Below are 56,577 nucleotides of genomic sequence, written 5' to 3' on the forward strand. Positions count from 1 at the left end.
CCAAGGCGGCAAGCCTGTGCTCGACTTCACGCGGGCCTGGACGCTGACGCGTTTCTTCGACAGCGGCATGCTGCAGCTAAGCACCTGCTGCCGTTGCAACGGCCACTTCGTCGCCCATGCCCATGACCTGCAGAACGGTTTCGTCTGCGTCCTGTGCCGGCCGCCGTCGCGCGCCGGCAAGACGCGCAAGCTGAGTGCCCCGGCGGCGACCGGAACCGATCTTGTCCAGGGTCGCGAATACATGCCGCTGCCTCCGGTGCGGCGGCTTGCAGGGCTTGCCAAAGGCGGCCTGGCCTGAGCCTGGCGGCGACAGCATTGGCTACGGCCGCATAAGGTTTATTTCAAGGGGAATCAAAAGTGCTAGTTTTTGTTGGCTATATCGTCGTTATAGCTTCTGTGTTTGGCGGTTATGCCATGATGGGCGGCCACCTGGGTGTGCTGTTCCAGCCGGTCGAATTGCTGATGATCGGCGGCGCCGGGGTCGGCGCCTTTGTGGTCGGCAATGACGGCAAGGCCATCATGGCCACCGTCAGGGAGTTGCCGAAACTGCTGCGCAGTTCCAAGCACGACAAAGCCTTGTACATGGAGCTGATGGCCTTGCTCTACGTACTGCTGGCGAAGGCTCGCAAGGACGGCATGCTGGCGCTGGAAGCGGATATCGACGATCCCTTGAACAGCCCCATCTTCGTCCAGTATCCGCTGGTGCAGCACGACCCGCGCGTGATCGAATTCCTTACCGACTACCTGCGCCTGATTGTCAGCGGCAACATGGATGCGTTTGAAATCGAATCGCTGATGGATCATGAAATAGAAACCTACAAGCACGAAGCTGAAGTCCCCGCGCACAGCCTGGCCAAGGTCGGCGATGCCTTGCCTGCGTTCGGCATCGTGGCGGCGGTGATGGGCGTGGTGCATGCGCTGGCGTCGGCCAACCTGCCGCCGTCGGAAATGGGCGAGCTGATTGCGCATGCGATGGTGGGCACTTTCCTGGGGATCTTGCTGGCGTATGGATTCGTATCGCCGCTGGCGACGCTGATTGAACACCAGGTAGCGGAATCGGTAAAGGTATACCAGTGCATCAAGGTCACCCTGCTGGCTAACCTGAACGGCTATGCGCCGCAGCTGGCGGTGGAATTCGGCCGCAAGGTGCTGTACTCGACCGAACGCCCTTCGTTCACGGAACTGGATGACCATGTGCGCCAAGTCAAAAGCCGATAGCGTTCGCCGGCCCGGGGCGGAGGCGGCATGAGCAAGGTCAAGCAGCGGATTGTCGTCAAGCGGATAAGCGCCGCCAAGCACCAGGCGCACGGCGGCAGCTGGAAGATCGCCTACGCCGATTTCATGACGGCGATGATGGCGTTTTTCCTGGTGATGTGGCTGCTGTCGATTTCTTCTCCCAAGCAAAGGGAGGGCATTGCCGAGTATTTCAAGATGCCGCTCAAGGTCGCCATCAGCGGCGGTGAAAAAAGCAGCACCAGCAGCAGCGTGATTCCCGGCGGCGGCACCGATTTCACCCAAGTCGACGGTGACGACAAGCGCAGCAATCCGGATACCGCCGATGCCGAACGGCTGAAATCGCTGAAGAAACGGCTGGAGCAGGTGATCGACGCGAATCCGGTGCTCAAGCAGTTCCGGCCGCAGCTGCTGATCGACATCACCAGCGAAGGATTGCGGATCCAGATCGTCGATAACCGCAACCGGCCAATGTTCGACCTGTCCAGCGCCAAGGTACAGCCTTACATGAGCACCATCCTGCGCGAGATCGGGCCGGTGCTCAATGAATTGCCGAACAAGATCACCCTGGCCGGGCACACCGATGCAACTCCTTATGTGCTTGGCTCCAAGTATTACAGCAACTGGGAGTTGTCGGCCGACCGGGCGAACGCATCGCGCCGCGAGCTGATCGGCGGCGGCATGACGGAGCAAAAGGTGCTGCGCGTGATGGGCGTGGCGTCGACCATGGATTTGAACAAGGCCGACCCGCTCGATCCAGTCAACCGGCGCATCAGCATCGTGGTGCTGAACCGGCGCGCGCAGGCGCAGATCGAGCAGGAAAACAGCAGCGGCAGCAATGCCGGCATCAAGCTCGACGGACAGAAGGACAGCGCCAGCCAGCTGCGCGACAGTGCGCCCAGGCCTCCCGCCGCGGCACAGCCATGATACAGAGGGCATATGAGGACTAGGACAATATTGGTAGTGGACGACTCAGCCGTCATGCGCAAGCTGATTGCAGCGGCCCTGGCCGAGGGCGATTACCGGGTCTTGCTGGCGGCGGACGGCGAGGCGGCCATGCAGCAGGCGCGCGTTGCAGCGGTCGACCTGGTGCTGACCGACTGGAATATGCCGGCCATGGGCGGCGGCCAGCTGATTCGAGAATTGCGGCAGATGGAAAACCATGCCGAGACGCCGATCCTGGTGCTCACCACCGAGGCCAGCGATGCCGAAAAAGCCGACGCCCGCGTGGCCGGCGCCAGCGGCTGGCTGAGGAAGCCGATAGAACCCGCAACTCTGCTGGAAGTGGTCGCCAGCTTGCTGGATACCGAGTAACGCCGAGCCGACAATCAGAGCACGCAGTAAGGAGATCACGAGCGATATGGATATTACCGAGTTTTACCAGACCTTCTTTGAAGAAGCGGACGAGTTGCTGGCTGAGATGGAGCAATTGCTGCTGGGACTGGATATGGATGCGCCCGACAGCGAACACCTGAACGCCATATTCCGCGCCGCGCATTCGATCAAGGGCGGCGCCGCTACCTTCGGTTTTGTGGCGCTGACCGATACCACGCATCTTTTGGAAAATTTACTGGACCGTGCCCGTCATCAGGAAATACGACTGCGCAAGGAAATGATCAACGCCTTTTTGGAAACCAAAGACGTGCTACAGGAACAGATAAGTGCTTACCGGGCCGGCGCAGAACCCGATCCCGACATGGTCGCGCGGATTTGCGCGGTGCTGCAACAACTGGCGCAGGAGGAAAATTCCGGTGTTGGCGGCAAGGCCGCGGTGCCGGCGCCTGTGTCAGCACCGGTCGCAGCAACATTGCCCGCTGCTGCCGGCAGCTCGCAGCTGCGGGTGCGTTTTTCCAGGATTTCCGAGAGCGACCGCAAGCTGTTGAGTGCGGAACTGGAAAACCTGGGCGAGGTGGTGGCGCAGACGCAAGGCGAGGACAGCCTGACCTTGTGGCTGGAAACCAGCTGCGAAGCGGACGACATCATCGCCGTGTGCTGTTTTATTATCGACATCGACCAGATCGATATCGTGCAGGAAGCGGCGGCGCAGCCGGCAGCCGAGCCGGTGGCGGCAGTCGCTGCAGAGCCGGCGCCGGCGAAGGTGATTGCGATCACGGCGGGCGCTGTGTTGCCGAAGGCCGCCATTCCGGCCGCACCGGCGGCAGCCAAAGAATCCAGCTCGATCCGCGTCGATGTGGAAAAGGTCGACCAGATCATCAACCTGGTGGGAGAGCTGGTGATCACCCAGTCGATGCTGGCGCAGACCGCGGCGACGCTGGATCCGGTGCTGCATGAGCGCCTGCTGAACGGCATGGGACAGCTGGAACGCAACGCGCGCGATTTGCAGGAATCGGTGATGTCGATCCGCATGATGCAGATGGATTACGTATTCAGCCGCTTCCCGCGCCTGGTCAGGGACCTGACCGACAAGCTTGGCAAGCAGGTGCAGCTGGTGACTTTCGGCAAAGCCACGGAACTCGACAAGAGCCTGATCGAACGCATCATCGATCCCTTGACCCACCTGGTGCGCAACAGCCTGGACCACGGCATCGAAAAGCCCGAGCAGCGCATCGCCGCCGGCAAGGACCCGGTCGGCGAATTGCTGTTGTCGGCCCAGCACCAGGGCGGCAATATCGTGATTGAAGTCAGCGACGACGGCGCCGGCCTGAACCGGGAAAAGATCCTGGCCAAAGCGATGCAGCAAGGCATGGCCGTCAGCGACACGATTAGCGACGACGAGGTCTGGCAGCTGATTTTTGCTCCCGGTTTTTCCACTGCCGAAAAAATCACCGATGTGTCGGGACGGGGCGTCGGCATGGATGTAGTCAAACGCAATATCCAGGAAATGGGCGGCCATGTCGAAATCGCATCGCGCCAGGGCAATGGCACGACCACCAGGATCATATTGCCGCTGACGCTGGCGATCCTGGACGGCATGTCGGTCAAGGTCGGCAATGAAGTCTATATCCTGCCGCTGAATTACGTGATCGAATCGTTGCAGCCGCGCGCCGCGGACATCCATTCGGTGAGCAATGAAGAACAGGTGCTGCACGTGCGCGGCGAATATCTGCCATTGACGGAGTTGCATCGCGTATTCAGCGTGGCCGACGCACGCACTGATCCTACCCAAGGCATCGTGGTGATTTTGCACGGCGAGGGAAAACGTTTCGCTTTGCTGGTGGACCAGCTGGTCGGGCAGCATCAGGTGGTGGTGAAGAACCTGGAAACCAATTATCGCAAGGTCCCGGGCATTTCCGCCGCCACCATTCTCGGTGACGGCAGCGTTGCCCTGATTGTCGATGTCGGTGCGTTACAACGCGCCGGCCGTGAAAAAGCGCCGCTGCTGGCAGCCGCTTAGGAAATCTTGAAAGGAGAGGAATGCAATGGACAATGACCGCAATAAGCTTCTGACAGGACAGGATGAGTCGGAAGGACAGAAATTCCTGGTGTTCACGCTGGGCAGCGAAGAGTACGGCATCGACATATTGAAAGTGCAGGAAATCCGCGACTACGAAGCGGTGACGCGGATTGCCCATGCGCCCGAGTTCATCAAGGGCGTGACCAACCTGCGCGGCATCATCGTGCCTATCGTCGACCTGCGCATCAAGTTTCGTCTCGAAAATATCCAGTACAACCACCAGACCGTCGTGATCATCCTGAATATCGCCGAGCGCGTGGTCGGCATATTGGTGGACGGCGTATCCGATGTGCTGACTTTGGGCCGTGACGAAATCAAGCCGCCTCCCGAGTTCGGCGCTGCCTTGTCGGCGGAGTATCTCAGCGGCCTGGGAACGGTAGGGCAGCGCATGCTGATTCTGATCGATATAGAAAAACTCATGTGCAGCGCTGACATGGCTTTGTTTGACTCCGCTGAACTTGTCTGAGGTGAAGACAGGTTGGACAACGACAGGAAATTAAAGATGAAACTTCGAGATAGCCAATGGCAAAAACTGGAACCTTTGTTGATAGGCAAGCAGGGCGATCCTGGCGCCAAGGGCCGGGACAACCGCTTGTTTATCGACGCCGTGCTTTGGATCATCAGCAATAAATCGATCTGGCGCAGCCTCCCTGCCGAGTTCGGCAAATGGAATACCACGTATATGCGCTTCAGGCGCTGGAACGAGTGCGACGTCTGGCGCCAGCTGGAGCAAGACATGTACGACGATCCGTTGCTGAAGCTGATGTTCCACGAGATCGTGGCGTACGGCGACAAGCAGACCGGACGCATCAAGCAAAGGCTGGCGCGGCGGGCCAACAAGCTGGTTTACAACTCATCGCTCGGCAAGGCCGGCGGCGCCAGGAAAAATGCGCCAGGCGTGGACGAATCGACCTCGCACTGGGTCGGCCTGGTGACGAGAGGCGTGGCTTTTTGAGCGTTGCCGGAAGCCGGTATTTTTAGAATCAAAATATAGGAAGACAGTCCCGACAAACTCGTGATTTGCCGTTCAAGAAAGTCAGACGACGTCCGTTAATACAGTAAACGGATGGCCTGCCTGGCCAATGATAGAAGCAAATATTCTGAGGATGTTATGAACAAGGAACTGTCTGCCGGATATTCATTGTCGGTGATCGCGATGGCCGTATCGGTCATGGTCTCGGGTTGCGGCGGAGGAGGAGGCAGCAGCAATCCGAGCCCTCCCGCACCCGCGGTGCCAAGCACGCCGCCTGTCGTAACGCCTCCCGCGCCCGACAACAACAGCGGCAATGCCATCACGCCGCCGGTAGTGACGCCGCCGGCAGCGCCACCGCCGATGCTCAACGTACTCGATCCCAGCAATATCCAGGCAGCCCGCGCCCAGGGCATGACCGGCGCCGGCGTCACGGTCGGCGTGGTCGATACCGACTTCGATGTCGGCGATACCCAACTGGCCGGACGCATCAGCAAGACGGTCTACAGCAGCGGCGGCGCCAACGGCAACATGCACGGCACGGAAGTGGCGCAAGCCCTGGCCGGCAGCACCCTGGGCATCGCGCCCGGCGTCTTCGTGCAAGCAGCAGCGGCCGGCACCACCGGCAACAGCCTGCTGCTCAATAACCAGATCTACCAGGACCTGTTCGCCAAGGGCGTGCGGATCTTCAACCAGTCCAACGGCATCAGCGCAACCGGCGCCTCGGTCGCCCAAGCGCTGGCGCTGCACAACCTGTACCAGCCGTATGTGGCCCGGCAAGGGCTGTTCGTCTGGTCCACCGGCAATGACGGCGCAGCGCAGCCGAACCTGAACGCCAGCCTGCCGTCGCTGTTCGGCGACCTGCAAAGCGGCTGGCTGGCGGTCACCGCGGTCAACGCCGCCGGCGGCAGCAATGGCTATAGCGCCAGCGATACCGTGCCGGGAGTCATTTCCAGCTACGCCAACCGCTGCGGCGTGGCCGCCAACTGGTGCCTGGCGGCGGCCGGCGATTTCATCTCCAGCAGCAGCGGCGCGCGGGTCTTCGGCACCTCGTTCGCAGCGCCGGCGGTCAGCGGCGCCGCAGTCCTGGTGCAGCAGGCCTATCCCTGGATGAACGCTGACCTGCTCCGGCAAACCATCCTGTCGACGGCGACCGACATGCACGACACCGCCACCTATGGTTGGGGCCTGCTGAACGCCAGCAAGGCGGTCAACGGCCCGGCGCTGTTCGATACACGGCTGGCGCTGGGGCCGACTGTCAACATCGCTTTCGATAACGCTGCCTCGGTGTTCAAGAACGATATCGGCGGCGACGCCGGCCTGAACAAGAGCGGCAGCGGCCAATTGACCCTGGCCGGCGCCAATACTTACCAGGGCGCCAGCAATGTCCTGGGCGGCAGGCTGAATATTACCGGCTCGGTGGCCTCCAGCGTCAATGTCAGCCCATTGGGCCGCCTGGGCGGCGACGGCGGCCGTATCCACGGCAATGTCAGCAACAGCGGGCGGGTCGACAACAGCGGCGCCGGTCTTACCATCGCCGGCAACTACGTCGCCACGCCGGGCGCGGTGCTGGCGAACCAGCTCAACACCACCCTGGTGGTGGGTGGGGCGGCAATCCTCGGCAATTCGCACCTGGTCGCCACCACCCCCGGCGGCAGCGCGGATCCGTCCGGCTATGTGACCCAACAGGCAGGAATGAGCGGCAAGGTGCTCACCGCCGCAGGCGGGGTCAGCGGCCAGTTCAGCGATATCAGCTTCGAGGCCGATGGCGTCAGTTTTACGCCAGGGGTGTTTATTGCCGCGAACTTGTCCTATCAGGCCAGGGAAGTGGACCTGCATATCAGCCGTACCAATGTCGCCATCATGGCCGCTGCCGCTTTTAAAGGCGACGCCACCCGTAATAATGCGGCCGCCAACCTGGAGACCGGGCTGCAGGCGGCGGACCAGATGGTCGCCAGCGGCAAGGTGAGGGGGGCCAACGGTGCATTCCTGGCCAGTGCAGCGGCCCTGCAGAAGAGCGCCAGCGTCGCGGTGGCAGGACAAGTGCTCGACAGCCTGTCGGGACAGATCCATGCCTCGGCCCAGGCGCTGACCTTCCAGCAGTCGCAGGCCTTGAATCGCGACCTGGGCAACCGGCTGGCGGCGCTGGGCAACCAGGCTGAAGGGCAGGACGGCACCGGCTTGTGGGTCAGCGCCATTGGCGCCTCGGGCAAGCTGAACCAGAGCGGCTATGCCACTGGCGATACCTCCTTGTGGGGTGGGCAGTTCGGCGTCGATACCCGGCTTAGTACCCACACCATCGTCGGCGCGGCGCTGGCGTATGCGGACAGCAAGGCCAGTTTCGACCGGCTCGGCGGTCAGGGCAAGGGGCACAGCACAGGGGTCTCGCTGTATGGCCGCCATGGATTCGGCGACGGCGGCGGTTATGTCTCGGGTCGGGCAGGGCTAACCAGCATCGACAGTACGGTGACGCGTACTGCGCTGATCGGCAATACCGAGCAGGAGCTGGGCGCCAACCACAGCGACAGCCTGTGGTCGGTCTATGCGGAGGGCGGTTATGGCGTGCCGCTGTCGGCGGACATCCGGTTGACCCCTTATGCCGGCCTGGCCTATGACCGCCTCAAGCGCGGCGGTTTTACGGAAAGCGGCGGGGTGTTCGGCTTGACGGCCGATAGCCAGGTCTACCAACAGACAGCTGGCTTGCTGGGGGTGCGTGGCGAAAGCCGTGTCCAATGGGCTGGCGGGGTGAGTGTGCTGCAGGCATACGCGGCGTGGCAGCACGCGTTCGGCGATGGCAGCCTCGATTTCGGGGCGGCGTATGTGGGGGCGCCGGCGGCGCGGTTCACGGTGCAGGGGATAGGCTTGGCGCGCAGTAGCGGCTGGGCGGGACTGGGCGTGAGTACGGCGGTGGACAGCCGCTGGGGCTGGTACCTGAACTACGATGCGCAGCTGGGCAATGGCGGATTGCACAACAACGTGCTGGCGCTGGGGCTGCGCTTCAGGCTCGATTGATGTACCTGGATGGCGCCCGCTGGCACGGGTGCCGGTTGTGTTTTACTCTGCTTGCACCGGCGTCAATACTTCACGGCTGCCGTTGGTCGCCACCGAAGAAACAATCCCCGCTGCCTCCATTTGCTCCACCAGCCGCGCCGCGCGATTGTAGCCGACGCGGAACTGCCGCTGCACCGATGAAATCGAAGCGCGCCGGGTCCGCACCACAAAAGCCACGGCTTCGTCGTACAGCGGATCGGCCTCGATATCCTGGCTGTCGCCCAGCAGGTCCGCGCTGGCGCCTTCGGCAGGCACGCCGGCCAGGATCGCTTCTTCGTATTCGGGTTCGCCGAACTGTTTCAGGTATTCGACCACCCGATGCACTTCCGCATCCGAGACAAAGGCGCCGTGCACGCGTTGCGGATAACCCGATCCCGGTGGCAGGAACAGCATGTCGCCGTGGCCGAGCAAGGCTTCGGCGCCCATCTGGTCGAGGATGGTCCTGGAATCGATCTTGGACGAGACCTGGAACGCGACCCGGGTCGGAATGTTGGCCTTGATCAGGCCGGTGATGACATCGACCGAAGGGCGTTGCGTCGCCAGGATCAGGTGGATGCCGGCGGCCCGGGCTTTTTGCGCCAGGCGCGCGATCAGCTCTTCGATCTTCTTGCCGGTCACCATCATCAGGTCAGCCAATTCGTCGATGATGACCACGATCAGCGGCAGGGTGGATAGCGGCTCCGGCGCATCGGGAGTGAGCGAGAATGGATTGCTGACTTTCTTGCCGCGCATTTCGCCGTCGCGGATTTTCTGGTTGAATCCGGCCAGGTTGCGCACCCCGAGCGCGGACATCAGGCGGTAGCGTTTGTCCATTTCGGCCACGCACCATGTCAGCGCATTGGACGCCAGTTTCATGTCGGTGACCACCGGCGCCAGCAGATGCGGAATCCCTTCATATACCGACAGTTCCAGCATCTTGGGATCGATCATGATCAACCGCACTTCTTCCGGCGTGGCTTTATACAACAGCGACAGGATCATCGCATTGATCGCCACCGACTTGCCGGAACCGGTGGTGCCGGCCACCAGCATGTGCGGTGCACGGGCCAGGTCGGCGACTACCGGCGTGCCGGTAATGTCCTTGCCCAAAGCCAGCGTCAAGTGCGATGCGGAATCCTGGTAGGCAGGCGATTCCAGTATTTCCGACAGCCGGATCATCTGCCGCTTCGGATTGGGCAACTCAAGCCCCATGCAGGTTTTGCCGGGAATGGTTTCCACCACCCGGATCGAAGTCAGGCCCAGTGCGCGCGACAAGTCTTTCATCAGGCCGACGATCTGGCTGCCGCGCACGCCCAGCGCCGGCTCCACTTCGAAGCGGGTAATCACCGGTCCGGCGTCGGCGCCCAGCACTGTCACCGGCACCTTGAATTCTTTCAGGCGCTGCTCGATCAACAGGCCGGTTTCCGCCAGGCGTTCAAGCGGGATATCGACCTGTTCGTTGACTGCGGGATCCAGCAAATCCAGTCCCGGCAAGTCAATGCGCAGTTCGTGCAGTGGATGAAATGAAAAATCAGCGTCGTTGTTGCCGACGGGCGCTGCCGGAGCTGCGACTTGTGCAAGCGGTGCTGGCGCAATCTGGGTAACGGCGGTGATTGTGTGGCTGGCCGCGGCAAAGGCGGACGAAATTTCGGGCGACTTGGGCGTAGCTGGCGCTGGCTGCAAACTGATAGGTGCAAGTTCAGGCCTGACCGTATCCTGGCGGACGATGTCAGTTGGAGCAATTGGATCAATGGCGGCATGTATCGGCGCGGCTGCCGCTGACGGCAATGCCGATGCGTGCAGGGACGCGGCTGGTTCGTTCACATGCGCATCGACTGCATGCGCGTGTTCTGCGACCGGTTTGGCAATCGCTGCCTGAACGGCGCCGATTGCAGGCGCCGGCGCTCCAGTAGCAGGACGGGTGCTGATGATTGTAGTCAGCGGTGCAGCCCGATGCTGGATCCGTTCGGCCTGGCGCTGGTGCATTGCATCTTTGCGCGTAGCGCTCGCGTTCCGCGCCTGCTGGGCCATGGTGGCGCGTGCGCGCATCGCTGGCGTAGGAATGATCTGCTCGACCGTGGCCCATTCCGCCATGCTTCTGGCGCTGGTTTTGGTTTCAATCGGTTTCGCCAGGGGCTTCTGTTGTTTGCCGAAGATTTCAGCCAGCTCGGAGCTTGAGGGCAACTGCCAGGATTTTCTGCTGCGCGGAGGGATTGCGATGCTTTCGCGCGCTCGTGCCGGCCTGGCTATCGAATGGACAGGCGTCGCGACAGGAGCAGCACGTGACTTGCGCGGCTCAGCCGCTGGTTCCGGCTGCGGTTTTTTTGCCGGGAAGATCCGCTGTAGACGTGGCAGCTTGGCGAGCGATTTCAGCCATGCATTTCCGAACAGCCACGATAGCGCCAGGATGCCGATTGCCACGAGCGCCAGCAAGCCACCGGCAGCGCCCAGCACATTCATGAAGCCACGCGCCAGCGCATAACCCAGCAGGTCGCCGTCGGGCGGCGACGATTCTTGCGTGCGCAGCACGGCCTCCAGCGCACTGCTGCTGCACAGTAGCAGCAGCGTGCCTAGCCACAAGCGGATGGAACCGGGACCGCGAAGCGGATTTATCCCTGTCCGGCGTGCCTTGAACACGCGTACGACCATGGGAACAAGCCAGAGCAAAGACCATCCGAACCAACTGAAAACCGCTATATGCATACTCAAATTCAACGAAAAATCGACGTCCGGAAATCTATGTGTTTGCGCAATTCATGCGACAAGAACAGGTCTCGCCGGGATGGGTTCGGCCGGAATGGGTCAGCCATTTTTCCGGAGCAAGGGAGGCCTGATCGCAACTGTAGGACGCCCTTAAATGAAAGTAGGTGATATTAACCGAAAAGCATCAGGCTTTCTTGCCCGGTTTGCCATTCGCGGGCCAACGTTCGTATAGTCAATTGTGCAACAAGGTTACAACTGCCAAAACCGGAATTTGTAACTTTCGCATCAACTCCCCGTAACGATTTTAATCGGTCCCGGATCGACCCCGTTGTGTGGTTTGCTGCAAAGCACAACAAGTGCATGTAAATAGCGGCATCGACCTATTATTTCTGCGTATTTGTTTATTCAATATTGTGCTTTTACGACAAATTTGGCGTTTTTCGACAAGACGCTGTCGCAAATTTGTAACGCAATATGACTATTTGTAACTCTTCCAAATAATTTGTAACAAAAAATATTATCTTTAGGATAGATTAACAGCGCAACGTCTTGGTGCACGGCAATAACCGGCGCCGAAGGTGCTGTGTTGCCGTTGTCTGCATCGCACAAGCGAGGCAAACGGCGGCAAACCTGGGGGCCAGATGATGAAAAAACCGTCGGGTGCGTCGGGTTGATTCTTGAGTTTGTCTGTCTGTACGGAATCGTAGCAGAGGTCAAAACGCAAATTACGTCGTCCACAAGGCGATTTAATCAGTCTGGTTTGATTACACAAATAATTAAATTCTCAACTCTACAATTATCGATAGGGAGTGTTGCTTATGATCAGGGAACGGAAATTGTCGCAGGCGCTACGCCAGGTGTTTTTTACCAGCGGCGTAGTGATGGGTATCGGATTAATGGCCCAGCCTGTGCAGGCGCAGGAGACAAACGACGACAAACCGATGGGGCGGGTTGAAATCACCGGCTCCAACATTAAACGTACCCAGCAGGAAGGAGCTGCATCGACGCAGATCCTGACGCGCAAGGACATCCAGCAGTCGGGCAAGACATCGGTAGCCGATGTGGTGCGCAGCCTGTCGGCCGACAACAACGGCTCCATCAGCGGTTCATTCACCAACGGCTTCGCCGGCAGCGCCTCGGGCGTTTCGCTGCGCGGGCTGTCAGTCAACTCCACCCTGGTCCTGATCAACGGCCGGCGCACTGCGCCTTACGGCCTGGGCGATGACGGCCAGCGCAACTTTGTCGACTTGAACACGATCCCGCTGGGCGCGGTGGACCGCATCGAAGTGCTGAAAGACGGCGCTTCTGCGATCTATGGTTCGGATGCGATTGCCGGCGTGGTCAACATCATCTTGCGTGAAACCTATGAGGGCAAGACGATCTCCGGATCGCTGGGCACTTCGGGCCATGGCGACGGTGCGTTGAGAAGCGCATCGGGCACCTTCGGTTTCGGCAATCTGGAAACCGACAAGTACAACTATTTCTTCAGCATCGACGCCAAGCAAAGCGACAAGATCCTGCAAAAAGACCGGCCCGAATACCTGGGAACAGCCGACGCCCGTCCATGGGGCGGCCGTGACCAGCGCGCAGGCGCCACTACCAGCAGCAATACCGGCGGCAGCAGTTTCGTCGGCACCGTACGGCCGGTCACCGCCGGCGGCTCTACGATTCCTGGCCGCGGTATCCAGAACCTGCCCGGCTGCGCCAATATCGACACCGGTACATCGATCAATTCCGGCGGCGGCTGCCTGTGGGATCCGATCAAGGGCGGCTACCAGACGGTGCAGCCGGAAACCCAGAATATCAATCTGTTCGGCCGCGGTACCCTGCAAATCAACAACAACATGCAAGCCTATACCGAACTCGGCTTGTTCAACTCCCAGGCCAAGACGATCAATACCCCGTCCGGCCTGACCAGCGCCGGCTTCGACCTGGTCAACAACCGCGTTATCAACTCAGGCACTGGCCCTGGCCAGCTGCTGCTGCCTATCGGCCATCCGGACAATCCGTTTCCTGCCAACCGGGCTCGCCCGCGCTGGGCCGATCCTGACCGTCCGCGTACTTCCGACCTCGATACCACTGTCACGCGCCTGTTGGTCGGCGTGAAGGGAACCAGTTTCGGCTGGGATTACGACAGCGGCATCTTGTACGCGCAAAGCAAGACCGAGCGTACTCAGAATGGCTATTACCGCGCCAGCGCACTGCAGACGGCAGTCAACAATGGCACTTTCCGTATTGGCCAGGCCGGTGCGTTCAACAGCGCAGACACGCTGGCTTTGGTATCGCCTGAACTGAAAAATTGGGCAACCACCAAGCTCGCTTTGTGGGACTTCAAGGGTACCCGTGAATTCGGCCAGCTGCCGGGCGGGCCTATCGGTATCGCGGTCGGTGGTGAACTGCGTCACGAATCTACCGTCAGCGAAGCGACGCCGTACACTGACATCAACGATATCGTCGGCCTGGGATATGCCGCAGCCAGGTCTTCGCGCAACATCAGTTCCCTGTACACGGAACTGGCGCTGCCGGTCCTCAAGCAGCTGGAATTCCAGCTTGCCTTGCGTACCGACCAGTACTCCGATTTCGGTAACTCGACGACACCGAAGGTAGGCTTCAAATTCACGCCGATCCAGCAACTGGCCATCCGCGGTACGTATGCGGAAGGGTTCCGTGCGCCAGGACCAGCTGAAAGCGGCGACAGCGCAGTTTCTGCTTTCACCACTTTCGCGCGTGATCCGGTGCGTTGTCCTGTCACCGGTCTTTCCGCGGATTGTGCGGATGGCAAGAACGTTGGTGCGGTAACGGTCGGCAACAAGAACCTGAAGCCGGAAAAATCCCAGAGCTACAGCCTGGGCTTCATCCTGGAACCGATCAAGAACACCAGCGTGTCGGTGGACTACTGGCGTATCGTTCGCAAGAATGAAATCACCGGCTCTGACGCCGCTTCCATCATTGCAGATCCATCGAAATTCCCTGATGCGACTGTGGTGCGTGGCGAGGCGACTTCAGACTTCCCTGGCCTGGCCGGTCCTATCCTGCTGGTCAAGGCGCCTTATATCAATGCCGGCCAGACTCGCACCAGCGGCATCGATATCGACCTGCGCAGCCGTTTTGACCTGAATTCCTACGGTCGCATGACTGCCGGCCTGACAGTGTCGCAAATGTTCGAGTTCAAGCGCACCACCAGTGGCGTGACGCAGAACTTCGTCGGCACCCATGGCGATACCAACTTGTCCGGCAACGGCGGCACGCCGCGTACCCGTGCTTCGGCTTCGCTGGCATGGGACCGTGGCCCGTTCAACGTGACGACTTCGGTCAACTATGTCAGCGGCATCGAGGACAAGAACGAAGCAGGCGGCGAATGCCTGGACGTCGATCCTGTCTCCGGCAAACCGTTGATGAACTGCCGGGTTGCCTCGTTCACTACAGTCGACCTGTTCGGCCGCTGGGATGTGAGCAAGCAATGGCAGGTGACCGCTGCGATCGCCAACATATTCGACCGCCTGGCGCCGCTCGACGTACAAACCTACGGCCGTATCAACTACAACCCGTCGCTGCATCAATCCGGCGCTGTAGGCCGCTACTTCACTTTGGGTGCTCGCTACACCTTCTAAGTTCTGTAGCTAACTGATCGAAGCAAAAAACGCCAAAGAGGTTCGCTTCTCTGGCGTTTTTTTTCGGCTGCCGATCGGTTGATTCTGGTTTGTAAGCATTTCTGAAGAACCGGATTTTCCACAATCTCGTTGGTCATCGTGACCCATGCCTGCAGCTGCAAATTGCTGCCGGTTGGCGCGAGCATGACTGCAGCGGTCCGCAGGCAACCCTGCGGCCTTACCTAGACAGGGAGGAAGATATGGATGAGAAGAGCTTATCGCGCATGGCTTCAGTTCAACCCGATAGACAAAGATCATGACGGCATGGATGAGTTTTGCGGCAGACCCTGAGCAGAAGGCGCGCTGCCTGGAGCGCCTGCATCAAGCACAACTTGGTCCGGATAACCAGCCGTCTGATTGCGTGGCAGGGGGCAAGCATCGATTCAGCCAGGAACTCGGCGTGCCGGAGACGCTGGCGGTGGTCATTGACGTGCTGTGCTGGCTGCGCCAGGCGGATGGGAAAACCAGCGCCAGGGAGCAGGCAATTGCATTGGTGGAAGCTATCCCGGTAGGCGCTGACCTTGGCGCCGTTCCATATAATTACGCGCATTGGCTGCTGCATGATCCGCAATGGGGTATTACGCAGTACAGCCAGACAGGGCGATTGCAGGCATTGTCAGCGCGAGTTAAAACGTTGCACGACAAGGAACTTGCCGGCCTGGCAATCGATGACAGCGAATGGCGTGCGCTTGGCGAGGAAGCCATCGGCGATGCAGGAGAAGTGGAGGAAGGGGACAGCCAGTATCTGGAGAGCCTGCTTGGCAGTGTCGCCAGTCCCTTGAAGCGGATCAATACCGAGCAAATGGGAAAGTTGTGCGGAGGCGCTGCGTATTTTGCGGGAGAGCAGGCCAAGGCCAGTTACTGGACGGACAGCGAGCAATGCCAGCTGGATGATTTGTATGACGCTTTTCGCGCCGGCGTCGAGCAGACGCTGGGACCGCGTCCGCCGGTGCAGCAAACTGTCGAGCTTAACGCCTGGCTTAGGCAGGAGCAGGCCATGGACGCTGCATGGGAGAAAAAGATGCGGCGGCAGCAACGGCTGCTGTGGCGGCGCTGGGATGCGTGGGGAGAGAAGCAGGCGTCGCTATATGCAGCCTTCAATGAGTCGGCCGTCGACCTCTTGCTGACGCAGTTCAAGCTGGCGCCGCGCCGGAATGTTTTTGCCCCTAGCCAGCAGTTGCACTGACTGGCATGTCGCCTCAGCACGAGAAGCGGGGCCTGATCTGCAATCCGGTTGGATAAAAAAACGCCGGCTATTTCTAGCCGGCGTTTTATACCGCATGTTGCTGGTGGGCCCCCCCAGAGTCGAACTGGGCACCAACGGATTATGAGTCAAGGACGCAGAATGCGCGCAGGCCGCAAAGCCGCGCCAGGCAATAACTACTGGCTGCGCATTCAGTGCGTGAAAAACACTGAATGCGCCTAGTTGGTCAAAAAATTCCCCACTTAAAAATGCCGCTCGGCTGGTGCAAAGGTGGCATTCCGATCACCGTCAGAAACTAGTTATGCACCGTCTTTTTTTACCTCACCCTTTTTTTCGAGAACCTTTCCAACAACCTTGGACAAAACGTCGTAGAGTGGGTGAGACGCTGGTTCTGTCCCTAAGCGGTTTGCCGGATTGGTCCTGATCTCCATAAAGACTTCCGCAGTAATTTCCTCTTCGTAAGTTGGCGCTTGTCGTTTAAAACCATCAATAGACATTGCCAAAGCGGCCTTATGGGCATATTCGCGTTCCAAATGAAAGAAATCAGCATATGATTTTGTGAAGAAAGCAGTTAACCACGTTGCCGGTAACAACAAAACAATTTTGCCGAAAGCAGCGTAAGGACTTCCATCGACCTTGCCGTCAAAGACAGGAAACCAACTCCCGAAAAGCCCGGGAAGAAGGTGGCCTACCAACGGGATCGCGGAAACAACAAGCAGAATAACAGCGAAATAAAACCCCTTTCTAGCTCCATCCATTCGGTTCTCGTAGCGTTCCCGCGCATCTTCCATACTCTTTGCCAATCCGGCCGTCGTTGCGCCACGGATCATGAAATCGGCCAGCTTCGTTAATCGATCAATTTCACCGTCGCGCTTTATGTTGGCCTGTTCTGCGGTCGTAGTGTTGGTCACGAATTGCGCAAAATCAGTATTGCGGGCATCCAGTAAAGTTTGAAATGCATCGAACTTGCTTTTGTAAGCGTCAATTTGCTGTTCTAACGAATCTGCATTACCGCCAACCGTTCTTATTTTTTCAACCAGCGCCGTGACGCTACCAACGTCTGTGTTTCCCTGTTGCTGAGACGCTTGTAATTTCGATAGGGATAACGTTGCTTGCCTTAGTAGTTCCTCAATGGCCGTCTGATGAACGACAGATTGGTTTGCGCTCTGTTCAGCCGACTTTGACAGCTTGCGGGCTTCATTGCGTATTGACTCTGTCTCGCGTACTACCTCTCTCAGTGATGTGGCACGTTCGGATAGATCAACGACACTATTTGCCTTACAAAGCGATAGAAGTATCGACACCATCGTCAAAAGCCTGTTCAACGATGTGTTTATTTGAATAAAAAAAGCGCTCACATCAACGTTTGCCGCATTGGCCTCGCCCACAAAAAAACTGAAGGCAAAATTGTTATTCGCGTCGCGAATAGTGAATTCGTCTAGCCCAGTTAGGCGTATAGCGTTGTTGATAGCAGTCGCCTGATTCTGGATATTTGCAAACGCAGCTAATACCTCCGCTTCGCCTGCTGACAGGACTGACCAACCGACGGTGTTCTCATCTCCCGGCCTGATTGCTAAAAAAGTCTCAAACACCACGGTGGCGCGTCGATATAGTTGTTCAATCGTTTGACCTTCGATATTCGATCGTGGGCTATTCAGATCGTACTGGCCTTTAATAAGGTAAGTGTATGTCTCATCAATAGCTTTTCTTGACTCTTCGACTCCTTGGTACAACGTTTCGATACTCATAAATCTCCCTTATTTTTTTGCGAAGCGTTGATAAATTATCTTTTTTTTGTATATGCATAATTAACGCAGAAGAGTTGCCATTCTGTATCTTTTTCTAACTATTTGGATGTTTTCTCAAAAATAAAGTACCCCTCGGGAAAACGGTAACATTGGTAACATTTTTTGGAATTCGGCTGAGAAGCCTTGAAGCGTAAGGCTTTGCGGGTTTCGATAAAAGGTAACTTTCGGGTAACCTTGAGGTAACATGGTTACCATAGTAGAAGGTAATATAGCTAAAAAATATTAGTTATATATATCAATGACTTAGAGGTAAGTTACCTTTGAGGTTACCAAAGATTACCTTTCAAAGGTAACCACCTAAACCTTTATAAATCAGTCACTTACAAGCGGAAAATGGGGCAGGTTACCAATGTTACCTTTTCCCCTAGGTCAAACCTAAATTCAGCTTTTCATCGCTCATGCGGAGAGCCCAGTTTTACCCCCTCAGGTGCGTCATTTTGCGTCACTTTTTTTCGACGCATTCTGGCCTGCAGACGGCAGCTTTTCCCTATGTGCGTCGCTTCCAAAAATTTGAGTCGAAAGCGACCTATTTAGCGGGCAGGCGTGGTGGGGGGATGACTGCGCGCGCCAGCCAGTTATGGTCGTCGAGAATTTTCAATGCAGGTGCTGATATGATCTTCAACTGTACACACGAGAGAAGGCCTTATGAGCGATATATCAATAGCAATGGCGAAGCTTGCTGGTATCCAGAAATCGGTGCAGTCAGCCCTGGGGGAGGATGTCAGTCGCAATAGAGGTGGCATTCCGCAGCACCGACGTAGCTTCAATCCCATGGATGTCGTTCATTATTTTAAACAGGCGGCAGTGCAGTTGGCGATTCTGCAAAAGTACATGCCGGATTGGTACAGCGACTTCCACCAGCTACCGCTTGAACCGGAGTTGCAGATGATGGCAACTCCTGAAGATGTGAGGCCAATGCACTTTTCACGTGCCCAGATGGAGAGGCTCGTACGCGACATCGAGCAACTTTTTGAGATTCGTGCTAACAGTCAGCACTCGGCCTCGCAGGTTAAGGTCGCGCCTCGAAAGGTATTCATCTCGCACGGACGGTCCAAGGATTGGTACGAGGTACAGGCCCATATTGAGAAGGATCTAATGCTCATGACTATGGAGTTGGCTCAAGAACCGAGCAAAGGGCAGACGATTATCGAGAAATTAGAAGCGAACTCCGAGCAATGCGATTCCGCTGTAATCGTGATGAGCGGTGATGACGCCGACGCTGATGGACAGGCAAGGGTGCGTGAGAACGTCATGCATGAAATTGGCTATTTCCAAGGAAAGTACAGCCGACAGCGCGTAGTTTTGCTGCACGAAGAGGGCGTTAGCGTACCGACCAACCTTTCAGGCATCGTCTACGTTGCATACCCTAAAGGGGTGGTAAGTGCCACGTTCGGCGTTCTCGATCGCGAACTCAAGGCCATATATGGGCTCTGATAGCGCAAATCCAATGAATCGTACCTTGGGGTAAGAGCATCACTGGAACGGCGTCGCGAGAGGCTCGTGAACTCGGATTTTTAAGGGCCATTTGTCGTCGCTGGCCGCAGTCGGTCCAGGCTGTGTAAAAACGTAGATCTGACAAAAATCTGTGGGTAGGGACACCCTTGCGGAACTCGGAAATTTATTTTCTGTTTTTCGTATTAGAAACTCGAACTTCAACTTGCCACTGCGAATACAAGAATGTAGTCTTTAGATCAATTTTCGAAATCGAGCCAACTTCCACCATTCAATCTTGCTCTAAAACGTCAGCTTTAGGCACAGGCCAGGCTGTAATCTCGAAATCAGTTCTATCAAATAAAAGCAAAGGTTACCAATTGAAAATTCTAGATCTGCAATACGATTGCGTTATAAATGGTACGGTCGCATTTGGTAAGGCTTCATATGAAGAAGCGGTCGCCTTGCTAATTCCGCTAATTGACAAGACTGAATTTCAGCGAAAGCTGCAAGATAAAAAATTCTACAGCAAGCTGGAACGTGACATCGCTGACGGATGCGTAATGCCGCCCATAACGGTAGCCTTTGTAACCGCCAAACCGGTTAAAGAAAAAGACATAGAAAAATATGTAAATGCCAATATCAATAGCTCCTTTGTTCTCGACGGAATTCAGCGACTAAACACATTGCATCGCGCGTCAGTGACCACTGAATTCAACGACAATAATAATTTATATATCAATTTTATTTTGTGTGATTCAGTCGAAAAGCTACTGTACCGAATGATCACGCTTAATAATGGGCAGCGACCCATGACACCTCGACATCAAGTTGAAATCATGATTGCAAATGCATTTGATTTCGAAGCGTTAGGAATCAACGTTGTCGCGGAAAAAGATGCAAACATGCATAACTCGCGAACGTCGTTTAGGAAATCAGACATTATCCAGGCGTACCTTGCTTTCATGGCAGATAGTCCAATTGTCGACAACAAAAAGATTATAGAAGAAAAAATGGATGATTTACTTGTCGGGAAAATTATGGCTATTGAGCCAACGAAATATAAATCTAGTTTCAAAGAGTTTCTTGGTTTGATTTCAATCTTTCAGAAAAATGCAGAGGCATTCAAGTGGTTAAAGACAACAAATAACTTGGTGGGATTTGCCGCAGGAGCGAAACATTCCACTAAAAAATTGAAATCGATGAATGAAGACCAATTTGCTTTGTGTATTGAGACATTCGATAAGGCATTTTCAGACTTCAATCCATCGCGAATCAAGGTAGGTAAATACCGGCGAGAGCTATCTTGTGAATATTTCAAAAACCTCGAGGAATACGAAGACTTAGACGCTGAGGAACTGCTAGAGCGTTTTAGCGAGCTTACTGCAAATGATTGAGCGATACACCTATTCTGAGCCGATATTCACTAAAAATGATGATATATCTGACGGGTTATCGTTGGAGAAAAATGATAGCGCTGCTCTTCGAATATTTAGATTGCTGACAGGTACTTGTAAAATACAAGACTTGTATTTTAAAAAAATTTTTAAGATGGATGTCAACTATTTAAAATTTCCTTACGTTAAAAATACTCGCTTTAAAAAAGATATTATCTTAGAGAGCTTTTCTGACGACGCTAGGTTAAGCGATCTATCGAAATACTTTCGCAAGTTGAAAACGAATCAGGATTTCTATCAAACAATAGAGTACGAACTTCTTAATTGCCTTACATCGAGAAAACAGGAAAAATATTTAGAAGCATTTTTTTTCCTTTATCGAGTCCTCGAAGGAATTAGTTACAGTATTCCATTAATATATGTTTCTAAGTCAAAAAGCTTTAATCGCTCGTTTGCAAGTCTTCAAAAATTTATGCCTACGAAAGCGAGTGAGGGTGAACTTCTATTTTTTAGAAATTTTATAGAAACACATTGGGCAAAAAAAAGCTTCTATAAATTGACTTTGGACATTGATATAAGTGGCATTGAGGTGGAAGAGTTAAGGCCGATTTATTTCAACTTGTACAAATCTAAAGCAAAAGATTGTCTTGTCGATGAATCTGAAGATGAAGAGCTCAAGATAAGTTTCGTAGGATTCCTGAAGTTCATGATTGAAATTCGAAATCGCTATTTCCATTTTTTACAAGGCGGCTGGCAAGAAAATATCAAAACGAGCAACATCATATTTCCCGATTTGTTTTTTAAGCCAATTATTGATCTAGCACTGAATTGGGTTGCCACCGCAATGTTTGAAGTAATCAATTTTGATGTCGAAAATCATGAATAAATTTTCTTCGATACATACCACCTCCTTTTGGGGCTAGGCTATGTAACTAGTCAACAGAATTTCGTCGCAAGAAAAGCCAATTTGTCAAAACGACCGCTATGTAATTTTCTCGACAGCTGCAGAGGTCCTCCTAACCACGGATTTTTGTCAGATTTACGTTTTTACACAGCAAGGGTGATAGCAGCCGGTCAAATCAAACAATCTATGCGAGATTGAGCTGCTACACATCAAACGGGTGACTAGTTTTGCAGTTTGCTAAAAAATTCTGCCCGTACGCCGTAAAGTTGATTGTTTTCTGTCGTAATCGTCACGACACTCGACGTCACAAAAAAGCGCTGGATAAGACACCGGTTCATCACAAAAACAGCAATGACCGTCACTATTAAGGATCTCGACCTTGCGCGCATGTTGCAAGGCAGTCTGTATATCTTTGGCAATGCGCCACTCGGCGCGATCTGCAACATCGCTCATTGCTTATTTCCCTCACCAGTTATCAATTCGTATTTGTTAAAGCGCACCACCTCCTGCCCAAGCCAATCGTTGATCGCCAGGAATTGTGTTTGTAGCGGCACCAATTCGTTACGTGCGAACACGCGGGCGGCAGGTTCAACGGCTCCAAAGCCGCCGGCATTGCTCGGCATGATTCCCATCAGTTGAGGTGGTACGCGATGGGCGGCCAGCACATCGTCGCGCGTGACGCCCTTGATGTTAAAAAATTCGTCTTTCGCAGCCACGTCCGACACCGGCAAGATCTGGATGCCGTCTTTATTGCCCCCTGGGGAGTACATAAACAGGTTGCGGAAATTACCCGGCCCCTTGCTTTCGTGGATCGCCTTGCGGATCTTCATCACATCGTCGTTATTTGCCTTCGCATCTGTCATGTAGAACACGAAGCCGGCGTGTGAACCGTTCTTGTAATACTTGCGTCGGAACAGGGTTGCGGCTTCGTTGAGCCAGGCCGACTGCAGGGCGCTAAGATATTGCGGTATGCCATACATCTCTTGATTGATGTCGGGCTCCATCAATTGGAAAATTGATCCCCTGGGAAACTCGTATTCCGGCGTTGAGCCGTTGACGAAGAAATAGCTGTCGGGCTCCCGACCACGCCGCATGTATTTAGCCAGGGAGTGATTGATTTGCAACGTAAGGCCGCTACGACTGGTGCGCCGCTCGGGGTAGGCGTTGCCGAAGGTCAGGAAATCCAGCGCCAGCCGCTTAAAGGCTTCCCGCGATAGGTATTTGTTCGGCACAAAGGTGTCTGTCAGGATGTTGGCCTTGAAGTAGATCGCGCTGCTGTGGTGGACGCTGGCGTTAAACGATTTCGCCAGACCGGCGAAACTGAGAGGCGGCTCGTACCATTTGCCATTGAGCCAGCACTCGAAGCAATCCAGTACTTCCGCGCTATCAAGTACCGGCGTCGGATCGCCAAAACTGAACGCCTCGAAACCAGCGGGTGAGGCCGCCGCTTGTTTGCCTGTGCCGGTATTCAATGCCTCAACGGGGGGCTTGCCGCGTTGTTGCCGCTTATTTCTCATGAGATCTCCATAAAGGATTGATTGTTTTCGTTTGAGCCTTCGAAAGGCTCGTTGTCCAGGGCGTGCATGCAGGCCCAAGCGAGGTCGGCGTGGCCGGTTTCATCGGTGCGACCGGCGTCATACGTGACCTGGCGGCCGCTGGTGGTCAAGGTCTTGCGGATTGTCATAAAGGACTGCGCGATATCGGTCCAGCCGGCGTCGAACTCCAACCGGGCTTTGCTGATGATGTTTTGTGCTTTCAGTACCATCCGGGTTTTGACTTCGGGCGAATAGTTGATGGCGGTTGCCAGCGGGAAAAACTGCTTTACCAGTGGAAATACGCCAATGCCCATCCCTGTCGTGTCGATGCCGATATACGCCACGTTGTAACGTTCCGTCATTTCCTTGATTGCTTTGGCCTGGGCTTCAAAGTCGATGCCGCGCCACTGAAAACGTTCCAGGATGCGGAACTTACCGCCAGCCACCAGCGGCGGGGCCATCACCACGCAGCCGGCGCTGTCGCCGTTCAATGAGGGGTCGTAGCCGATCCACACCGGCCGGTCGCCAAAGGGCCGTGAAGTGAACGGCTTGTAATCGTCCCAATCCACCCAGGAATCAACCATGCAGCGCTGCAACGCCATCAACGGGAACACCGATTGCGTGTCGTCGATGAAATTGCACATCAGCAGGTTTTCGAACTGGTCGGGGCTGTATTCGAAATTGCGCAGCTCATCAATGTCGAACAGATTGCAGCCGCCGCGCTCGGCGTCTAGGATCGTGACGATCTGACGCCAGATCTTGTCCTCGCCAGTAAAGCCGCTGGACAATCTCAAGTGGCTGACATCGATGTCAACTTGGTCAGCTTTCGGCCGCCGTTTGTTGAACAGTTCGCCGGTCCAGAACGGATACGCCTGGTGCGTGATCGAGGACGGCGTCGAAAAGTAGGTTTTGCGCCACTGCTTGTGCAGCGCCATGCCGGACGCCACCTTGTTCAGTTCCTGGAAGTTGTGCGTCCAGAAAAATTCGTCAAAGTAGAAATTACCGTGGTAACCCTGGGCGGTCCGTGCATTGGTTCCCAGAAAGTACAGATGCGCGCCGTTCGGCAGCACGATAGGGTCGCCGGTCAAGTCGATGCCGGCGGCATCCTTGGCGAACTGAATAATGTATTGCTTGAATACGTGCGCCTGGGACTTGGATGCTGACAGAAAGATCTGATTGCGGCCGGTCTCCATCGCATCGGCCAACGCCTCGCGGGCAAAATACCAGGTAGCACCGATCTGCCGTGATTTGAGAATCACTCGGGTGCGCTGGTGACCATTGCGGTGCCACACCTTCTGATAGTCGAACAGCGAGTCGCGGAACGCGGCTAATACCTGGTCTTTCTGTTCTTGGCTGAAATCGTTCCTGGTCGGTTTTTTCTTGGGCTCGGCGTTACGGTTTGCAAGTTTCGGATTGAGATCCACCTCGTTGCCACCTGGCGCTTCGTAGCGGCGCACGCGGGCGGTCTGCACGACCTGACGCATGAGCAGATCAATTTCCTTGAAGTCGCCGCCGCTCTTGGCGTCCTTGCCGATCAACTGGACCAGGCGGGACTCCAATGACGATTCGATCTTTTCGAGAGGGGACGCCTTATCCCATTCATCGCGCTGCTTCCAGCTTTCAATCGTGGTGCGCTTCTGCTGCAGGTGTTTTGCAATGGACGTGACGCGCCAGCCTTGCCAATACAGATGTTTGGCAAGGCGGCGCGGATCCGTTTCCGGTTCGATGACGTGCGGGGCTTCTTCGAGAATTTCAGACATGCCGCAAGCGTATGCGTCACGCGCGCGTAGCGGGGATAGCACAGGGTTGATATGCCGGTTATCAACTCTCTGCTTGTTGAATCAGTGCGCACCTGAGCCGACTATGGAGTCCTCATCAAAGTATCCACAGTCAGCACAACCCGAGACCAACATGGCTAAATCAACATCCAAGTTCTTCCGCGTCGCCACTGAAGGCGCGACCACAGACGGGCGAAAGATCGACCGTAGCACTATCGAGCAGATCGCCAAGACGTTTAACCCCGCGACCTATGGCGCACGTATCTGGCTGGAACACATTCGCGGCACGATGCCGGATGGCTCCTTCCGTGCCTATGGCGATGTGTTGGCGGTCAAGGCCGAAGAAGTGGACACCGATGCGGGTAAAAAGATGGCGTTGTTTGCTCAGATCGATCCGACACCGGATCTGATCGCCATGACCAAGGCGCGCCAGAAGATCTATAGCAGCCTGGAAATCAGCCCGAATTTTGCCGACTCCGGTCAGCCCTACCTGGTCGGCCTGGGTGTGACCGATAGCCCGGCCAGCCTCGGCACCGAGATATTGACCTTCGCCGCCAATAGCGGCACGGCTAATCCGTTTGCAGCGCGCAAACAGAACCCGGACAACCTCTATTCGGAAGCCGTCGAAATTGCATTGGAATTTGACACGGCGCAAGCCGATCCCGAGCCTGGCAAGTTGGCGACCAGTATCAAGAACCTGTTCAAGAAAATCACGGCCGGCGACACCTCCAATGACGCGCGCTTCTCCGATGTCAGCGAAGCGATCCAGACCGTCGCCACCCACGTAGCGGCCGGCGACGAAAAATTCGCCGCCAGCCAGGTGCGCATCGAGACGCTTGAAACCGCGCTGGAAAAGGTGACGTCTGATTTTGCGTCATTCAAGCGGCAAATGGATACGACCGACGCCAACCCGACACAACGGCCCCAAGCGGCGGGCGGCAGCGGCGTGATCAAGACTGAGTTTTAAACCGCGCGCCTGCCTCGCCATTCGATCCACATTTGAACCCACTAAGACCGGAGTAAAACAAGATGAGAGCAAATACCCGTATCGCGTTTGAAGGCTACACCAGCCAGATCGCGCAATTGAACGCGACGTCCAGCGTTCAACATACGTTTAGCGTGGTACCCACTGTGCAACAGAAGCTGGAAGACAAGATCCAGGAGTCCAGCGAATTCCTGAAAAAAATCAACATCATTGGCGTCACCGAGCAAGAGGGCGAAAAACTCGGCCTGGGGGTCTCAGGCCCCATCGCCAGTCGCACCGATACCAGCAAGGCCGAGCGCCAGACGCGCGACGTGTCCACCATGGACGGCCATCGTTATCGTTGCGAAAAGACCAATTTCGATACCCATATCGGCTACGCTAAACTCGACGCCTGGGCCAAATTCCAAGACTTCCAGAGCCGGATTGCCAATCAGATCCTGATTCGCCAGGGACTGGACCGGATGGTGATTGGTTTCAATGGCACCAAGATTGCGTCGGATACCGACATTGCGGCCTATCCAATGCTCCAGGACGTAAATAAGGGCTGGTTGCAGCATTTCCGTGAAGATGCGCCGCAACGGGTCATGTCCCAGGGAGAGGCGAAGCCAGGCAAGCTGCTGATCGGCACCGGAGGTGATTACCTCAATCTTGATGCCGCTGTTGCTGACGGCATCAACCTGCTGGATCCCTGGTATCAGGAAGACACCGGCTTGGTCGCTTTTGTCGGCCGCAAGCTGTTGAACGACAAATATTTCCCGTTGATCAACACCAAGCAAGCGCCTACCGAGACGCTGGCGGCCGACATCATCATCAGCCAGAAGCGCATCGGCGGCCTGCCGGCGGTACGCGTGCCTTTCTTCCCGGATAACGCCATCCTCATTACCCGTTTCGATAATCTGTCGGTGTACTTCCAGGACGGCGCGCGCCGCCGCCGTGTAGAAGATGTTGCCAAGCGTGACCGCATCGAAAACTACGAGTCGTCCAATGATGCGTATGTAGTCGAAGACTTCGGCCTGGGCGCTTTGTTGGAAAACATCGAGTTGGTGCCGTAGCGCTATGAGTTTCCTATCCCCAGCCCTGCGCCACCAGGCCCGTGTCCTGGCGGCGCAAACCAGCGCAAATACCGAACCGGGCGGCCCGACGACTGGATCGCACTACGAGCTCCAGTTGTACCAATTGGCCGAAGACCGGCGACGCCTGAAAGCGATTCAGTCGATCAAAAGCAAGATCGCTTTAAAGGCCAAGCTGCTGCCGAATTACCAAGCCTGGATCGATGGCGTGCTGGCGGCGGGGAAGGGCGGCCAGGACGACGTGCTGACTACGCTCCTGGTGTGGCATATCGACGTTGGCGAGTACGAGCGCGCCGTGACGATTGCCCGCTATGCGGTCGGACACAAGATGACCTTGCCTGACCAATACGACCGGGACATTCCGACGATGTTGTTGGACGAGTTTGCCGGTGCGTATCTCAGCGGCCCGCTCGGGCAGGATGCGGCGCAAGCCGTGCAGATCCTCACGGCGATTGCGGATCTGACCAAGGATAGCGACACCCCCGACCAGGCCCGCGCCAAATTATTTAAGGCGCTTGGCTTAGCGCAGCTGGTGTTTGCGAATGGCGGCGATGACAAGGGTGATTTTTCCCCGTCGCTGGTGGCGGACGCAAAAGCCGCACTTACCCATCTGAAACGCGCTATCGAGCTATTCGATGGCGTGGGAGCGAAAAAAGACATTGAACGCCTTGAACGTCGCTTAGGTAAAGCGGCGCAAGAATAAACGAGCACCCCCTGGCGCACGGCGGCGCGGGCTGATCTCTGACTTGATTGTCCAGTGTGAAGCCCGCCCACCGCCGTTTTTTGAAGAGCCCCTATGAGCTTTATTGCCGTCGAACCATCGACACCCAATAGCAACCCACCATCGAGCGCGACGACCGTCGAAAACGATGGTTGGTATATCGATATTAATTTGCCGCTTATGCGCGATGCCATGCGCCTGGATGGCACCGTCACGGATCCGCGCCTGCGGCAAGCCGTGGTCGCGGCCATCATGCATGTCAATCAGGAACTGGCAGACTGGAAACGCGACCAGATCGCCGCCGGCTATAAAACACTGGCTGCCGTGCCGGCCGATCATATCGACCGTGAAAGTGTGCTGATTGCCCACTATCGGCGCGCCGTCTACAGCACGGCCAAGGCTGACATGATTGAGCGTTACCGCGATATCGACAGCACCGCCTCGTCATTGAGTGATAAAAAAATGATGGAGTGGCTCGATACCGCGCCTAGCGATCAACGCCGTAATGCCCATTGGGCGATCGCCAACATCATTGGCCGGCCGCACATGACCGTTGAGCTGATCTGATGCAAGTGCGCGCGCAGCAATATGACACGCTAGACCTGTTGTGCTGGCGGCATCTTGGCGCTACCGCCAATGTCGTTGAAGCTGCGCTTGAACTGAATCCGGGGCTGGCCGATTGCGGGCCGTATCTGCCGCATGGTCGCCTGGTCACGTTGCCAGACCCCACGGTCACCCCCACCAAAACTGCCCAGATCGTCCAGCTCTGGGACTAACCGCGAGAACCTACTATGGCAGAACCCAGCACCGCTACGCTTCTCGTTACCACCGCCGCCGGCATTGGCCTGTCGTCGCTGTTCCCCGGCATCGACGGCAATGCCTTGATCGGTGCCTTTGCCGGCGCTGCGCTGGTGGCGATTTCCAGCAAGAACTTGCCAGTCATGCAGCGACTGGCCTATATGGTCATCTCGCTGGCGGTTGGCTACCTGGCCGCACCAGAGGTCATCAATAATAGCCCGCTCAAGCAGTCCGGCGTTGCGGCCTTCTTCGCGTCAGCCGGCGTCATCGCGCTGACGTTGCACGGCATCGATCTGATTAAGACGATCGAACTGCCCGACTGGATCCGCAAAGGAGGCCGCAATGAATAAGCTGCTTACCGTCATCGCAGTACTCAGCTACGCCATGACCTGCATGCAGTTGCTGTGCTACCGGCGTGGCTATGCAAACTACCGGATCCACATATCGCTGGTGGCCTGGCTGCTGATCGTCTTTACCGGCACCTGCGCCCTGGAGATCTTGCTCGGCACCGCTCGTACCTCATTCGGTCAAGCCGGTATCGCTTTTACCTTGTGCGTCTTGGTCTATCGCGCCCGGGGCAACGTCGCCAACATCATCAGAGGGAATTTATGACTGCAATCACCGAGCATTTCACACTGGAAGAATTTACGCGCAGTGACAAGGCGCGGATCTTGGGCATAGACAACACGCCCGTGCCGGCTGTGGTGGCAAACCTACGGCGCCTGGCCCGCTTTAACGAACTGGTGCGGCTTGAGTTGGGGAGTGCCGCCATGGTGATCTCCAGCGGCTACCGCTGCCCGGCGCTTAACCGTGCCGTAGGCGGTGCCAGCAACAGCGCGCACCTGGATGGCTTGGCGAATGACTTTACGGCCCCTGCGTTCGGTACGCCGATGGACATCTGCCAAAAGATCGAGAAATCCTATCTGCAATTCGATCAGCTTATTTACGAGCGCGCCGGATCCGCGATCTGGGTTCACCTGGGCATTGCAGCAGAGGGCGTTAAGCCCCGCCGCCAGGTGCTGACCATTGACAGCAAGGGAACCCGGGTAGGGCTATGGAATTGATCGTCAAAAGCCTGATCACGGCGCTTCTTGTCGGCGTCCTGGGCGTCGTGATCTGGATCCAGCGCGACGCCCTGATTGCCGAGAAGGCCCGCACGGATCGAGCCGAACAGGCTATCTCTGACAAAGATGACGCCATTAAATCCCTGACCGAGGCCGCAAAAAAAAATAAGGTTTCGTTGAGCAAGCTGCAAGCCGACAGGGAAGGGATCGCCGCCACACTTACCGAACGGGAACGCACAATTGAGAACCTACAACATGAAAATGCAGCGATTCGCAGCTGGGCCGATACTCCTTTGCCTGATGCTATTGCCGGGATGCGCGACCACGCGGCCATCACCGGGGCAGACGATTACCGTCAGCGAATGCCCGCCAGTAACACGATGCAGCCTACCGGCGGCCGCGCCGAAGACTAACGGCGCGCTCAATCTCGCCCTGGAGCGTACCGAGGCGGCTTGGGCGACCTGCGCCGCTCAGGTTGACATGACTTACAACTGCCAACAGGAGTCCAGCCGTGTACAAGCCAAAAAGCCTTAGAGCGCACCTGGGCGCGGCGAACCCGGATCTAAAGCGGGATCCGGAAAACTTTGTGGTGTACGGCGACGAAGGGCATGTTGTCGCTGTCGGCACCGGCTCCCTGTCGTTCGAGTATCGTTACAAGCTCAACGTAATTATTACCGACTACCCAGGGGACGCCGACGCCATCATGGTGCCGCTATTGGCCTGGGTAGCGGTGCATCAGCCGGACATACTTGGTAATCCGGAACTGCGTAAAACCGGCTTCAGTTTCGAGATCGATTTCAATAATCATGTAACGGTCGATCTGTCTATCAAACTGGATTTGACCGAACGTGTAGTGGTAAAGCGCGGCGCTGCCGGCCGGCTCGACGTACGGCACTTGGTTGAGCCCCTGCCCACGCCGGAATATACCGACGATTTCTGGACCCTGTATGCAGGGGATTCTTTGATCGCTGAATGGCATACACCGAAGGATACGCAATGACGGAAAATCTGCGCGCCGTGGAGATGTGGGTCGGTGGTCTACTGACCAGGTTGCAGCCAGCGCAACGCCGCGCGTTAAATCGCAAGATAGCTCAGGATCTGCGGCGCAGCCAGGCGCAACGTATTGCCAGCCAGCACACACCGGACGGTGCGATGTACACGGCACGCAAAAAACGCAAAGATCTGCGCGGGAAGAAGGGGAGAATAAAGCGTCAAAAGGCGGCGATGTTTGAGAAGCTGCGTATTACAAAAAACCTCAAAACTCAGCAGGACGAAAACCAGATATCGATAGGGTTCTTTGGTCGGGTCGCCCGCATCGCGCGGGTGCACCAGGAGGGATTGAAAGATCGGGTGTCAAAAAAAGGGCCGGAATATCTATATCCGGCCCGACCATTACTTGGTTTTAGTAAGACTGATCAATCGTTGATACGTAATTCATTGTTTCGACATTTAAGTGGATATGAGTAACGTAGTGTGTACCAATCCTACGATGATGTGCACCAGCTAAATTTCACTTGGCAGAAACGACGAATAGGCAGCAGTGACGGCAGCTTCACCTAGATGGCATGACTGTGAAAGTACAGAGGCCTGGAGCATGTACTCTACTTGATGAGATCATCTCATGGTTGAATTTTTCCCGGTGCCTTTATCGTTGCTGTTCGGTCTTCAGTCGCGGAGCGTTCGAATGCTAGTCGTGCCGAATTGACGGCAACCGTCATATCGTGTATCTCTTTACTCAACGCTTCTGAATGCCCAACCGTTTCGCTTGTTACGTGTCCGGCGTCCATTATTGTATAGATCGAAAATAGTGAGGAAACTATAAACGTGAGGCCGGATATCCAGATGCCGATAGTTGCGAATTTCATTGATTGCGCAGCACGTTTTTCTGCCTGTGCCGACGCTGCAATTGAATCCTCTTGCATTTTTAGAGCAGTGGAATTCATACTTTGAATGAGTTCGGCACACATCGCAAAAACTGGCCGCATTTGCTCTACATTTTCCAATAGCGTTTCCAGGGCTTCATTAGTCCGCTGAATGGGGCTCGATGAAGGAATGTAGAGCGACTCGATAGGTGGCCGCGATAGGTTTCGAAAATTTCCGATTGCCTCGCCAAGTCTCGTGGAAACGCCACTATTAAATTCCATTGCCTTCATCGTTGCGCTACTAAAGGGACTTTTTCTAATTTCTTCGAATTGTTGTGCGATCCGTCTTTCGTCTGAGAGTTTTGATTTGTTAATTTCTGAAATAAGGAAATCTACGCCAGACGGCCCCCCATCAACGGGACCTCGGGTCCCGTCACTGTTGCTCGTGAAATAACGCTGGGCGAGTCTCTCTGAGAACGTGCCAAGTTCTGCCAAGGTGATTTCCTCGACTTCGGTTTCTGCAAGGGATGGCCATTCGCTCCAGGTACCTGTCGCTGCATCACCAGTCTTTTTTCGAGCAGTATGGATTAGCGCTTGCTGAGCCAATTGACGGCCATCGGCATCCGGCATAGCAGCGTCGATTTGGAGCTTCTCGTTAAAATCACTTTCCATCGGGCCAATTCGCAACGTCCCCAGATTCGCTGTCTGCAAATCGAAATCAAAAATATGCGCTAAATCCATGTAATTTCCATATTAATTAGTCAAACAGTTGAAGGATCTAATTCAATAAGATTCCCGCGTATTCTTGCTAGGCAGAGACGCCATTATCTTGCAACTACTTTGCATGTTCGATAACAATATCGCGAAACATCAATGGTTTTTCCCGGTAAAGTTTTTTTAAGCCATCAATGCAGCGGTCTTCGCGCGTTTTTCCGTCCAAAGCATCGATTGTGGCATCCGTCATGGTGGCTCCGGGACCGAAATACATAGCTTTTTGCGCTGCACTTATGCTGCCCAAGGTGTCGACACTTCCCTGGATTGCACATGCGAATATCATCGCCTCTGCCACCTTTCGAGACGTAGGTGAGAGTTCCCAGGGATTCCCATTTGCAGTTGCCAATACCACAATCGGCACCAATTCACTTTGGATCTGTTGTCTTTCGATATCGAAGCCACGGGTTTCGAAGACAACCGCAAAAATTGAAAGTCCTCCGGATATCGCTGCGCAGATATACCATGGCCACCATTCCCGTATACCCCATCCAAATAGGACTGTAGTTGCTGTTAGGCCGCCAGCAAGAAGGATGGCCGCGGCGCTAATATATCCTCCATTTATAATAAAACCGACACAGTAATAGCAACCCAGAAGAAATATTGCCAACGCTATACTGGCTTTCAGTTTCAGTTTCAGATTCATATTGATCGACCTTTGACGATTCATTGACGGTTGAATATTTTCCCTGCGGGAAACTATTTAACTATATATCAAAAGAACAAGATTTGATCTGCTGAAATGGTACTTAAATGGTACTTACTTTTCTTTGCATTCCCTAAAAAAGCTGCGTCACCACATCTGCATCCCAGTTGGTAATCACCAGCTCTTTGCTGACGCCTGGCTGCCCATGGGTGCTCCCGATGCTGTATTTGATGTCTAGTCCCATCATCGTAAAACCGTCGAACACCCTGCGAATGTCTGGATGGTCATTGATCGATACCATTACTTTCCCTTTGCAGGTCCGCATGAATTCGGCCATCTGTTCGTATTGTTCGAACCCAAAATCCACGCCGTAACCCTCGGTCTCCTAGTAGGGAGGATCAAGATAAAAGAACGAGTGGGGCCGGTCATATCGTTTCATGCATTCCAACCAGGGTAGGTTTTCCACATAGGTGCCTGCCAGGCGCAAATGTGCGGCACTCAGATTTTCTTCAATTCGACACAGATTAATCGCTGGTCCGGTGGTGGCGGTACCGAAATGCTGGCCCACGACCTTGCCGCTGAATGCGTGTTGCTGCAGATAGTAGAAGCGGGCGGCGCGTTGAATGTCGGTCAGGGTCTCCGAATTTACGGCTTGCTGCCATTTGAAGATTTGCCGGCTGCTAATCGCCCACTTGAACTGCCGCACGAATTCCTCCGTGTGGTGTTGTACAACCCGATACAGGTTGACCAGGTCGCCATTGATGTCGTTGATGACCTCGGTGTGTGCTGGTACCGGTCGCAGGAAATATAGGGCGGCACCGCCGCAGAACACCTCGACGTAACATTCATGCGGCGGAAACAATGGGATGAGTTTGTCAGCCAGGCGGCGTTTTCCTCCCAGCCAGGGAATGATTGGATTTGCTTGCACGTGTTTCTCCATAGTCAGATGCTCGATGGCATGCGGATATGGGGCGCGTGGCTCTCAGGTGGTTTAATGTGCCGCAACGTGGGCATTTAATGACCAGAGTGATGTATTCACCCTCGCCAAGTTTTCGGGAGCAGCTCCCGCAGCGGATTTCCGACATATCGTAGCGATTACAAATGTGATAGCCTTCGGGTCGCCTGATCAGGTGGCGCGGCCTTGGGCCAAACTTGCAGCTACTTCTGCCGGTACGGTGGCGTGGTCGATGTTAGCGCATCGACCGCGTCGCCGCGTCTAAGGCTGCACTTTCTCACGCGCGCACGTACAGTGAAATATCGACAGAGTTGATAACCAGCTTATCAACCCTCTGCTTGATGCGCTAGCTACAGCAACACGGCAACATGCAATGCATGACCGCCGACCTCTCCACTGACCTTTCTGAACTGCTGCGCTTAATCCTGAACATGATTCGGGTTGGCTCTGTGATCGAACTCGATTACGACGCAAAGCTCGTGCGTGTTCAGGTTGGCAAGAACACGCCTACCTGGCGGCCTTGGGCAGTCCATCGCGCGGGCGATGCGCAGACTTGGTGGCCGCCATCCATTGGCGAACAAGTGATTCTGCTTTCGCCGGAGGGAAATTTCGATAACGCTGTGATTCTGCCGGCGATGTATTCCGATCAATTCCAGCCACCTTCAAACAATCCAGCGCACCACACGACGCGCTACAAAGATGGCGCTGTTATCCAATATGACAGCGCGGCGCATGCCTTAACCGCGATCCTGCCCGACGGCACAAGCGTTTCTGCCGTGCCTGGCACGGTGACATCGAACGCCGAGGATACGATTTGTACCGGCAATCTGACCGTTAAAAAGAACCTGACCGTCAACGGCTTCGCGGCCCTTAATGCTGGCATGAACGTCAAGGCCGGCAAGGGTGGGGGTGCCGCAGCCATGGTGGAAGGTGTCATGCAAGCCACGGTCGACGTGATCGCCAAAGCGGTCAGTTTGATTGGTCATAAGCACGGCGGCGTGAAGCAGGGCAACGATGAATCGGACGTGCCTAAATGACCGGCATGAACGCAAGCAATGGTCGCGCTATGTCCGGCCTGGCACATATTCGGCAATCGCTGGCCGATATCCTGACGACGCCTATCGGCAGCCGTGTCATGCGTCGAGCCTACGGGTCCGAAGTGCCTGAGTTGATCGATCAGCCCTTGAACGGTGCCACCGTGCTGCGCATCTATGCGGCTACCGCGCACGCCGTCATGTTGTGGGAACCCCGCATTGCGTTGACTGGCGTGCAGCTTGAACGCGGCCAGGCCGGGCAAGCTTTGCTGATCCTGGATGGCGTGACGAATGAGCAGAGTATCCAATTGGCCGTGCCGGTGGGTTCTGGAGTCAGTGCATGAGCGCCGCTATTGATTTATCGCGCCTGCCCGCTCCCAATGTGATCGAGCCGCTGGACTTCGAAACGATTCTGGCCGAGCAACTGGCAGATCTGCAAGAGCGAGATACAAGCTACGTCGGTTTGGTGGAATCCGATCCCGCAATGAAAATATTGCAGGTCACCGCCTACCGGGAATTAAAGGTGCGCCAGCGTATCAATGAGGCCGCCCGCGCAGTCATGCTGGCCTATGCCATGGACGAGGATCTGGATCATCTGGGCGCGTTGATGGACGTGCCGCGCCTGCAAATCACGTCGGCAAATCCAGATAAAGGCACGGACGCCGTCATGGAGTCCAACGAGGATTACCGACGCCGTATCCAGTTAGCACCGCAAGGGCTGTCAGTAGCCGGTCCCGAGGGGGCTTATATTTTCCACGCCTTGAGCGCGGATGGGCGTGTGCGCAATGCGACAGCGACCAGCCCGTCGCCGGGCCATGTGGTCGTCACGATCTTGTCGCGTGAGGGCGACGGTACAGCTTCGCAGGAACTGATCGATATCGTTACGGCAAGGTTGTATGAGGATGGCGTGCGCCCGTTGACCGATTTCGTGGAAGTCCGGTCTGCCACGATCGATCGTTATCAAGTCCGTGCGACGCTTTATTCCTTTGCTGGTCCTGATTCGACTGTGGTTGTGGCCGAAGCGTTGAAGCGTATGCAGCAATATGCCAAGGATGCGCACCAGTTGGGCCGTGTACCGACGCTTTCCGGCATTGATGCCGCACTTGTCGTCGCGGGTGTCGAGCGCGTGAAGCTGTCTACGCCGAACAGTGATCCGGAAATCTCCAAGCTCCGAGCGCATTACTGTGACGATATTGCGCTCGAATACGGTGGTATCTGGGGGCATGCATGAGCAAGCCCGTCAGATCATTATTACCCCCAAATTCTACGCCCCAGGAGCGGGCGCTGGAAGCGTCCACAGCGCGGATTTCGAATGTGACGGTGCCATTGCGCACGCTCTATCAACCAAACGTGATCCCAGTCGATCAACTGCCCTGGTTGGCTTGGCAATTGTCGCTTGAGAGCTGGAAATCATACTGGAGCGAAGAAGTACGCCGGGCCCGAGTACGTAACGCAATGACGATCCACCGCCAAAAGGGGACCGCTAAGTCGGTGAAAGACGTAGTCGCCGCTTTCGGTGGATCCATCCTGCTGCGCGAGTGGTGGCAAAAAGCGCCGATGGGTGAGCCCCATACCTTTGACCTGGTCATGACACTGAGCGGTGCCGGCGGCCAATCCGCAACCGCTGAATTCGTTGACGATGTGATCGCCGAGGTGAACCGCACTAAGCCCGTGCGTAGCCACTTTACTTTTACCCAGGGTATCGATACCAGCGGTGCGATTGCCGTGGTCGCTGGAGCGAGCCCCGTTATCTATGCCCGTTTGAATCTGACAGAAGCCTAACCCTATGCCTGGACTCCAAATTATCACCACCAAGGCTGGACGCGCCGCCCTGGTCAATGCCGAACACAACGGCACCGCGCCGCTCAAGATTGCAGAAATTGGCTTTACTGCTGCAGTTTTTACGGCCAATGAAGACATGACCACATTGCCAAGCGAGATCAAGCGCTTGAAGACTATTTCAGGGGAGGTTGTCGCTGCCGATACGATCCACGTCACTATTCGTGACGATGGCACCGACACCTATACCGTGCGCGGCATCGGCTACTGGCTAAGCAATGGCGTCTTGTTGGGCATATACAGCCAGCCGGACCCGATATTGCAGAAGTCCGCACAGGCTATGGTTCTGTTGCAGGCTGACGTGATTTTTGCCACCATCAAGGCGGCATCGTTGACTTTCGGCGATGCCAATTTTACGAATCCACCGGCAACGGTGGATCGCCAGGGCGTGGTCGAACTGGCCACGCCTGACGAAACCGTAGCCGGAAAAGATGCTGTGCGTGCAGTGACACCCGCCGGCCTGACTCCTGCGATGGCGAAAGTCATCGACAATCACAGGGCGGCTCCGGATCCACATCCAGGCTACCTGACGCCAGAGCGAGCCAACGCGCTGTATTTCCGCAAGCTGCCGGCTATCACCAGCAGTGACACCGACTGCGACACATTGCTGGAAACGGGGGTGCGCGATGTTCTTGTCGCGAATGATCGCGGCATCATAGCCGCTACACATCTCCCTGTGGGCGGTGATGGCTTTGGCACGCTGATCACAGTAAACGGTGGCAATTTCATTCGCCAGGTGTACACCGAGGGCGGCACCATCCAAAGAACCTGGGAGCGTACGGGCTTCGCCGGCGCGACGCCGCCATTCGATGCCCGTAAATGGAAGCTTCTGTGGGATTCGGTCACCTTTGACCCAGCACGATATCTGCCTCTTAGTGGCGGTAGCGTCTCCGGGGTGCTCAACGTATATGGCTCCACGGGTGTAATTGGGGACGAATCTGGAGGCAGACCAACCATAGAGGTCATTTCGGATGGCGATGGCAACGCCGCCTACATGACGTTTCATCGTCGGGGTAAACACGCGGTGCATTTCGGGCTGGACGTCAATAACCAACTCAGTGTCGGCGGTTGGTCGATGGGTTCAAATTCCTACAAGTTATGGCACGCGGGAAATTTCAACCCCGCCGATAAGCAAACTGAACTCGGTTATACACCCGTACAGCAAGGTACCGGCGTCGATCAGTTGAAAAACGTTGTCAAGATCGGATGGACAAAAGGTGACAGATTGAAGGCCACCGTCGATCTTACCGATCAAGGCGAATTCGTCTTTCAGCCTGGGCTTGATGCCACTCTTAAAAAGTATCTTGCACTTGCTGGCGGCTCAGTCTTTGGGACCCTCTCTGTCGTTGGTTCTACTGGTGCAATTGGGGTTCAAAGTGGGAGTCGACCAACGATTGAAGTCAAATCGGCAGGCGGTGCTGGTGACGCCGCCTATATGACGTTTCATCGCCCTGACAATTTCGCGGTGCATTTCGGTCTGGATGTCAATAACAACCTCAGCGTCGGCGGCTATTCGATGGGCGCGGTGTCTTACAAGCTATGGCACGCGGGTAATTTCGACCCGACGTCGAAACAAAACCTACTTGGCTTTATGCCTGTACAGCAGGGTGGCGGCGTTGGGCAGTTGAATAACACGGTTCGCATGGGTTGGTCAGCTAGTAATGCCTTGAAGGTAACCGTAGACACCACCGATCAAGGCTATGTTGTTTTCGGGGACAGACTAATCCGTTTGAACTGGAAAGGTTTTGGCGGTCAACCGTCATGGCTGTTGGGTGGCAACATGAACGACGACGTCAACGTCTACAACCCCTCCAACTTCAGCGTCAATTATGCGAACAGCGCCGGGTATGCCGGTTCCGCTGGTAATGCCGACAAGGTCGCCAACGTCCCGATGCGCTTCCAAGAAAATCCGGGGGAACAGCCTTACTACCTCTACGGCGTCGTAGCGGGTCGAACAGAATTGACGCTGTACAACCGCACGTCGCTTGCGGTTGGCTCATGTATGTCAGCTGTGTATGCCAATCAACTATCGGGTCAAGGCTTGGGCTATGGCGGTATCGGTGGTTACGTTTTGAACAAAAACAAAAGCGGCACCGGATTGGCCGGTGCATGGGAGCAGCGCGGGCAATCGTATGACTACGGCTCGGGCGCTATCGAGGGTAACGAATCAAGCACAGTGTTATGGCAACGGGTGGCGTAATGGCAAAGATGAAAAAACAGGTGGTCAAGACTCCAGCAAGTGAAACCGTCAAAGATGTGATGAGTGAGACAGAACTGCCGATCATCATCGACCCAGCGCCGATTCCAGCGCCGCCGACGATCGTCCTGCCAGAATCGCCGGCACTGGAGAACCCACCTGAGCCAGCGAACCCGTTTGCCTATTCGGATATCAAGGACATCGTCCGGTTGCCGATGGGTTTTCAATGCCTGGTGAAATTTGAATGCCAGGACAGCTACCTGACGTTTCTGGCTACCGCCGACGATGTCGAGCCGCACGGACGTGCCATTTATACCGCATGCGAGTCCGGTCAACTGGGCGATGCGCCGCATTATTTTCCGACCGATGCTGAACTGTTGGAGGCCGTGCAGGAGCGTGCCAGCCGCGAGCTGCGTCGCGCCAACAGCGAAGTGACCAAGTACCAGGATCGCGTCGATATTGACGACGCCAGCGACGTCGATTTCGCCATGTTACGCGTCTGGAAAACCTACCGCGTCGGCCTCAATCGCTTGCCGGAGCAAGCGAATTATCCGAACCGTATCACCTGGCCGGTCGCACCCGACGCCACGGCTCTTTAATCCATCACCAATCAACAGGAGGCCAAATGGCAACTGATTACCACCATGGCGTGCGCGTCATCGAAATTAACGAGGGAACACGCCCAATCCGTACCGTCAGCACCGCCGTCATCGGTCTGGTCGCCACCGCCTCGGATGCTGACCCGGCCATCTTCCCACTGGACACGCCGGTATTGCTGACCAACGTGATCGCCGCCTTGGGTAAGGCGGGGACGAAGGGTACGTTGCGCCGGACGCTGGAAGCCATCGGGGCGCAAACCAAGCCATTTACGATTGTAGTGCGCGTGGCCGAAGGTGCGGACGAAGCGGAAACCACCTCCAACGTTATTGGCACAACCACCGCCAGCGGCAAATATACCGGCATCAAAGCCTTGCTGGCCGCCCAGAGCAAGCTTGGCATCAAGCCCCGCATACTGGGCGCGCCAGGGTTGGACACCAAGGCGGTGACGAACGCCATGGTGAGCGTCGCACAGCAGCTTCGCGGCTTTGTCTATGCTTCGGCGCACGGTTGCCTGACCAAAGAAGACGCCGTCCTGTATCGCAAGGATTTCGGACAGCGCGAGCTGATGCTGATCTGGCCGGATTTCGTTAGTTGGGACGTCGCCACCAATGCCGAGGCCAGCATGCCGGCGGTCGCGTATGCGCTGGGGCTGCGCGCCAAGATCGACGAGGAAATCGGCTGGCACAAAACGCTTTCGAACATGCCAGTGAACGGCCCGACGGGTATCTCGAGCGACGTGTTCTGGGATCTGCAGGATCCGGCCACCGACGCCGGCTATCTGAACGGCAAGGAAGTAACGACCTTGATTAACAACGGCGGCTTCCGCTTCTGGGGATCCCGTACTTGCGAAGTGCCGGAATTTTTCTTTTTCGAGAATTACACGCGCACCGCCCAGGTGCTGGCCGACACCATCGCCGAGGCGCACTTTACCTTTGTTGATAAGCCGTTGCACCCGTCCCTGGTCAAGGATCTGCTAGAAAGCATCAATTCCAAGTTCCGTGAATTGAAGGCCCAGGGTTACATCATCGACGGCAGCGCCTGGTATGACGAGGCGTTCAACAGCAAGGAGACATTGAAGGCCGGCAAGCTGGCAATCGATTACGACTACACGCCGGTCCCGCCGCTGGAAAACCTCGTATTCCAGCAACGGATCACCGACCGCTACCTGGCCGATTTCGCCAGCCGCATAAACGCCTGATTCAACGAGTTATCACTGCGGTCCCTGCCTCGGTAGGGACCATTTATCACCAGTACGGAGAACATCATGGGCTTACCCCGCAAACTTAAAGACTTCAATTTGTTCAACGATGGCGCTTCCTACATGGGTATGGTGCCGGAACTGACCTTACCCAAGCTGACCCGCAAGATGGAAGAATACCGCGCCGCCGGCATGACCGGCCCGGTTAAGGTCGATTTTGGCAGCGAGGCGATCAATCTGGAATGGACTGCCGGCGGCTTGCTGGAAGATGCGCTCAAGCAGTACGGTGCCACGAGCCACAACGCCGTGCAATTGCGCTTTGCCGGCGCTTACCAGAACGATGACGACGGTATCACCTCGGCGGTGGAAGTCGTCGTGCGCGGCCGGCATCAAGAAATCGATATGGGCAGCGCCAAGCAGGCCACAGACACCAACCACAAGTACAACACCACTTGTAGCTACTACAAGCTGTCCGTTGATGGCGTCGTATTGATCGAGCTGGATTTCATGGGCGGCATCGAGAAGGTAGGCGGGGTTGATCGCAATGCCGACATCCGCAAAGCCATCGGCCTTTAAACCGGATCCAGTATCACCGCTTTCGCATTACCGCATTTACCCCTAAATTAAAGGAATACCAGCATGAACAAAAACACAGACACCACCAACTCCGTAGCCATCATTGGTGCCGGCACCTACAAAACCGTGGTTCTGGATGAGCCGCTGACCCGAGGCGCGTCCCAGATCACCGAAGTGCAGATCCGCAAACCAAAGTCGGGTGAGTTGCGTGGCGTATCACTGATTGAGCTGGGGCAAATGGACGTGTCCGCCCTGCAGCGCGTTTTGCCGCGTATCACGAGCCCGATTCTGACCACCCAGGATGTCGCCAATCTGGATCCGGCCGACCTGGTGTCCATCGGTGCCGAGGTCGCCTATTTTTTGGTGAAGAAAGCGGATCGTCAGGAGGTCTCCCCGACTGTGTAGAAAATCCCATGGCAGACATTGCCGCGGTGTTCCACTGGCCGCCGCAGGCAATGGATGACCTGGAAATCACGGATCTGATGGCCTGGCGCGAACGCGCTAGGGTACGAAGCGGCGCGGCAGAGTGAGAGTGAAACAATGAGCGACAAAGAATTACGGTTACAGGTGGTGTTTGCGGCATTGGACAAGCTCACCGCGCCCATGAAGAAAATTGTCAATGAATCGACGGTGTTGGGCAAAGCCATCAAGGCGACCGATGCCCGGCTCCAGGAGCTGCACGCGCAACAAAAGAAGGTCGGCCAGTTCCAGGATCTGAAAAGCGGCTTAAAAGCGACAGGCCTGGAGTTACGTAACGCGCAGCAGAACGCTAAGGCGATAGGTAGCCAATTGGCGTCCCTGTGCGCGCAGGCAACGCCTGCGGCCGACGCCATCAAAAAACTAGGGGTGGAACAGCGCAAAGCCGACGCCGTAGTGAAAAAGCTCAGTGATACCTATCGCGCGAATCTGGAACGAAACCGAGAAATGCGGGCGTCGCTCCTGGAGAGCGGTATCAGCACGAAACGACTCGGTGAGGCGCAAGCCTGGCTGAAAGGCACCATTGCGCTAACCAACGTCGAATTGTCGAGCCAGCAAAAGCGTCTGGCCGGACTCGGTGCGCAACAGCAGGCATATCAGCAGCGCGTCACCAAAGCACAGGACCACGCCGGCAAAGCACGCAATGTTGCCGGACATTTGGCGACTGCTGGCATCGGTGCCACGGTGGCCGGCGGCGTCATTGGTGCGCCTATCGTCAAGGGCGTCCAGGAAGCCAAGCACTATCAAACCGAGACCGCGCGAGTGCGCGCCCTGGGGCTCGGTGACAAGGCATCCGGCGAGGCGATTCAGTTTGCCCGCGACATGAAGACCTTCGGCACCAGCCAAAACGAGAATTTGGAGCTCATGCGTGACGGCATGACGATCTTTGCCGATGTACACCATGCGGAAATGTCTGCCCCGATCCTGGCAAAAATGAAATTTGCCAATCGCGCCATGTTTGGCCAGGAAGGCGGTGCCGAGAACGATCGTATGTTCATGGATCTATTGAAGGTCGTGGAAATGCGTGGTGGGGCCAGCAATGAAGCCAGCATGCGCAGTGAAGCGAACTACGTGCAGCAAGTCATTACCGCAACGGGCGGCCGCGTTGCACCGGAACATTGGAAGCAATTCATCCAGCGTGGCGGCGTCGCTGCGAAGGTGCTGGACGATAAGGCGTTCTATTATCAGCAGGAGCCTTTGATACAAGAGATGGGCGGGGCAACTGCCGGCGTCGGCTTGCAAAGCGCCTACCAGAATCTGTACCAGGGCAAGACCACAGCGCGCGCAGGAAAGTTCGCCGAAAGCCTCGGGCTGCTTGATCCATCTAAAGTGATGTACAACAAAATCGGCGACCTAAAAGGCTTTATGCCTGGCGCGCTCAAGAGTGGCGACCAATTCACGTCGAACCCATTGGAATGGCTGGAAAAGACACTGTTGCCGGCGCTGGCGAAAAAGGGGATCACCAAGGAAAAAGAAGTCATCGATTCGTTGGGGACACTATTTTCCAATCGCACCGCGGCTAACTACTATGCGCAGATGTACAAGCAACGCGATCAGATCCATAAGAACATCAAACTCAATACGGGTGCCGATAATGTCGATAGCCTGGAAGCCAAGGCGCGCAACACTGCCGGCGGCCGGGAAATGGAAGCCGGAGCCAAGCTATCCGATCTAAAACTGGTCATGGGTGAAAAGATCCTCCCGCTGTACACGGACGCCCTGATTGTGGCGACCAAGGCGCTAAAGGGCTTGAGCGAGTTCATGGAGAGAAATCCGGCCATGGCCAAGGCGATGATCGTCGGCTTTAGCGTGATCGCCGGCCTGCTGGTGGTGCTTGGCCCGTTGATGCTGGGCATTGCCGCCTTGATTGGCCCCTACGCCATCCTGCATGTCATGTTCGCCAAGATGGGCGTTGCCGGCGGCGTGCTCATGCCAATCCTGCGCGGTATTGCCATTGGCTTTACGGCGCTCGGCAAGGCTGTATTTTTGGCCGGCCGGCTCATGTTGACGAATCCCATCGTGCTCATCATCACTGCTATAGCTCTGGCCGCCTATCTTATCTACAAACATTGGGAGCCGATCAAGGCCTGGTTTTCTGCGTTGTGGTCCGGCATCACCACGATGGTGTCGGCGGCAGTACAGTCGATCACCGATTTTCTGATGAACTGGACGATTGTGGGCTTTGTCGCGGATCACTGGAACGATATCAAAGCGATTACGGTGGCGATCTGGGCGCTGATTAAAGGTGGCATCAGCAACGCGGCCCAGGGCATTATGGATTTCTTGATGAGTTGGCCCGTTGTTGCTGTCATCGCCAGGCATTGGGACAGTATTAGTGCCGGCGCGGCCACCGCGTGGCAATGGATCAAGGACAGGGCGGTGGGGGCAGGCCAGGGTATCGCCGATTTTTTCATGAATTGGTCGCTCCTGGGCATCATCGTCAGGAACTGGGACAGCGTCACTACGTTTATGTCTGGCCTGGTGGGTAGATTTACGGCGCTCGGCGGCAACATGATGGACGGCTTAAGCACCGGCTTCATGGACGGCCTGCATAAGCTAAAGAATGCGGTGAACAGCGTCGGCGAGAGTGCGATTGGTTGGTTTAAAGAAAAGCTCGGCATCCATAGCCCCAGCCGCGCTTTCGCGGAGCTAGGCGACTATACGATGCAGGGGCTGGCTATCGGACTTCAGCGCAGCGAGGATGGCCCGGTTGGGCAGGTTGGTAGCCTTGCCAAGCGGTTAACGCAGCTTGGCGCTGGCATCGCCATCGGTGCGGCGACAATGCCGGCCATGGCCTTTGATACGCGTCCACCAATTGCGCCGCGTGCCGCCGGCAGCAGTGCGGCTGTCCAGGGCGACACCATCCAGATCATCATCCAGCCGGCCGCCGGTATGGATGCCCAGGCCATCGCCCGCGCCGTCGCGCAGGAACTAGATAAACGCGACCGGCAAAAGGCGGCACGCCGCCGCTCCGGTCTGTCTGACTATCACGAATAAGGAATACTGAAATGATGATGGCCTTGGGAATGTTCGTCTTTAGCCTGCCCACACTGGCGTACCAGGATCTACAGCGTCAGACCGAATGGAAGCATCCGAGCTCGGCGCGCGTCGGTACTCGTGATGCCCACCAGTACACGGGCAAGGGCGACGACACAATTACGCTGACGGGGTGGATTGCGCCGGAGTTGACCGGCAGTCTCTATTCATTGGATGCGCTGCGCTTGATGGCCGACACGGGCAAGTCGTGGATTCTAATTCAAGGCACCGGCCGGATCTATGGATCGTTTGTGATCACCAGTATGACCGAGGGGCGCACGGTGCTGGCAAAGAACGGGGACGCCGGGCGCGTCGATTTTGCGGTGACGTTGAAACGTACCGATGAATCCGTGCTGACTATGGCCAGCGGACTCATGGGCATGGCAGGCGGCCTCATGGGAAAGTTAGGTGACATCGGAAGCATCAAGAGCATGCTCAGTCTGGATGCCATTGGTAAGAGCCTGAAAGATACTGTTACCAGCCAATTAACGGTAGGTAATATCGTTAAAGTCGTCAAAGGGAAATTTTAATGACCTACCCGACACCGGCTTTTAAAATTACTCTGGATGACCAGGATATTACCGCCAAGTTTGCGCCGCGCCTGGTCAGTTTGTCGCTGAGTGAATGTCGCGGCGAAGAAAGCGACCAGCTCGATATCACTTTGACCGACGCTGACGGGAAACTGGCAATTCCCCGGCGTGGCGCGCGGATCAATGTTCAAATCGGCTGGACCGATTCGGGCCTGGTCGATAAGGGGATTTTCACGGTTGATGAGGTCGAACATAGCGGCGTACCGGATCTGCTGACTCTACGTGCGCGTACGGCCAACCTGATTGATACTTTCCGGCAGATAAACGAGTACAGCTTTAGCAATACTACGGTCGGCGGCATCATCGAGGCGATCGCCTTCCGCCAGCAGTTACAGGCGGGCGTATCTGAGGCGTTGCGTAACATCCAGGTCAAGCACATGGACCAGACCCGCGAAAGCGACGCGGCATTCCTGCGGCGGCTCGGGAAGAGATACGATGCGGCCGCCACGGTCAAGAATGACATGTTGATTTTCATGCCGGCCGGCCGCAGCAAGACCCCGTCAGGCAAGGATCTGCCGACGATACAGATCACGCGCCGACTAGGTGACAGCCATCGCTTCCACACCGCCGAGCGGGATAGCTATACTGGCGTGCGCGCGTTTTGGCATGACGTGAATCACGGCGGCTTACGCCGCAGTGTGGTCGCAGGCATACCTGGTAACACCAAGCGCCTACGAACAACCTATACCACCGAGTTCGATGCGCGCACCGTAGCTGTCGCCGAATGGCAGCGGATCCAGCGCGGCCAGGCCACATTCGAAATGTCGCTTGCCCTGGGCAACCCGGCCTTGATACCACAGTCGCCAGTCAACGTCTCAGGCTTCAAGGCAGAAATCGATAGCATGGACTGGCTTGCAGCCAAGGTTACACACAATATTAGTGACGGCGGCTTTACGTCACGTATCGAACTGGAAACGCGCGCAGAGGAAGTGGAAATTGAACGCGAGGATGAAGTAGATCGGGATCCGGGAATAACGGGGGTGATTGCCAAGTGGCGCGACCTGGTCACTAAAAAGTCGGGCCAGGAACTGGAGCCAACAACCGGGGCGCGCAAACACAAGAAGTCACTGGCGGGAGCTAACGCCAATCCCAAGACCTTGCCGCGCATTTATGCCAGTCGCCAAACGGCACAACACGCGGCAAAGAGTGAGTGGGCAAAAATAACCGAGCGTCGCAACGTTATTAAGGAAAACAACGCAGACGATAAGTTGGATAGTTCAGTCGTATAGGTGGCGACTACACGTCATAGTTGTTTCTTCTAACTGATCTATGTCACATGTACGAAATTATGCTGCAGTTGACCATGAGAACAACCCACTGAAATCATCAGACCATAGAGAGCTATCCTTTTTCGGGAAGTAGTATGCCAATCCGTTCGTTTTAACCACTCCTGGCTCGGCCTGAAGCAATTGATTTTCGCTGAGAAAACCGACGCCGACTACATGGTCACGATTGGCTCCGTTCAAAAATTCACTGACGCGAATATTTAACGCCGTCGCATACTGTGACTTGTCGTTATCTTGATTTGCAAGTGAACGAAGTTGATCAGAACTTATTCCTTGTAATCCAGTTAGGAACATTCCGCCTCTGCTTTTGGAAAATTGTCGCTTTGCCGAATCGCTCAATGTGTCGAATACTGCTTTTAAGAACGTGTCGTCGGCCGCGCTTTCAACAACTATTGCAAGTGCGCCGCCAGCTTCGGTCCCGATTAATATGGCTTGACGATTTGTCGTCTCGGTTATTTCATCTATGATCGTTCTTAAATTTTTTGGAAGGGATGCCGAATTGGAACCCTTCAATACATTCGTGTCAAATTCATTAATTTTGATGCTCGAACCGTCTTGAAAAATCGCACTTTTTTTTAGAAAAATGTGCTCACCAACTTTTTTAGCCAGCCCCATTCGATCGCTATATTTGGTCGGCAGTCTTCTTGGTACGGTTAGTACAACCGAAAGTCCAATAGAAAGGCTGCTTTTGACGCTTTCGAGATGAGGCATTACCAGATGGTAGAAATCAAGCGCTTCTCGCTTATGAATCTTTCTTCCTTTATCTTCCGATATAGATTTGCACTCGACCTCTAATCCATGCGGACCGAGGCCGTTAACAAGCAGATCAAAGGTGCCTATATTTGTCATTTCCGGCCACGCTATCGACAGCCCTCGATTCACGAAGTGTGTAGCCGCGCTGAGCTCCAAACGCAAGCCACGCATGTCGTCAGGATTCCTGAACGCTCCGTGAATTCGACGCTTGAATTGCTCTGCGAGATTAGTTGGTGATGCCTTAATGATGCCCATCGCTTGGGCGGCAAAGCTCGCGGCTGGATAGATGGCATGATTGTTCATCTTCCATGGACCAGAATTATCGCCTACTAATTCTCGAATGCTTTCAAGTTGGAAAGCTATAGAGTTTTCTCGATTAATGTGGTCGTTGAGTAATTCATTTCCTTTTATATCTTGTTGGAGTTGTATTACTCGGCTTTTCCAATGTTTGTCACCAACGAAGTTGGAGAACTCCTCATAAATTTCTGGGATCTGTCCGGTCTGTATTTCGGTCAAAATCATGGAATTTCATTCATTTGGTGTTTGTCGAAGAGGCTATTTGTTTGGCATACAGCGCACGTAGAAAATTGATTTCTGCTTTACGATGTTGCCACCCCACCAGAGTGCCGCAGGGGAACAGCTCGTCCTTTGAATCAATCGCTATGAAATCGGGAAATGTAGAATTAGGCCTGTGCTTGTTTTCGTCATTGGTCATAATGACGGTTTCGTCGCGTTCAAGGAAGAATGCAAAGAATTCTTCCAAGGGCATTGGCTCAGTACAGTCGAAATAAAGTACCGAGGCTGTGCTAGCGCGATCCTGCTTATGCCCTCTCTGTAGTTGACGCGGAGGACGCTTAAAATCGTGGTCGGAAAATACTTGTAGCGCAGCCGGCGTTATGCCGATGACGCGCCATGACCAAGGGCGCGCACCCATCAACCCAGTAAGCATTCGTGTCGCGTCTGCCTTAGTAAATGCGTGCTGACACGCCTTGAATGCTTTGAATTGTGCAACGTAGATCGAGTGAAGTGCGGCACGCAGTTCTTTATCGGTGTGAATGGCATGCATATCAACCCCCTTTTCCGAATGTGGTTTAGTGGAGACGTTTCCATCCAATTTCATGCCAGTACGATGGCGCTTCACTGCTTGCATGAATGCACTCAAAAATCTCTCCAGAAACCATTCTCGTCGCGCTGCCAACTGAGTAATGTTTGCCGTCCAAGTAGCAATAGTTAGGTATCGTTGATGATACCGCGCTCGCATTCGGAATTTGATACAACGACCATCCACAGATAGTCGTCATAGCAATTAGTGCGACGGATAGCTGCTTGTGGAGTTGAGGTTTTTGATGCACATCACCTATCACAACCTGCGCGATATCACCTTGAAACGCTATGGCTGTCTTTGATCGCCATCTGGCAATCACTCCGGTAATGTTTTTTTCTTTTTCTTCGGGCCAGAGCCTATCGTCAGCCCGCCATGGATCGTTTGATCTCCCGCGACGACTTGTTCGACCTTACCGGCAAATTTCAAGTTAGGCGCGGCTTTCATAGGTGTGCCGACAACTTCAAGCATACCGAGCATATTTGCCTTTCCTCGGATATCCAGTCCGCGATAGCCCGCTATTAGCTCTTTTTCGTCTGCGGCCAACGTTGAAGTCGAGCGCTCACCGGACAAGATGTACAGAACATCTCCACCGATAGCCAAAAGCTTTGCGAGTACATCGCCACCTGGCACGGCTTGCCCGCGTTCATATTTGCTCCACATATTCTGGCTAATGCCGATATGTACGGTCATTTCTTGCTGTGTAAAACCAAGTCGGTCGCGCTCTTCACGCAGGCGCACTCCAAAATTATTATTAAAGTTCATAAAAACCGTTCACATGTAACACTATAGTGTTATACAATTGCGCCATCCCTAGCGATTACGAATCATATCATCATGACAAAGAAGCCCCCAGCTCGACGCTCTCCTAAATACATTTTGGAAAAGCCCATAGGCATTCGGTTAAAGCCGGATGAAAAGATTCTCGTTGAAATCTATGCCTCCCATGAATATCTGTCCCGTGCCGCATTCCTTCGTCGCATTGTTTTGCTCGGTGTGGAGCAGTACGAACAAAAACGTACCGATAACCCGTCAACAAAAAGGACACCGTTATGCACAAAATAAAGTTTATCTCTACCTGCACCCATCAGCACGCAGTTGTTAGTGGGTGGCAATGATGAAGCGACCAATGCAAATTGAACAGGCCTTGCGCAGCGCTCTCACCGGCCCGGGTCGGCAGGATGTGCAGCACAAAGTGGGGTGGGACGATTCCCAGGTCAGCCGTTTCCTTAATGGTGGCCAGGGCATCGTCATTGACAAAATCGACTCACTGGTTGCCGCTGTTGGATTCGTGATGGTGACCTGCAAATATCTTGATGCCGTATCGACTTTGGGCGAGGTTGGCATGCATTGCGAGTGCGCTCGGCAAGGTCAGGGCGAATGCTCACGCCGGGTATAGCTGGCAAGCGAGTTGTAGTTTGTTTCAAACCGGCGTCAGGGGCCGATTGGTGTTTCAGGTAGAGAGATTGTAGACATGAGAAATATTGGACTGTGCTGTCCCTTTTGTTCCACGCCGCCACGCGCCGTTAAAAGCCGTGTGCTTTCGTCGTTGATGAAAGAGATCACCTATCAATGCAAAAACCCCGAATGTGGTTATTCCTTCATCGCCAGTTTGGAAATATCACGGACGCTGTCGGTGTCTTCTATTGCCAAGCCTGAGATCAGGGTCCCACTGTCTCGGCACATTAATTGGTCTGCCATAAATCAGCTGACCTTGAATCTGACAACAGCTTGAGGTCCACCAATGAACCACCAACGCATCCTGGCCCCACCGTAATCACGGTCTAAGCCGTTCCCTCCCACGTTGTCTTTTGTCATGCCTGCTATCAGGCGTGCTGGTTTCGCACATTCAAAAATAAGGAAATCACATGAAGCCCTTTGTTGCTAAACAAATGATTCACCCGCTCCCCCGTTTGTCATGCCAGCGCTCTACCCGTATGCGGCAACTGCGACGCTACGCCGCCATCAAGAAAACCTGCAAGACATTCGGTTCTGGTTTGCTTTGCGGCTTTGTGTTGTTTGCACCTTCGTTTGCGGTTGGCCTTGGGTGGGTAAAGGGCTAACGCGATGTCATTTATTCCTACCTTCGCCGAATTGGCCGCACTCATTTTGCGTGAATGGCTGGCCGACTACCTGGTCGTGCGTGAACAACCTCTATTCAAGGCTGAGTATTGCATGCGGCCGGAAGTCCTAAAGTTCCTCGACATGGCTAACGGCATGGCAGGGGAGTGGTGATGAAGCATCCCGCGGACAAATTCACGGTAGATGCATTCACCAAGTCCGGACCCGGGCGGCCACGGAAGCCCGATGCTAAGACGGCTGCCCAGCGAATGCGCGAATACCGGAAGCGGAAGAAATTCGATTTCTTAAATTCCGTAACACGTTACGAAAAATAGCCATGAGCATTCCAGAAATCAGCCAGGCCGATTTACAGCGGGTGCATGCAGCGATGCATATCACCGTGCCACTAGATCAGGCATCGCCAATGCTGCTCACCACCCTGGCGGTAGTGGCGCATTGCTGGCTTAAAAAGCAAGAACGAAAACAATTCCCTATGGAGCCCGAGAAAACGCCACAGCGGGCTCGTAGACATACTAGAACGTATGACCTGCCGGACGAGCAGCAACTATCCATCGATTTAAAACGCCGCGCATCTGGTGACTTTGACTGACCAATATGAATCCATCCTTACACGCCGACATTCTTAACCGTTTGTCTGAATTCAATTTTAAGCAAGAAAAAAAGGGCTATCTGCGCGGCGGCACCTGCCCGCAGTGCCAGAAAAAAGAGCTGTACATCAACGCCGACAACCCCTGGGTGCTGCGTTGTGGTCGCCTGAATAACTGCGGCTGGGAAGGCCACGTCAAAGAGCTGTATCCGGATCTGTTTGACGACTGGAGCAAGCGCTATCAGACGCCCGAGACAACCAATCCGCAAGCCGCCGCTGATGCCTATATGCAGCATGGCCGGGGCTTCGAACTGGCGCGCGTCCAGGGCTTGTACCGGCAAGAGAGCTATTTCGACAAGGAACTGAATATCGGTAGCGCCTCCGTCCGTTTCGCGGTCGCTGACGGCTACTGGGAGCGGCTGATCGATAAGCCGCATCGCTTCGGCAAGAAAAAGGCGCGCTTTAGCTTTGGATCTAGCTATCACGGTAAATTCTGGTCGCATCCGTCGCATAGCTTGCAGGCGGTGACGGAGATCTGGATTGTAGAGGGCATCTTTGATGCTATCGCCCTTGAGCATCACGGCATCGCGGCGGTGTCGATCATGAGCTGCAATAACTACCCGTTGCAATCGTTGCAGGATCTCCGCGACGCGCGAGGAAATCAGGATTGTTGTCTGGTGTGGGCGCTAGATGGCGACGCCGCCGGCCGCAGCTTTACGACAAAGCATATAGAACGGGCGCGGGCCGCTGGCTGGAAATGCAGCGCTGCGCAGATCCCGCAAAACGGCAAAGCAAAGCTGGATTGGAATGATCTACATCAGCGCGACAAGCTGATGGAGCCGGATATTGAAAATTACCGCTATCACGGTGCGTTGTTGGTTGCCGGCAGCGCTAGCGACAAAGCTTTGCTGATCTACGGCAAAGAGGGGAAGACGGAGTTCGATTTCGAGTTCCGGAATCGCCTCTACTGGTTCGACCTAGATCTGGCTGCCTATAACAAGGAAATGGAGCATCTTGATAGCGAGGGCTCGACCACCATCCTGTCCGAGGCCGGCAAGCGCGAGAAGGCGCTATTTGCGGCACACACGATACGTCCGATCGCTAACTGCAACCCGGTGGCGCTGTACTACCAGAAAAACGAGATTACGGACGAAGCCTGGTATTACTTCCGGGTGGATTTTCCGCATGATGGCGCATCGATCAAGAACACGTTTACCAGTTCGCAGATATCCAGCTCAGCCGAGTTCAAAAAGCGCCTGTTAGGTATCGCTCCTGGTGCGATGTTCAGTGGCAGCAGCTCGATGCTGGACCGCATCATGGAGCGCGACCTATTTCACATTAAGCGCGTCGAAACCATCGACTACATCGGCTACAGCAAGGATTACGGTTGCTACGTCCTGGACAACGTCGCCATTAAGGACGGCACACTGTATGACGTCAATGGCGAGGATTTTTACGACCTGGGACGAATCGCGGTCAAGTCGTTGAATCGCTCTGTGTCCTTGACCATTAACCGGGATCCGGACGGCTATACGACAGAATGGGTGAATTTGCTCTGGAAGGCATTCGGCGCAAAGGGCATGGTCGCGCTCACCTTTTGGTTCGGTTCGTTGTTCGCCGAGCAGATCCGCGCGACACAGAGCTCATACCCATTCCTGGAAGTGGTTGGCAAGGCGGGTGCCGGCAAATCAACGTTGATCGAGTTTCTTTGGAAGCTGTTCGGCCGCAACGGCTATGAGGGGTTCGACCCGAGCAAATCCAGCCTGGCGGCCCGCGCCCGTAATTTTTCTCAGGTATCCGGGTTGCCGGTGGTGCTAATTGAGTCCGACCGGGAGCGTATGGACGGCGAAAAGAGCCATGTTAAATCGTTCGATTGGGACGAGCTCAAGACCGCTTACAACGGACGATCAACCCGGGCGCGCGGCATGAATACCGGCGGTAATGAGACCTACGAGCCGCCGTTTCGTGGTGCCATCGTGATTTCGCAGAATAACCCGGTCAACGCATCCGAGGCGATCTTGTCGCGGATCGTCCACTTGTATTTCGATTTGACAACACAGACGCCGGAATCCGGCGAAGCGGCCGACGCCTTGAAGTTCATGCCGGCAGAAAAGGTATCCGGATTCATCCTGGCCGCCACCAAGCGCGAAAAGAAAATCATGGAAACCGTGGCCGAGCGCACGGCGGTCTATTTAAAAGAGCTACGCATGCGTCCAGAGGTCAAGATGCCGCGCTTGGTCGAAACACACGCACAGATGCTGGCGCTGACCGACGCCCTGGGGCTGGTCATCAAACTGACGCCAGAACAGCAAGGGGCGATGCGTGAGCAAATCATCACCATGGCCGGAGAGCGTCAACAGGTCATTAATGACGACCATACCCTGGTGCAGGAGTTTTGGGAGGCATTCGACTACCTGGATAGCAACGACATGCACCGCCTGAACCATTCCCGCGACCCGCAATTGATTGCCGTCAATCTGAATCACTTTGTCCAGATAGCCGCCGAGCGCCGTCAGCAAATCCCGGTCATTGGCGACCTAAAGAAAGTATTGCGCACCAGCCGCCGCCGCAAGTTCGTTGATGTGCGGGTGGTTAATAGTCAGATCCGCGCCAGAGATAACGCCATAGGCAGTACCGCCATGAAGTGCTGGGTATTTCAAAACGACAAGCCAGGTAACTAATCGGGGGAGGATATAAATATGAAAAAATCCGAGAATGAACACCGAAGGCAGGTGTGCAGCGTCACGTCCTTGTATGCGGCTTTCAGAAAGGAAATCCATGTCAGAACATGACAAGGTCAACGCGCAACAAGTCGCAGTAATATTGGGGGTATCAATCAGACAAGTATATGATCTAGCTGCACCGGCGGGGCCAATACCTTGTTATAGGCTGGGCCGCCGGATTATTTTTAACCGTTCCGATATCAATGGATACCTGGAGTCATGCCGATTTATAGAGATAAAGCGCGAGGTTGTTTCGTCTTTGAATTCGACCGCCGCCTTGCGGGGCAACGTGTCCGCACTAGAAAGCACCTTCCGAAAACTTGGAATAAATCCCAGGCGGATGCCTTTGAGCGGCAAGAGTCGGCCAAGCTCTACGCTCTCGCAACAAGCATCGAACGTGCTGAACATACAATCGAGGAAGCCGTCGACGTCTACATAAAGGAACGAACGCCACATTTGAAAAGTGGTGCCAATGTGGAGCGGGAATTGGGGCAGATGTTCTTCGCATATCAGGGGCGTCCGATTACTGCGCTTGCGGAGGCCTGCAAGTTTTACATTGCGAAGGCGGGCAGGGCAGACGAGACCAACGACAAACCCTTGGCACCGGCCACGTTGCGTAATCGGGTTCGGTATCTGACATCCGCCTGCCGGTATGCCTGGAAATATCACAACATGGGCGAACATGATCCAGCCGAACGCGTTATCTCTCCAGTGGTTCGAAACGAACGCAGATTTTTTATTGATAGAAAGGTGATGCTCCAACTCTGCCGAGTCTGTAAGCATCGAGCAACGCGCGCCGCGATCCGGATCGCCTTTTATAGTGGCATGCGTATGAACGAAATCATCATTGCCGAACGAACGGAGTCTGCCTTTGTGTTGGCCGACACGAAGAACGGTGAGCCTAGGATTGTTCCGATGCATCGCAAGTTACGCGGGTGTGCAAACATCATGCTTCCGGACCAGAGTCGTATTTCAAAGCATTTTCGCGATGCGAGGAACGAGCTTGGTATGGCTTGGCTGCATTTTCACGATCTGCGACACAGTGCGGCAAGTGCAATGATTAACGAGGGCGTCGATCTATATACGGTTGGCGCGGTTCTTGGGCACAAATCGTCCGCCAGTACTCAGCGTTACGCGCACCTGGCAACGGAGTCTTTAAGGTCGGCAATTGACAGAATTGGTCAAAAAAATCCCCACCAAAAGAAAATGCGGGTTGCATGAAATCTCACGCAACCCGCATCAGTCTTGGTGGGCCCCCCCAGAGTCGAACTGGGCACCAACGGATTATGAGTCCGCTGCTCTAACCAAGCATGAGCTAGGGGCCCAATTAATCGATCCCGTATTATAGAAAAATACCTGGACGAAAGGTAAGCGAATTATCGTGAATCATTCAAAAAACACCGAATGATCCACGAATAATCTTAATTACCTTCGAGGAAGCTCTTCAGCTTGTCGGAGCGGGAAGGGTGGCGCAGCTTGCGCAGCGCTTTGGCTTCTATTTGACGGATCCGCTCACGCGTGACGTCAAACTGCTTGCCGACTTCTTCCAGGGTATGGTCGGTCGACATCTCGATGCCGAAACGCATCCGCAATACCTTCGCTTCGCGCGGGGTCAGCGAATCGAGGATGTCCTTCACCACGCCGCGCATCGATGCATGCAAGGCAGCGTCGGCCGGGGCCAGGGTGTTGTTGTCCTCGATGAAATCGCCCAGGTGCGAATCGTCGTCGTCGCCTATCGGCGTTTCCATCGAAATCGGCTCTTTGGCGATCTTCATGATCTTGCGGATCTTGTCTTCCGGCATTTCCATCTTGATCGCCAGCGTCGCCGGATCCGGCTCTGCGCCTGTCTCTTGCAAGATCTGGCGCGAGATGCGGTTCATCTTGTTGATCGTTTCGATCATGTGCACCGGGATACGGATGGTGCGCGCCTGGTCGGCGATCGAACGAGTAATGGCCTGGCGGATCCACCATGTCGCATAGGTCGAGAATTTATAGCCGCGACGGTATTCGAACTTGTCGACCGCTTTCATCAGACCGATATTGCCTTCCTGGATCAGGTCCAGGAACTGCAAACCGCGGTTGGTGTATTTTTTCGCGATCGAGATCACCAGCCGCAAGTTGGCTTCGGTCATTTCACGCTTGGCCATGCGGGCTTTTTTCTCGCCCGCGCCCATCTTCTTGTTGATGCCGCGCAGATCCGGCAGCGGCAGCACGACGCGCGCCTGCAAGTCGATCAGGCGTTGCTGCAGTTCTTTCACGGCAGGCACGTTACGGCTCAGTACGGTGCTATAGGCATGGTTGCCGCTGACTTCGCCGTCGACCCAGTCGAGATTGGTTTCGTTGCCTGGGAATACCTTGATGAAATGCGGGCGCGGCATGCCGCACTTGTTGACCGCGACATCGAGGATCTGGCGTTCGATCTGGCGCACTTCATCGACCTGGCCGCGCAGGGTGTCGCACAATTTTTCGACGACCTTGGCGGTAAAGCGGATTCCCAGCAATTCGTTGGAGATGATCTCTTGCGCCTTGACGTAAGGCTTGGAGTTGTAGCCTTCTTTTTCGAAAGCC

Annotated in this window: 58 protein-coding genes, 1 tRNA gene and 2 pseudogenes (2 of these 61 cut by a window edge); 47 read left to right on the top strand and 14 right to left on the bottom strand. The window is 55.2% G+C overall.

Features of this window, described 5'->3' with window-relative positions; translation table 11 throughout:
- The 8 genes from flhC to CFU_RS05090 form a co-directional block, all read left to right on the top strand.
- Positions 1-298, top strand: partial view of a flagellar transcriptional regulator FlhC gene (flhC, locus tag CFU_RS05055; RefSeq protein WP_014004966.1) — the end only. Its footprint begins 326 nt before the window's first position; only the last 298 of its 624 coding nucleotides appear in the window; its start codon lies off the left edge, out of view; it ends in the stop codon at positions 296-298.
- A gap of 59 nt (positions 299-357) precedes the next feature.
- Entirely contained in the window at positions 358-1,218 is an 861-nt protein-coding gene (gene motA / locus CFU_RS05060) for a flagellar motor stator protein MotA (RefSeq protein ID WP_014004967.1), read from the top strand.
- A gap of 27 nt (positions 1,219-1,245) precedes the next feature.
- Positions 1,246-2,160 (top strand): flagellar motor protein MotB, encoded by a 915-nt coding sequence (motB, locus tag CFU_RS05065; RefSeq protein WP_014004968.1) that lies wholly within the window; start codon positions 1,246-1,248, stop codon positions 2,158-2,160.
- Between the two features lie 12 nt (positions 2,161-2,172).
- Positions 2,173-2,547, top strand: coding sequence for a response regulator (locus CFU_RS05070; protein WP_014004969.1), 375 nt, complete (start codon positions 2,173-2,175; stop codon positions 2,545-2,547).
- A gap of 46 nt (positions 2,548-2,593) precedes the next feature.
- On the top strand, positions 2,594-4,588 hold the full coding sequence (cheA, locus tag CFU_RS05075; protein ID WP_014004970.1) for a chemotaxis protein CheA: 1,995 nt from the start codon (positions 2,594-2,596) through the stop codon (positions 4,586-4,588).
- 25 nt (positions 4,589-4,613) lie between these two features.
- The gene (locus tag CFU_RS05080; RefSeq protein WP_014004971.1) at positions 4,614-5,114 is read left to right on the top strand and encodes a chemotaxis protein CheW; all 501 of its coding nucleotides are present in this window, start codon (positions 4,614-4,616) and stop codon (positions 5,112-5,114) included.
- Between the two features lie 36 nt (positions 5,115-5,150).
- The gene (locus tag CFU_RS23190; RefSeq protein WP_148264763.1) at positions 5,151-5,603 is read left to right on the top strand and encodes a transposase; all 453 of its coding nucleotides are present in this window, start codon (positions 5,151-5,153) and stop codon (positions 5,601-5,603) included.
- Positions 5,604-5,759: 156 nt separating this feature from the next.
- The gene (locus tag CFU_RS05090; protein ID WP_238531402.1) at positions 5,760-8,630 is read left to right on the top strand and encodes an autotransporter serine protease; all 2,871 of its coding nucleotides are present in this window, start codon (positions 5,760-5,762) and stop codon (positions 8,628-8,630) included.
- Between the two features lie 42 nt (positions 8,631-8,672).
- On the opposite strand, the gene CFU_RS05095 is transcribed toward CFU_RS05090, so the two are convergent.
- On the bottom strand, positions 8,673-11,363 hold the full coding sequence (locus CFU_RS05095; protein ID WP_014004974.1) for a DNA translocase FtsK: 2,691 nt from the start codon (positions 11,361-11,363) through the stop codon (positions 8,673-8,675).
- A gap of 806 nt (positions 11,364-12,169) precedes the next feature.
- Here CFU_RS05095 and CFU_RS05100 point away from each other — a divergent pair.
- Both CFU_RS05100 and CFU_RS05105 read left to right on the top strand, forming a co-directional pair.
- Positions 12,170-14,962 carry a TonB-dependent receptor gene (locus CFU_RS05100; RefSeq protein ID WP_041741335.1) on the top strand — a complete coding sequence of 931 codons (2,793 nt, stop codon included), beginning with the start codon at positions 12,170-12,172 and terminating at the stop codon, positions 14,960-14,962.
- 295 nt (positions 14,963-15,257) lie between these two features.
- A complete protein-coding gene (locus CFU_RS05105) occupies positions 15,258-16,187 on the top strand; it encodes a hypothetical protein (RefSeq protein ID WP_014004976.1) in 930 nt (309 codons plus the stop codon).
- A 317-nt stretch (positions 16,188-16,504) separates the two neighbouring features.
- On the opposite strand, the gene CFU_RS05110 is transcribed toward CFU_RS05105, so the two are convergent.
- Positions 16,505-17,953, bottom strand: coding sequence for a hypothetical protein (locus tag CFU_RS05110; RefSeq protein ID WP_014004977.1), 1,449 nt, complete (start codon positions 17,951-17,953; stop codon positions 16,505-16,507).
- 705 nt (positions 17,954-18,658) lie between these two features.
- Here CFU_RS05110 and CFU_RS05115 point away from each other — a divergent pair.
- The 3 genes from CFU_RS05115 to CFU_RS05125 all read left to right on the top strand — a co-directional run bounded on the left by CFU_RS05115 (position 18,659) and on the right by CFU_RS05125 (position 21,727).
- Positions 18,659-19,447, top strand: coding sequence for a TIR domain-containing protein (locus CFU_RS05115; RefSeq protein ID WP_041741336.1), 789 nt, complete (start codon positions 18,659-18,661; stop codon positions 19,445-19,447).
- Between the two features lie 377 nt (positions 19,448-19,824).
- Positions 19,825-20,841, top strand: a complete 1,017-nt coding sequence (locus tag CFU_RS05120; RefSeq protein WP_041741337.1) for a hypothetical protein — start codon at positions 19,825-19,827, stop codon at positions 20,839-20,841.
- Positions 20,834-21,727 (top strand): hypothetical protein, encoded by an 894-nt coding sequence (locus tag CFU_RS05125; protein WP_014004979.1) that lies wholly within the window; start codon positions 20,834-20,836, stop codon positions 21,725-21,727. The genes CFU_RS05120 and CFU_RS05125 overlap by 8 nt, the downstream gene beginning before the upstream one ends.
- Positions 21,728-21,982: 255 nt before the next feature.
- On the opposite strand, the gene CFU_RS23670 is transcribed toward CFU_RS05125, so the two are convergent.
- From CFU_RS23670 to CFU_RS05140, 3 genes are read right to left on the bottom strand one after another with little or no spacing between them, the layout of a single operon-like run.
- Positions 21,983-22,198 carry a DUF2116 family Zn-ribbon domain-containing protein gene (locus tag CFU_RS23670; RefSeq protein ID WP_041741338.1) on the bottom strand — a complete coding sequence of 72 codons (216 nt, stop codon included), beginning with the start codon at positions 22,196-22,198 and terminating at the stop codon, positions 21,983-21,985.
- Positions 22,195-23,262 carry a phage portal protein gene (locus CFU_RS05135; RefSeq protein WP_041741339.1) on the bottom strand — a complete coding sequence of 356 codons (1,068 nt, stop codon included), beginning with the start codon at positions 23,260-23,262 and terminating at the stop codon, positions 22,195-22,197. The genes CFU_RS23670 and CFU_RS05135 overlap by 4 nt, the downstream gene beginning before the upstream one ends.
- A complete protein-coding gene (locus CFU_RS05140; RefSeq protein WP_041741340.1) occupies positions 23,259-25,040 on the bottom strand; it encodes a terminase ATPase subunit family protein in 1,782 nt (593 codons plus the stop codon). Before CFU_RS05140 ends, CFU_RS05135 begins: the two co-directional genes overlap by 4 nt.
- 103 nt (positions 25,041-25,143) lie before the next feature.
- Here CFU_RS05140 and CFU_RS05145 point away from each other — a divergent pair, with 103 nt between their 5' ends.
- The 12 genes from CFU_RS05145 (at position 25,144) to CFU_RS05195 (ending at position 31,163) form a co-directional block, all read left to right on the top strand.
- Positions 25,144-26,025 (top strand): GPO family capsid scaffolding protein, encoded by an 882-nt coding sequence (locus CFU_RS05145; protein WP_238531404.1) that lies wholly within the window; start codon positions 25,144-25,146, stop codon positions 26,023-26,025.
- A gap of 62 nt (positions 26,026-26,087) precedes the next feature.
- Entirely contained in the window at positions 26,088-27,095 is a 1,008-nt protein-coding gene (locus CFU_RS05150; RefSeq protein WP_014004983.1) for a phage major capsid protein, P2 family, read from the top strand.
- A gap of 4 nt (positions 27,096-27,099) precedes the next feature.
- On the top strand, positions 27,100-27,816 hold the full coding sequence (gene gpM / locus CFU_RS05155; RefSeq protein WP_014004984.1) for a phage terminase small subunit: 717 nt from the start codon (positions 27,100-27,102) through the stop codon (positions 27,814-27,816).
- A 93-nt stretch (positions 27,817-27,909) separates the two neighbouring features.
- Entirely contained in the window at positions 27,910-28,401 is a 492-nt protein-coding gene (locus CFU_RS05160; protein WP_014004985.1) for a head completion/stabilization protein, read from the top strand.
- A complete protein-coding gene (locus CFU_RS05165) occupies positions 28,401-28,610 on the top strand; it encodes a tail protein X (protein ID WP_014004986.1) in 210 nt (69 codons plus the stop codon). Before CFU_RS05160 ends, CFU_RS05165 begins: the two co-directional genes overlap by 1 nt.
- A gap of 15 nt (positions 28,611-28,625) precedes the next feature.
- Positions 28,626-28,982: a putative holin gene (locus tag CFU_RS05170; RefSeq protein ID WP_014004987.1), complete on the top strand. Its 357-nt coding sequence runs from the start codon at positions 28,626-28,628 to the stop codon at positions 28,980-28,982.
- The gene (locus tag CFU_RS05175; RefSeq protein ID WP_014004988.1) at positions 28,975-29,244 is read left to right on the top strand and encodes a phage holin family protein; all 270 of its coding nucleotides are present in this window, start codon (positions 28,975-28,977) and stop codon (positions 29,242-29,244) included. Before CFU_RS05170 ends, CFU_RS05175 begins: the two co-directional genes overlap by 8 nt.
- Positions 29,241-29,696 (top strand): D-Ala-D-Ala carboxypeptidase family metallohydrolase, encoded by a 456-nt coding sequence (locus CFU_RS05180; RefSeq protein ID WP_041741342.1) that lies wholly within the window; start codon positions 29,241-29,243, stop codon positions 29,694-29,696. Before CFU_RS05175 ends, CFU_RS05180 begins: the two co-directional genes overlap by 4 nt.
- Positions 29,687-30,109: an Rz-like lysis system protein LysB gene (gene lysB, locus CFU_RS05185; RefSeq protein ID WP_014004989.1), complete on the top strand. Its 423-nt coding sequence runs from the start codon at positions 29,687-29,689 to the stop codon at positions 30,107-30,109. Before CFU_RS05180 ends, lysB begins: the two co-directional genes overlap by 10 nt.
- Positions 29,997-30,230, top strand: coding sequence for an Rz1-like lysis system protein LysC (lysC, locus tag CFU_RS25125; protein ID WP_238531405.1), 234 nt, complete (start codon positions 29,997-29,999; stop codon positions 30,228-30,230). Before lysB ends, lysC begins: the two co-directional genes overlap by 113 nt.
- Positions 30,208-30,696 (top strand): phage tail protein, encoded by a 489-nt coding sequence (locus tag CFU_RS05190; RefSeq protein WP_014004990.1) that lies wholly within the window; start codon positions 30,208-30,210, stop codon positions 30,694-30,696. The genes lysC and CFU_RS05190 overlap by 23 nt, the downstream gene beginning before the upstream one ends.
- A complete protein-coding gene (locus tag CFU_RS05195) occupies positions 30,693-31,163 on the top strand; it encodes a phage virion morphogenesis protein (RefSeq protein ID WP_041741343.1) in 471 nt (156 codons plus the stop codon). The genes CFU_RS05190 and CFU_RS05195 overlap by 4 nt, the downstream gene beginning before the upstream one ends.
- 152 nt (positions 31,164-31,315) lie before the next feature.
- Here the strand turns inward: CFU_RS05195 and CFU_RS05200 are convergent, their stop codons facing one another.
- From CFU_RS05200 to CFU_RS23675, 4 genes and pseudogenes are all read right to left on the bottom strand, one after another.
- Positions 31,316-32,299, bottom strand: a complete 984-nt coding sequence (locus CFU_RS05200) for a hypothetical protein (RefSeq protein ID WP_041741344.1) — start codon at positions 32,297-32,299, stop codon at positions 31,316-31,318.
- Positions 32,300-32,393: 94 nt separating this feature from the next.
- Positions 32,394-32,975 (bottom strand): hypothetical protein, encoded by a 582-nt coding sequence (locus CFU_RS05205; RefSeq protein WP_148264764.1) that lies wholly within the window; start codon positions 32,973-32,975, stop codon positions 32,394-32,396.
- Positions 32,976-33,108: 133 nt separating this feature from the next.
- Positions 33,109-33,915: pseudogene (locus CFU_RS05210) on the bottom strand (DNA adenine methylase).
- The gene (locus CFU_RS23675) at positions 33,851-34,060 is read right to left on the bottom strand and encodes a Com family DNA-binding transcriptional regulator (protein ID WP_081466410.1); all 210 of its coding nucleotides are present in this window, start codon (positions 34,058-34,060) and stop codon (positions 33,851-33,853) included. Before CFU_RS23675 ends, CFU_RS05210 begins: the two are co-directional and overlap by 65 nt.
- A gap of 247 nt (positions 34,061-34,307) precedes the next feature.
- On the opposite strand from CFU_RS23675, the gene CFU_RS05215 reads away from it, so the two are divergent.
- The 13 genes from CFU_RS05215 (at position 34,308) to CFU_RS05275 (ending at position 46,706) form a co-directional block, all read left to right on the top strand.
- Positions 34,308-34,967 (top strand): phage baseplate assembly protein V, encoded by a 660-nt coding sequence (locus CFU_RS05215; protein ID WP_041741346.1) that lies wholly within the window; start codon positions 34,308-34,310, stop codon positions 34,965-34,967.
- Positions 34,964-35,308: a GPW/gp25 family protein gene (locus CFU_RS05220; RefSeq protein WP_014004995.1), complete on the top strand. Its 345-nt coding sequence runs from the start codon at positions 34,964-34,966 to the stop codon at positions 35,306-35,308. The genes CFU_RS05215 and CFU_RS05220 overlap by 4 nt, the downstream gene beginning before the upstream one ends.
- On the top strand, positions 35,305-36,195 hold the full coding sequence (locus tag CFU_RS05225; RefSeq protein ID WP_014004996.1) for a baseplate assembly protein: 891 nt from the start codon (positions 35,305-35,307) through the stop codon (positions 36,193-36,195). Before CFU_RS05220 ends, CFU_RS05225 begins: the two co-directional genes overlap by 4 nt.
- Complete coding sequence (locus CFU_RS05230; protein ID WP_014004997.1) at positions 36,192-36,746, top strand: phage tail protein I; 555 nt, start codon at positions 36,192-36,194, stop codon at positions 36,744-36,746. The genes CFU_RS05225 and CFU_RS05230 overlap by 4 nt, the downstream gene beginning before the upstream one ends.
- A 4-nt stretch (positions 36,747-36,750) precedes the next feature.
- Positions 36,751-39,003, top strand: a complete 2,253-nt coding sequence (locus tag CFU_RS23195; protein ID WP_014004998.1) for a hypothetical protein — start codon at positions 36,751-36,753, stop codon at positions 39,001-39,003.
- Positions 39,003-39,599 carry a tail fiber assembly protein gene (locus CFU_RS23200; RefSeq protein WP_050808476.1) on the top strand — a complete coding sequence of 199 codons (597 nt, stop codon included), beginning with the start codon at positions 39,003-39,005 and terminating at the stop codon, positions 39,597-39,599. The genes CFU_RS23195 and CFU_RS23200 overlap by 1 nt, the downstream gene beginning before the upstream one ends.
- A gap of 26 nt (positions 39,600-39,625) precedes the next feature.
- Positions 39,626-40,798, top strand: a complete 1,173-nt coding sequence (locus CFU_RS05245) for a phage tail sheath protein (RefSeq protein ID WP_014005000.1) — start codon at positions 39,626-39,628, stop codon at positions 40,796-40,798.
- A gap of 66 nt (positions 40,799-40,864) precedes the next feature.
- A complete protein-coding gene (locus tag CFU_RS05250) occupies positions 40,865-41,374 on the top strand; it encodes a phage major tail tube protein (RefSeq protein WP_014005001.1) in 510 nt (169 codons plus the stop codon).
- A 63-nt stretch (positions 41,375-41,437) separates the two neighbouring features.
- Positions 41,438-41,779 carry a phage tail assembly protein gene (locus CFU_RS05255; protein ID WP_014005002.1) on the top strand — a complete coding sequence of 114 codons (342 nt, stop codon included), beginning with the start codon at positions 41,438-41,440 and terminating at the stop codon, positions 41,777-41,779.
- Between the two features lie 8 nt (positions 41,780-41,787).
- A complete protein-coding gene (locus CFU_RS23680) occupies positions 41,788-41,904 on the top strand; it encodes a GpE family phage tail protein (RefSeq protein ID WP_014005003.1) in 117 nt (38 codons plus the stop codon).
- 10 nt (positions 41,905-41,914) lie between these two features.
- Positions 41,915-44,848, top strand: a complete 2,934-nt coding sequence (locus CFU_RS05265) for a phage tail tape measure protein (RefSeq protein WP_014005004.1) — start codon at positions 41,915-41,917, stop codon at positions 44,846-44,848.
- A gap of 11 nt (positions 44,849-44,859) precedes the next feature.
- Entirely contained in the window at positions 44,860-45,417 is a 558-nt protein-coding gene (locus CFU_RS05270) for a phage tail protein (RefSeq protein ID WP_014005005.1), read from the top strand.
- A complete protein-coding gene (locus CFU_RS05275) occupies positions 45,417-46,706 on the top strand; it encodes a phage late control D family protein (protein ID WP_014005006.1) in 1,290 nt (429 codons plus the stop codon). The genes CFU_RS05270 and CFU_RS05275 overlap by 1 nt, the downstream gene beginning before the upstream one ends.
- A 57-nt stretch (positions 46,707-46,763) precedes the next feature.
- On the opposite strand, the gene CFU_RS05280 is transcribed toward CFU_RS05275, so the two are convergent.
- The 3 genes from CFU_RS05280 to CFU_RS05290 all read right to left on the bottom strand — a co-directional run bounded on the left by CFU_RS05280 (position 46,764) and on the right by CFU_RS05290 (position 49,383).
- Positions 46,764-48,038 carry a hypothetical protein gene (locus CFU_RS05280; protein WP_014005007.1) on the bottom strand — a complete coding sequence of 425 codons (1,275 nt, stop codon included), beginning with the start codon at positions 48,036-48,038 and terminating at the stop codon, positions 46,764-46,766.
- Positions 48,039-48,048: 10 nt separating this feature from the next.
- The gene (locus CFU_RS05285) at positions 48,049-48,678 is read right to left on the bottom strand and encodes a hypothetical protein (protein WP_148264765.1); all 630 of its coding nucleotides are present in this window, start codon (positions 48,676-48,678) and stop codon (positions 48,049-48,051) included.
- A gap of 258 nt (positions 48,679-48,936) precedes the next feature.
- The gene (locus tag CFU_RS05290) at positions 48,937-49,383 is read right to left on the bottom strand and encodes a helix-turn-helix domain-containing protein (RefSeq protein ID WP_081466411.1); all 447 of its coding nucleotides are present in this window, start codon (positions 49,381-49,383) and stop codon (positions 48,937-48,939) included.
- 72 nt (positions 49,384-49,455) lie between these two features.
- Here CFU_RS05290 and CFU_RS24365 point away from each other — a divergent pair, with 72 nt between their 5' ends.
- From CFU_RS24365 to CFU_RS05310, 9 genes and pseudogenes are all read left to right on the top strand, one after another.
- Positions 49,456-49,683, top strand: a complete 228-nt coding sequence (locus CFU_RS24365; protein ID WP_148264766.1) for a hypothetical protein — start codon at positions 49,456-49,458, stop codon at positions 49,681-49,683.
- A gap of 52 nt (positions 49,684-49,735) precedes the next feature.
- Entirely contained in the window at positions 49,736-50,017 is a 282-nt protein-coding gene (locus CFU_RS05295) for a hypothetical protein (protein WP_041743025.1), read from the top strand.
- Positions 50,018-50,170: 153 nt separating this feature from the next.
- Entirely contained in the window at positions 50,171-50,353 is a 183-nt protein-coding gene (locus CFU_RS23685; RefSeq protein ID WP_238531439.1) for an ogr/Delta-like zinc finger family protein, read from the top strand.
- A gap of 133 nt (positions 50,354-50,486) precedes the next feature.
- Positions 50,487-50,681 carry a hypothetical protein gene (locus tag CFU_RS24370; RefSeq protein ID WP_148264767.1) on the top strand — a complete coding sequence of 65 codons (195 nt, stop codon included), beginning with the start codon at positions 50,487-50,489 and terminating at the stop codon, positions 50,679-50,681.
- Positions 50,682-50,685: 4 nt separating this feature from the next.
- Positions 50,686-50,853, top strand: a complete 168-nt coding sequence (locus CFU_RS24795; protein WP_190275224.1) for a hypothetical protein — start codon at positions 50,686-50,688, stop codon at positions 50,851-50,853.
- A 163-nt stretch (positions 50,854-51,016) separates the two neighbouring features.
- Complete coding sequence (locus tag CFU_RS05300) at positions 51,017-51,289, top strand: hypothetical protein (RefSeq protein ID WP_041741348.1); 273 nt, start codon at positions 51,017-51,019, stop codon at positions 51,287-51,289.
- Positions 51,290-51,294: 5 nt separating this feature from the next.
- On the top strand, positions 51,295-53,967 hold the full coding sequence (locus CFU_RS05305; RefSeq protein ID WP_014005010.1) for a toprim domain-containing protein: 2,673 nt from the start codon (positions 51,295-51,297) through the stop codon (positions 53,965-53,967).
- Between the two features lie 97 nt (positions 53,968-54,064).
- Positions 54,065-54,175, top strand: a pseudogene (locus CFU_RS25490) (hypothetical protein); the annotation flags it as partial.
- Between the two features lie 53 nt (positions 54,176-54,228).
- Positions 54,229-55,230: a tyrosine-type recombinase/integrase gene (locus CFU_RS05310; RefSeq protein ID WP_014005011.1), complete on the top strand. Its 1,002-nt coding sequence runs from the start codon at positions 54,229-54,231 to the stop codon at positions 55,228-55,230.
- Between the two features lie 25 nt (positions 55,231-55,255).
- Here CFU_RS05310 and CFU_RS05315 read toward each other — a convergent pair.
- Positions 55,256-55,334 (bottom strand) — tRNA-Ile (locus CFU_RS05315).
- 96 nt (positions 55,335-55,430) lie between these two features.
- Positions 55,431-56,577: the 3' portion of an RNA polymerase sigma factor RpoD gene (rpoD, locus tag CFU_RS05320; protein ID WP_085959135.1), read on the bottom strand. The gene runs 1,091 nt beyond the window's last position; the window shows 1,147 of its 2,238 coding nt (coding positions 1,092-2,238); the start codon falls outside the window, past its right edge; its stop codon occupies positions 55,431-55,433.

Source organism: Collimonas fungivorans Ter331 (genome assembly GCF_000221045.1).
Classification (GTDB): Bacteria; Pseudomonadota; Gammaproteobacteria; order Burkholderiales; family Burkholderiaceae_D; genus Collimonas; species Collimonas fungivorans_A.

What these genes read in the sequence shown, in the direction of transcription:
- CFU_RS05200 (WP_041741344.1), bottom strand. Translation starts at nt 32,299, where the DNA reads ATGGATTTAGCGCATATTTTTGATTTCGATTTGCAGACAGCGAATCTG.
- CFU_RS05100 (WP_041741335.1), top strand. Translation starts at nt 12,170, where the DNA reads ATGATCAGGGAACGGAAATTGTCGCAGGCGCTACGCCAGGTGTTTTTT.
- CFU_RS05295 (WP_041743025.1), top strand. Translation starts at nt 49,736, where the DNA reads ATGAAGCGACCAATGCAAATTGAACAGGCCTTGCGCAGCGCTCTCACC.
- CFU_RS05205 (WP_148264764.1), bottom strand. Translation starts at nt 32,975, where the DNA reads ATGAATCTGAAACTGAAACTGAAAGCCAGTATAGCGTTGGCAATATTT.
- CFU_RS05170 (WP_014004987.1), top strand. Translation starts at nt 28,626, where the DNA reads ATGGCAGAACCCAGCACCGCTACGCTTCTCGTTACCACCGCCGCCGGC.
- CFU_RS05250 (WP_014005001.1), top strand. Translation starts at nt 40,865, where the DNA reads ATGGGCTTACCCCGCAAACTTAAAGACTTCAATTTGTTCAACGATGGC.
- CFU_RS23685 (WP_238531439.1), top strand. Translation starts at nt 50,171, where the DNA reads ATGAAAGAGATCACCTATCAATGCAAAAACCCCGAATGTGGTTATTCC.
- CFU_RS23195 (WP_014004998.1), top strand. Translation starts at nt 36,751, where the DNA reads ATGCCTGGACTCCAAATTATCACCACCAAGGCTGGACGCGCCGCCCTG.
- CFU_RS05265 (WP_014005004.1), top strand. Translation starts at nt 41,915, where the DNA reads ATGAGCGACAAAGAATTACGGTTACAGGTGGTGTTTGCGGCATTGGAC.
- CFU_RS23675 (WP_081466410.1), bottom strand. Translation starts at nt 34,060, where the DNA reads ATGTCGGAAATCCGCTGCGGGAGCTGCTCCCGAAAACTTGGCGAGGGT.
- CFU_RS05180 (WP_041741342.1), top strand. Translation starts at nt 29,241, where the DNA reads ATGACTGCAATCACCGAGCATTTCACACTGGAAGAATTTACGCGCAGT.
- CFU_RS23190 (WP_148264763.1), top strand. Translation starts at nt 5,151, where the DNA reads ATGAAACTTCGAGATAGCCAATGGCAAAAACTGGAACCTTTGTTGATA.
- CFU_RS24365 (WP_148264766.1), top strand. Translation starts at nt 49,456, where the DNA reads ATGACAAAGAAGCCCCCAGCTCGACGCTCTCCTAAATACATTTTGGAA.
- CFU_RS05160 (WP_014004985.1), top strand. Translation starts at nt 27,910, where the DNA reads ATGAGCTTTATTGCCGTCGAACCATCGACACCCAATAGCAACCCACCA.
- CFU_RS05135 (WP_041741339.1), bottom strand. Translation starts at nt 23,262, where the DNA reads ATGAGAAATAAGCGGCAACAACGCGGCAAGCCCCCCGTTGAGGCATTG.
- CFU_RS05280 (WP_014005007.1), bottom strand. Translation starts at nt 48,038, where the DNA reads ATGATTTTGACCGAAATACAGACCGGACAGATCCCAGAAATTTATGAG.
- CFU_RS05140 (WP_041741340.1), bottom strand. Translation starts at nt 25,040, where the DNA reads ATGTCTGAAATTCTCGAAGAAGCCCCGCACGTCATCGAACCGGAAACG.
- CFU_RS05305 (WP_014005010.1), top strand. Translation starts at nt 51,295, where the DNA reads ATGAATCCATCCTTACACGCCGACATTCTTAACCGTTTGTCTGAATTC.
- lysB (WP_014004989.1), top strand. Translation starts at nt 29,687, where the DNA reads ATGGAATTGATCGTCAAAAGCCTGATCACGGCGCTTCTTGTCGGCGTC.
- lysC (WP_238531405.1), top strand. Translation starts at nt 29,997, where the DNA reads ATGCTATTGCCGGGATGCGCGACCACGCGGCCATCACCGGGGCAGACG.
- CFU_RS05080 (WP_014004971.1), top strand. Translation starts at nt 4,614, where the DNA reads ATGGACAATGACCGCAATAAGCTTCTGACAGGACAGGATGAGTCGGAA.
- CFU_RS05275 (WP_014005006.1), top strand. Translation starts at nt 45,417, where the DNA reads ATGACCTACCCGACACCGGCTTTTAAAATTACTCTGGATGACCAGGAT.
- CFU_RS05230 (WP_014004997.1), top strand. Translation starts at nt 36,192, where the DNA reads ATGAGCAAGCCCGTCAGATCATTATTACCCCCAAATTCTACGCCCCAG.
- CFU_RS05150 (WP_014004983.1), top strand. Translation starts at nt 26,088, where the DNA reads ATGAGAGCAAATACCCGTATCGCGTTTGAAGGCTACACCAGCCAGATC.
- CFU_RS05125 (WP_014004979.1), top strand. Translation starts at nt 20,834, where the DNA reads ATGATTGAGCGATACACCTATTCTGAGCCGATATTCACTAAAAATGAT.
- gpM (WP_014004984.1), top strand. Translation starts at nt 27,100, where the DNA reads ATGAGTTTCCTATCCCCAGCCCTGCGCCACCAGGCCCGTGTCCTGGCG.
- CFU_RS05215 (WP_041741346.1), top strand. Translation starts at nt 34,308, where the DNA reads ATGACCGCCGACCTCTCCACTGACCTTTCTGAACTGCTGCGCTTAATC.
- CFU_RS05310 (WP_014005011.1), top strand. Translation starts at nt 54,229, where the DNA reads ATGCCGATTTATAGAGATAAAGCGCGAGGTTGTTTCGTCTTTGAATTC.
- CFU_RS05255 (WP_014005002.1), top strand. Translation starts at nt 41,438, where the DNA reads ATGAACAAAAACACAGACACCACCAACTCCGTAGCCATCATTGGTGCC.
- CFU_RS05270 (WP_014005005.1), top strand. Translation starts at nt 44,860, where the DNA reads ATGATGATGGCCTTGGGAATGTTCGTCTTTAGCCTGCCCACACTGGCG.
- CFU_RS05165 (WP_014004986.1), top strand. Translation starts at nt 28,401, where the DNA reads ATGCAAGTGCGCGCGCAGCAATATGACACGCTAGACCTGTTGTGCTGG.
- CFU_RS05225 (WP_014004996.1), top strand. Translation starts at nt 35,305, where the DNA reads ATGAGCGCCGCTATTGATTTATCGCGCCTGCCCGCTCCCAATGTGATC.
- CFU_RS23680 (WP_014005003.1), top strand. Translation starts at nt 41,788, where the DNA reads ATGGCAGACATTGCCGCGGTGTTCCACTGGCCGCCGCAGGCAATGGAT.
- CFU_RS05090 (WP_238531402.1), top strand. Translation starts at nt 5,760, where the DNA reads ATGAACAAGGAACTGTCTGCCGGATATTCATTGTCGGTGATCGCGATG.
- CFU_RS05115 (WP_041741336.1), top strand. Translation starts at nt 18,659, where the DNA reads ATGAGCGATATATCAATAGCAATGGCGAAGCTTGCTGGTATCCAGAAA.
- CFU_RS05195 (WP_041741343.1), top strand. Translation starts at nt 30,693, where the DNA reads ATGACGGAAAATCTGCGCGCCGTGGAGATGTGGGTCGGTGGTCTACTG.
- cheA (WP_014004970.1), top strand. Translation starts at nt 2,594, where the DNA reads ATGGATATTACCGAGTTTTACCAGACCTTCTTTGAAGAAGCGGACGAG.
- CFU_RS24370 (WP_148264767.1), top strand. Translation starts at nt 50,487, where the DNA reads ATGAAGCCCTTTGTTGCTAAACAAATGATTCACCCGCTCCCCCGTTTG.
- CFU_RS05220 (WP_014004995.1), top strand. Translation starts at nt 34,964, where the DNA reads ATGACCGGCATGAACGCAAGCAATGGTCGCGCTATGTCCGGCCTGGCA.
- CFU_RS05175 (WP_014004988.1), top strand. Translation starts at nt 28,975, where the DNA reads ATGAATAAGCTGCTTACCGTCATCGCAGTACTCAGCTACGCCATGACC.
- CFU_RS23200 (WP_050808476.1), top strand. Translation starts at nt 39,003, where the DNA reads ATGGCAAAGATGAAAAAACAGGTGGTCAAGACTCCAGCAAGTGAAACC.
- CFU_RS05105 (WP_014004976.1), top strand. Translation starts at nt 15,258, where the DNA reads ATGACGGCATGGATGAGTTTTGCGGCAGACCCTGAGCAGAAGGCGCGC.
- CFU_RS05070 (WP_014004969.1), top strand. Translation starts at nt 2,173, where the DNA reads ATGAGGACTAGGACAATATTGGTAGTGGACGACTCAGCCGTCATGCGC.
- CFU_RS05110 (WP_014004977.1), bottom strand. Translation starts at nt 17,953, where the DNA reads ATGAGTATCGAAACGTTGTACCAAGGAGTCGAAGAGTCAAGAAAAGCT.
- CFU_RS24795 (WP_190275224.1), top strand. Translation starts at nt 50,686, where the DNA reads ATGTCATTTATTCCTACCTTCGCCGAATTGGCCGCACTCATTTTGCGT.
- CFU_RS05290 (WP_081466411.1), bottom strand. Translation starts at nt 49,383, where the DNA reads ATGAACTTTAATAATAATTTTGGAGTGCGCCTGCGTGAAGAGCGCGAC.
- CFU_RS05245 (WP_014005000.1), top strand. Translation starts at nt 39,626, where the DNA reads ATGGCAACTGATTACCACCATGGCGTGCGCGTCATCGAAATTAACGAG.
- motB (WP_014004968.1), top strand. Translation starts at nt 1,246, where the DNA reads ATGAGCAAGGTCAAGCAGCGGATTGTCGTCAAGCGGATAAGCGCCGCC.
- CFU_RS05300 (WP_041741348.1), top strand. Translation starts at nt 51,017, where the DNA reads ATGAGCATTCCAGAAATCAGCCAGGCCGATTTACAGCGGGTGCATGCA.
- CFU_RS05145 (WP_238531404.1), top strand. Translation starts at nt 25,144, where the DNA reads ATGGAGTCCTCATCAAAGTATCCACAGTCAGCACAACCCGAGACCAAC.
- CFU_RS23670 (WP_041741338.1), bottom strand. Translation starts at nt 22,198, where the DNA reads ATGAGCGATGTTGCAGATCGCGCCGAGTGGCGCATTGCCAAAGATATA.